General features: G+C 60.6%; 61 protein-coding genes. 57 read left to right on the top strand and 4 right to left on the bottom strand.

The window, feature by feature from the left end; translation table 11 throughout:
• From ACFC1I_RS20930 to ACFC1I_RS20740, 39 genes are all read left to right on the top strand, one after another.
• Positions 1-579 (top strand): DNA cytosine methyltransferase (locus ACFC1I_RS20930; RefSeq protein ID WP_376014053.1); only part of this gene is annotated, 579 nt, incomplete at its 5' end.
• Entirely contained in the window at positions 576-986 is a 411-nt protein-coding gene (locus ACFC1I_RS20925; RefSeq protein WP_376014050.1) for a hypothetical protein, read from the top strand. The genes ACFC1I_RS20930 and ACFC1I_RS20925, both read left to right, overlap by 4 nt.
• Before the next feature lie 180 nt (positions 987-1166).
• Positions 1167-1520, top strand: a complete 354-nt coding sequence (locus ACFC1I_RS20920) for a hypothetical protein (RefSeq protein WP_376014047.1) — start codon at positions 1167-1169, stop codon at positions 1518-1520.
• A gap of 359 nt (positions 1521-1879) precedes the next feature.
• The gene (locus ACFC1I_RS20915) at positions 1880-2200 is read left to right on the top strand and encodes a hypothetical protein (protein WP_376014045.1); all 321 of its coding nucleotides are present in this window, start codon (positions 1880-1882) and stop codon (positions 2198-2200) included.
• A complete protein-coding gene (locus ACFC1I_RS20910; protein ID WP_376014042.1) occupies positions 2197-2727 on the top strand; it encodes an HNH endonuclease signature motif containing protein in 531 nt (176 codons plus the stop codon). Before ACFC1I_RS20915 ends, ACFC1I_RS20910 begins: the two co-directional genes overlap by 4 nt.
• The gene (locus tag ACFC1I_RS20905; RefSeq protein WP_376014039.1) at positions 2724-2957 is read left to right on the top strand and encodes a hypothetical protein; all 234 of its coding nucleotides are present in this window, start codon (positions 2724-2726) and stop codon (positions 2955-2957) included. The genes ACFC1I_RS20910 and ACFC1I_RS20905 overlap by 4 nt, the downstream gene beginning before the upstream one ends.
• On the top strand, positions 2954-3175 hold the full coding sequence (locus ACFC1I_RS20900) for a hypothetical protein (protein WP_376014036.1): 222 nt from the start codon (positions 2954-2956) through the stop codon (positions 3173-3175). Before ACFC1I_RS20905 ends, ACFC1I_RS20900 begins: the two co-directional genes overlap by 4 nt.
• Positions 3172-3624: a single-stranded DNA-binding protein gene (locus tag ACFC1I_RS20895; RefSeq protein WP_376014033.1), complete on the top strand. Its 453-nt coding sequence runs from the start codon at positions 3172-3174 to the stop codon at positions 3622-3624. The genes ACFC1I_RS20900 and ACFC1I_RS20895 overlap by 4 nt, the downstream gene beginning before the upstream one ends.
• A 4-nt stretch (positions 3625-3628) precedes the next feature.
• Complete coding sequence (locus ACFC1I_RS20890; RefSeq protein ID WP_376014030.1) at positions 3629-3847, top strand: hypothetical protein; 219 nt, start codon at positions 3629-3631, stop codon at positions 3845-3847.
• The gene (locus ACFC1I_RS20885) at positions 3847-4503 is read left to right on the top strand and encodes a hypothetical protein (RefSeq protein WP_376014028.1); all 657 of its coding nucleotides are present in this window, start codon (positions 3847-3849) and stop codon (positions 4501-4503) included. The genes ACFC1I_RS20890 and ACFC1I_RS20885 overlap by 1 nt, the downstream gene beginning before the upstream one ends.
• Positions 4500-4736, top strand: a complete 237-nt coding sequence (locus ACFC1I_RS20880; RefSeq protein ID WP_376014026.1) for a CopG family transcriptional regulator — start codon at positions 4500-4502, stop codon at positions 4734-4736. The genes ACFC1I_RS20885 and ACFC1I_RS20880 overlap by 4 nt, the downstream gene beginning before the upstream one ends.
• A 584-nt stretch (positions 4737-5320) precedes the next feature.
• The gene (locus tag ACFC1I_RS20875; RefSeq protein ID WP_376014024.1) at positions 5321-5827 is read left to right on the top strand and encodes a hypothetical protein; all 507 of its coding nucleotides are present in this window, start codon (positions 5321-5323) and stop codon (positions 5825-5827) included.
• A complete protein-coding gene (locus ACFC1I_RS20870; protein ID WP_376014021.1) occupies positions 5824-7095 on the top strand; it encodes a PBSX family phage terminase large subunit in 1272 nt (423 codons plus the stop codon). The genes ACFC1I_RS20875 and ACFC1I_RS20870 overlap by 4 nt, the downstream gene beginning before the upstream one ends.
• The gene (locus tag ACFC1I_RS20865) at positions 7092-8612 is read left to right on the top strand and encodes a phage portal protein (RefSeq protein ID WP_376014018.1); all 1521 of its coding nucleotides are present in this window, start codon (positions 7092-7094) and stop codon (positions 8610-8612) included. The genes ACFC1I_RS20870 and ACFC1I_RS20865 overlap by 4 nt, the downstream gene beginning before the upstream one ends.
• A 12-nt stretch (positions 8613-8624) precedes the next feature.
• On the top strand, positions 8625-9728 hold the full coding sequence (locus ACFC1I_RS20860) for a phage minor capsid protein (protein WP_376014015.1): 1104 nt from the start codon (positions 8625-8627) through the stop codon (positions 9726-9728).
• A gap of 22 nt (positions 9729-9750) precedes the next feature.
• The gene (locus ACFC1I_RS20855; protein WP_376014012.1) at positions 9751-10047 is read left to right on the top strand and encodes a hypothetical protein; all 297 of its coding nucleotides are present in this window, start codon (positions 9751-9753) and stop codon (positions 10045-10047) included.
• A gap of 97 nt (positions 10048-10144) precedes the next feature.
• On the top strand, positions 10145-10777 hold the full coding sequence (locus ACFC1I_RS20850; protein ID WP_376014009.1) for a hypothetical protein: 633 nt from the start codon (positions 10145-10147) through the stop codon (positions 10775-10777).
• A 15-nt stretch (positions 10778-10792) separates the two neighbouring features.
• Complete coding sequence (locus tag ACFC1I_RS20845) at positions 10793-11974, top strand: P22 phage major capsid protein family protein (protein WP_065352276.1); 1182 nt, start codon at positions 10793-10795, stop codon at positions 11972-11974.
• A 201-nt stretch (positions 11975-12175) separates the two neighbouring features.
• Entirely contained in the window at positions 12176-12598 is a 423-nt protein-coding gene (locus ACFC1I_RS20840; RefSeq protein ID WP_209908250.1) for a hypothetical protein, read from the top strand.
• Positions 12599-12749: 151 nt separating this feature from the next.
• Positions 12750-13088: a hypothetical protein gene (locus ACFC1I_RS20835; RefSeq protein ID WP_376014006.1), complete on the top strand. Its 339-nt coding sequence runs from the start codon at positions 12750-12752 to the stop codon at positions 13086-13088.
• A gap of 61 nt (positions 13089-13149) precedes the next feature.
• Complete coding sequence (locus ACFC1I_RS20830; RefSeq protein ID WP_376014003.1) at positions 13150-13494, top strand: hypothetical protein; 345 nt, start codon at positions 13150-13152, stop codon at positions 13492-13494.
• A gap of 157 nt (positions 13495-13651) precedes the next feature.
• The gene (locus ACFC1I_RS20825) at positions 13652-14113 is read left to right on the top strand and encodes a minor capsid protein (protein ID WP_376014000.1); all 462 of its coding nucleotides are present in this window, start codon (positions 13652-13654) and stop codon (positions 14111-14113) included.
• The gene (locus ACFC1I_RS20820) at positions 14110-14853 is read left to right on the top strand and encodes a phage tail tube protein (protein WP_376013998.1); all 744 of its coding nucleotides are present in this window, start codon (positions 14110-14112) and stop codon (positions 14851-14853) included. Before ACFC1I_RS20825 ends, ACFC1I_RS20820 begins: the two co-directional genes overlap by 4 nt.
• 30 nt (positions 14854-14883) lie before the next feature.
• The gene (locus ACFC1I_RS20815; RefSeq protein ID WP_376013995.1) at positions 14884-15315 is read left to right on the top strand and encodes a hypothetical protein; all 432 of its coding nucleotides are present in this window, start codon (positions 14884-14886) and stop codon (positions 15313-15315) included.
• A gap of 247 nt (positions 15316-15562) precedes the next feature.
• Positions 15563-15967: a hypothetical protein gene (locus tag ACFC1I_RS20810; RefSeq protein ID WP_376013992.1), complete on the top strand. Its 405-nt coding sequence runs from the start codon at positions 15563-15565 to the stop codon at positions 15965-15967.
• Positions 15968-15986: 19 nt separating this feature from the next.
• Positions 15987-20450, top strand: a complete 4464-nt coding sequence (locus ACFC1I_RS20805; RefSeq protein ID WP_376013989.1) for a phage tail tape measure protein — start codon at positions 15987-15989, stop codon at positions 20448-20450.
• Entirely contained in the window at positions 20447-21256 is an 810-nt protein-coding gene (locus ACFC1I_RS20800) for a hypothetical protein (protein WP_376013986.1), read from the top strand. Before ACFC1I_RS20805 ends, ACFC1I_RS20800 begins: the two co-directional genes overlap by 4 nt.
• Complete coding sequence (locus ACFC1I_RS20795; RefSeq protein ID WP_376013983.1) at positions 21257-22837, top strand: hypothetical protein; 1581 nt, start codon at positions 21257-21259, stop codon at positions 22835-22837.
• A 9-nt stretch (positions 22838-22846) separates the two neighbouring features.
• Positions 22847-23623: an N-acetylmuramoyl-L-alanine amidase gene (locus tag ACFC1I_RS20790; protein ID WP_376013981.1), complete on the top strand. Its 777-nt coding sequence runs from the start codon at positions 22847-22849 to the stop codon at positions 23621-23623.
• On the top strand, positions 23620-23904 hold the full coding sequence (locus tag ACFC1I_RS20785) for a hypothetical protein (RefSeq protein ID WP_376013979.1): 285 nt from the start codon (positions 23620-23622) through the stop codon (positions 23902-23904). The genes ACFC1I_RS20790 and ACFC1I_RS20785 overlap by 4 nt, the downstream gene beginning before the upstream one ends.
• The gene (locus ACFC1I_RS20780; protein WP_269609802.1) at positions 23904-24215 is read left to right on the top strand and encodes a hypothetical protein; all 312 of its coding nucleotides are present in this window, start codon (positions 23904-23906) and stop codon (positions 24213-24215) included. Before ACFC1I_RS20785 ends, ACFC1I_RS20780 begins: the two co-directional genes overlap by 1 nt.
• Positions 24212-24418 (top strand): hypothetical protein, encoded by a 207-nt coding sequence (locus ACFC1I_RS20775; RefSeq protein WP_376013977.1) that lies wholly within the window; start codon positions 24212-24214, stop codon positions 24416-24418. The genes ACFC1I_RS20780 and ACFC1I_RS20775 overlap by 4 nt, the downstream gene beginning before the upstream one ends.
• The gene (locus tag ACFC1I_RS20770; RefSeq protein WP_376013975.1) at positions 24415-24759 is read left to right on the top strand and encodes a hypothetical protein; all 345 of its coding nucleotides are present in this window, start codon (positions 24415-24417) and stop codon (positions 24757-24759) included. Before ACFC1I_RS20775 ends, ACFC1I_RS20770 begins: the two co-directional genes overlap by 4 nt.
• Positions 24737-25765, top strand: coding sequence for a hypothetical protein (locus tag ACFC1I_RS20765; protein WP_376013972.1), 1029 nt, complete (start codon positions 24737-24739; stop codon positions 25763-25765). Before ACFC1I_RS20770 ends, ACFC1I_RS20765 begins: the two co-directional genes overlap by 23 nt.
• Entirely contained in the window at positions 25762-26427 is a 666-nt protein-coding gene (locus ACFC1I_RS20760; RefSeq protein ID WP_376013969.1) for a hypothetical protein, read from the top strand. Before ACFC1I_RS20765 ends, ACFC1I_RS20760 begins: the two co-directional genes overlap by 4 nt.
• 3 nt (positions 26428-26430) lie before the next feature.
• Positions 26431-26754 carry a hypothetical protein gene (locus ACFC1I_RS20755; RefSeq protein ID WP_376013967.1) on the top strand — a complete coding sequence of 108 codons (324 nt, stop codon included), beginning with the start codon at positions 26431-26433 and terminating at the stop codon, positions 26752-26754.
• Positions 26754-27083: a hypothetical protein gene (locus ACFC1I_RS20750; protein WP_376013965.1), complete on the top strand. Its 330-nt coding sequence runs from the start codon at positions 26754-26756 to the stop codon at positions 27081-27083. The genes ACFC1I_RS20755 and ACFC1I_RS20750 overlap by 1 nt, the downstream gene beginning before the upstream one ends.
• A gap of 1 nt (position 27084) precedes the next feature.
• Complete coding sequence (locus ACFC1I_RS20745) at positions 27085-27435, top strand: hypothetical protein (protein WP_376013962.1); 351 nt, start codon at positions 27085-27087, stop codon at positions 27433-27435.
• An 83-nt stretch (positions 27436-27518) separates the two neighbouring features.
• Positions 27519-28433, top strand: coding sequence for a hypothetical protein (locus tag ACFC1I_RS20740; RefSeq protein ID WP_376013959.1), 915 nt, complete (start codon positions 27519-27521; stop codon positions 28431-28433).
• A 675-nt stretch (positions 28434-29108) separates the two neighbouring features.
• Here the strand turns inward: ACFC1I_RS20740 and xerC are convergent.
• Genes xerC through ACFC1I_RS20720 form a run of 4 tightly spaced genes read right to left on the bottom strand, consistent with a single transcriptional unit; the run spans position 29109 to position 32045 of the window.
• Entirely contained in the window at positions 29109-30347 is a 1239-nt protein-coding gene (gene xerC / locus ACFC1I_RS20735) for a tyrosine recombinase XerC (protein WP_376013956.1), read from the bottom strand.
• Positions 30347-31090 (bottom strand): DUF2510 domain-containing protein, encoded by a 744-nt coding sequence (locus ACFC1I_RS20730; protein ID WP_376013954.1) that lies wholly within the window; start codon positions 31088-31090, stop codon positions 30347-30349. Before ACFC1I_RS20730 ends, xerC begins: the two co-directional genes overlap by 1 nt.
• A gap of 13 nt (positions 31091-31103) precedes the next feature.
• Entirely contained in the window at positions 31104-31532 is a 429-nt protein-coding gene (locus ACFC1I_RS20725) for a hypothetical protein (RefSeq protein WP_376013952.1), read from the bottom strand.
• Positions 31533-31571: 39 nt separating this feature from the next.
• Positions 31572-32045 carry a helix-turn-helix domain-containing protein gene (locus tag ACFC1I_RS20720; RefSeq protein ID WP_376013949.1) on the bottom strand — a complete coding sequence of 158 codons (474 nt, stop codon included), beginning with the start codon at positions 32043-32045 and terminating at the stop codon, positions 31572-31574.
• 235 nt (positions 32046-32280) lie between these two features.
• Between ACFC1I_RS20720 and ACFC1I_RS20715 the strand changes: the two genes are divergently transcribed.
• The 18 genes from ACFC1I_RS20715 to ACFC1I_RS20630 all read left to right on the top strand — a co-directional run.
• Positions 32281-32529, top strand: coding sequence for a hypothetical protein (locus tag ACFC1I_RS20715; RefSeq protein ID WP_296554270.1), 249 nt, complete (start codon positions 32281-32283; stop codon positions 32527-32529).
• Positions 32526-32789 carry a hypothetical protein gene (locus tag ACFC1I_RS20710; RefSeq protein WP_376013946.1) on the top strand — a complete coding sequence of 88 codons (264 nt, stop codon included), beginning with the start codon at positions 32526-32528 and terminating at the stop codon, positions 32787-32789. Before ACFC1I_RS20715 ends, ACFC1I_RS20710 begins: the two co-directional genes overlap by 4 nt.
• On the top strand, positions 32786-32983 hold the full coding sequence (locus ACFC1I_RS20705; RefSeq protein ID WP_376013943.1) for a helix-turn-helix domain-containing protein: 198 nt from the start codon (positions 32786-32788) through the stop codon (positions 32981-32983). Before ACFC1I_RS20710 ends, ACFC1I_RS20705 begins: the two co-directional genes overlap by 4 nt.
• Positions 32980-33918, top strand: a complete 939-nt coding sequence (locus ACFC1I_RS20700; protein ID WP_376013941.1) for a YqaJ viral recombinase family protein — start codon at positions 32980-32982, stop codon at positions 33916-33918. Before ACFC1I_RS20705 ends, ACFC1I_RS20700 begins: the two co-directional genes overlap by 4 nt.
• Positions 33915-34787 (top strand): recombinase RecT, encoded by an 873-nt coding sequence (locus ACFC1I_RS20695; protein ID WP_376013938.1) that lies wholly within the window; start codon positions 33915-33917, stop codon positions 34785-34787. The genes ACFC1I_RS20700 and ACFC1I_RS20695 overlap by 4 nt, the downstream gene beginning before the upstream one ends.
• 392 nt (positions 34788-35179) lie before the next feature.
• Complete coding sequence (locus ACFC1I_RS20690) at positions 35180-35500, top strand: hypothetical protein (RefSeq protein WP_376013935.1); 321 nt, start codon at positions 35180-35182, stop codon at positions 35498-35500.
• Positions 35497-35727: a hypothetical protein gene (locus ACFC1I_RS20685; protein ID WP_376013933.1), complete on the top strand. Its 231-nt coding sequence runs from the start codon at positions 35497-35499 to the stop codon at positions 35725-35727. Before ACFC1I_RS20690 ends, ACFC1I_RS20685 begins: the two co-directional genes overlap by 4 nt.
• A gap of 206 nt (positions 35728-35933) precedes the next feature.
• Entirely contained in the window at positions 35934-36974 is a 1041-nt protein-coding gene (locus ACFC1I_RS20680; RefSeq protein ID WP_376013931.1) for a hypothetical protein, read from the top strand.
• The gene (locus ACFC1I_RS20675) at positions 36971-37513 is read left to right on the top strand and encodes a hypothetical protein (RefSeq protein ID WP_376013929.1); all 543 of its coding nucleotides are present in this window, start codon (positions 36971-36973) and stop codon (positions 37511-37513) included. Before ACFC1I_RS20680 ends, ACFC1I_RS20675 begins: the two co-directional genes overlap by 4 nt.
• Positions 37510-37968: a hypothetical protein gene (locus ACFC1I_RS20670; protein WP_376013926.1), complete on the top strand. Its 459-nt coding sequence runs from the start codon at positions 37510-37512 to the stop codon at positions 37966-37968. Before ACFC1I_RS20675 ends, ACFC1I_RS20670 begins: the two co-directional genes overlap by 4 nt.
• A 44-nt stretch (positions 37969-38012) precedes the next feature.
• A complete protein-coding gene (locus tag ACFC1I_RS20665) occupies positions 38013-38156 on the top strand; it encodes a hypothetical protein (protein ID WP_376013923.1) in 144 nt (47 codons plus the stop codon).
• Entirely contained in the window at positions 38153-38527 is a 375-nt protein-coding gene (locus ACFC1I_RS20660) for a hypothetical protein (RefSeq protein ID WP_376013921.1), read from the top strand. Before ACFC1I_RS20665 ends, ACFC1I_RS20660 begins: the two co-directional genes overlap by 4 nt.
• Positions 38524-38772 (top strand): hypothetical protein, encoded by a 249-nt coding sequence (locus ACFC1I_RS20655; RefSeq protein WP_376013919.1) that lies wholly within the window; start codon positions 38524-38526, stop codon positions 38770-38772. Before ACFC1I_RS20660 ends, ACFC1I_RS20655 begins: the two co-directional genes overlap by 4 nt.
• A complete protein-coding gene (locus ACFC1I_RS20650) occupies positions 38769-39068 on the top strand; it encodes a hypothetical protein (RefSeq protein ID WP_376013916.1) in 300 nt (99 codons plus the stop codon). Before ACFC1I_RS20655 ends, ACFC1I_RS20650 begins: the two co-directional genes overlap by 4 nt.
• On the top strand, positions 39065-39403 hold the full coding sequence (locus ACFC1I_RS20645) for a hypothetical protein (RefSeq protein ID WP_376013913.1): 339 nt from the start codon (positions 39065-39067) through the stop codon (positions 39401-39403). The genes ACFC1I_RS20650 and ACFC1I_RS20645 overlap by 4 nt, the downstream gene beginning before the upstream one ends.
• Before the next feature lie 681 nt (positions 39404-40084).
• Positions 40085-40459, top strand: coding sequence for a hypothetical protein (locus ACFC1I_RS20640; RefSeq protein ID WP_376013910.1), 375 nt, complete (start codon positions 40085-40087; stop codon positions 40457-40459).
• Complete coding sequence (locus ACFC1I_RS20635) at positions 40456-40995, top strand: hypothetical protein (RefSeq protein WP_376013907.1); 540 nt, start codon at positions 40456-40458, stop codon at positions 40993-40995. Before ACFC1I_RS20640 ends, ACFC1I_RS20635 begins: the two co-directional genes overlap by 4 nt.
• 14 nt (positions 40996-41009) lie before the next feature.
• Positions 41010-41464, top strand: a 455-nt coding sequence (locus ACFC1I_RS20630; RefSeq protein ID WP_376013905.1) for a DNA cytosine methyltransferase, incomplete at its 3' end; no start/stop codon positions are given.

The raw sequence follows: 41464 nt of genomic DNA, 5'->3' as shown, positions 1-41464 counted from the left end.
GTGCCCGAGTTCCAGGCATGGAGTCTCTACAACTGGTGGCTCGACGGGATGCGGGCACTCGGCTACCGGCAACAGGTGATCTTGCTCGACGCCGCGGAAGTCGGGGCAGCGCAACGCAGAGTCCGATACTTCGCCGTATTCACCCACGACGGCAACGTGGACCTGACCATCCGCGAACCGAAACGCACCCACGCGCTGAGCATCCTCGACCCGAACCCCGGCAAGCTCGTCACCCGCAAGCTGTACGTATCCGACCAGATCGAGCAGATCACCGTTCACGACGTGCCGCACCTGGTGACCTACCGGCGGAACGCGAAAGCCCGCCGAGCTGACGCGCACCCGCTCGCGACGATCACCGCCGGCGGCAACCACCACGGCATCGCCACACTCACCGAAGAAGGGCCAAGGTTCCGAATGCTCAACAATCGCGAATGCGCTCGCGGCCAGGGATTCCCGGATTCCTACGAGTTCGTGGGCAACGCGAAGGATGTGAAGAAGCAGATCGGCAACGCGGTATCCGTCGACGCCGCACGGTGGATCGGTGGACGCGTCACGGCTGCATTGGGGGTGGCGGCGTGACTGGGGTGGATGTTGAGCACACGAAAGCGCTGGAGGCAGCAGCAACACCAGGGCCGTGGGAGATCATCGGTGGCGGCGAGTTTCTTATGCCACTCGCAATCAGCGTAGGCGTTGGTTCGGCTGACGTTTCACTGCGCGATGCCGATGCGGAGTTCATTGCTCACGCCCGGACTGCGGTACCTGCCCTGGTTGCGGCTGTCGAGCGAGTCCAAGCATTGCACGAACCGCTGAAACTGTTCCTGCTCGACGACAACGGCTCTATTGACTACAGCAAGCCGTTCGACGCCCTCTGTCGTGGATGCACCGACCCCGACATCGTGAACGCCTGGGAATGCGACGACGGCGACCCCGGTGACGACTACGTCCAGCACCCCTGCCCGACCATCGAAGCATTGGAGACACCATGAGCACCGCTCGGCCATTGACCTCGCCGTCCGCAGCCACTGGCACATGCCGGTACTGCCGGAAGCCGATCGAGTTCTCACGTAACTCGTGGCGACACAACTACATCGGCTGGGTGGGACTACGAGCCTGCGATGAGCGGGTTACATGTCTCGGCGGATTGGAAGCAGCACCGAGGTGTCGTCGTGACCGCGCCTGATCCGGGGTTGACCGACCTCCTCGCAGCGCACAAGATCCAACTCTTTGGCGTCGACGGCCCGCACTATCAGGCAGAGACGGAGTACGACGGATGCCTGTGCGGATGGCAAGGGGCAGAAGAAGACCATCCCGCGCATGTGGCGTTGGTGGTGGAGCAGCACACCAACGGGCAGGCGGCGAAGTTGGCCGAAGCAGTGCAGGGCATGTGGCGGCTCATCCGCAAGCTCGACGAAACATCGGATGGGCTAGGCGACTGGCATGACGCAACCGAATGCATCGATTGGGCCCGCAAAGAAGTCCAGGAGATCTATGTCCGCGCAGCTTTGGAAGGGGAATCATGAAGCCGACTACCGAGGGTAGTGCGTTGTGCCGGATAGGACTCCACTCCTGGCCCAGGTACGTGTCCGCGTGGAGTCAGGCCCCGGCACCGATACGGTGCCACCGTTGCGGGAGGCCCCGCCGTGGGTAGAGCGCAAGCCCAGCACCAACCACTCCCGACACCTCGCAGCTTTGGAAGAGGAACATCAATGAGCGAGACGTGGATAGCGCCGGATGCGACATGCGTTCACTGTGACCAGCCAATCTGGCTCGCAGACAACGGCGATTGGAAACACAACGAACGCGGGGCCTGGCTGAACAGGTGCCAACGCGTCGCCAACTACGGAACCGATGCCACACCCAAGCCTTCTGAGGAGTCGTTGTGAGTGAGATCCGATCACAGGCCACACCCGCGACGGACGAACTGGTGCACATATTGGCCGGCGCAGTTCTCGACAACCCCGGTGGCATTGGGACGCTGCCACAGCACGCCGCCGACCGACTCCTCGCCGCTGGTTGGTCGAAGCCTCGCACGGTGAACAGCGCAGCCGAACTTGACGCGCTGCCGATTGGGTCGGTACTGGCACGGAACCTCGACGACCCCGACGGCATAGACGTCTATGTGAAGCGCAGTGACCTGGCTGGACACCGCTACCTACCAACACCTCTCGTCGTCCTCTTCACTCCGGGGGATGCAGGATGACGCAGCAGACGATCGACCTGGCCGCAGTCCAGAAGCTCCGAAACAACTCAATCAGAGACGGGGACTGCATTATCTGGACAGGATGTCTAAACCAGACAGGCTACGGAACAACCAAAGTTAACGGAAAGACCCAGCGCGTTCACCGAGTCGCATATGAGCTAGCCAAAGGAGCAATCCCAGCAGGGATGGAACTTGATCACTTGTGCTCAGTTCGAAACTGCATCAACCCGGAACACCTCGAACCGGTTTCACATACAGAGAATCTGCGTCGGAGTTTTGAGCGCGGAATCTCTGACGGGAAGTTCGCTGGCATATCTCCAACTCACTGCCCACGCGGGCACGAGTATTCGTCAGAGAACACCTACATATCTCCAGCTAAACAGAAATTCCAGTGGAGGGACTGCTCGAAATGCAGGTCCCGCCGAATCAACTGTGACGTTTGTGGGCTCTTGATGCGGGCGTCAAGCCTGTTGCGGCACAAGCGGAATATGCACGGAATCGACACAACTGGAATGAGTACCAGATGAGCGACCTTGAAACCCAACTCCGCGACGCACTACAAACCGCGGCCCGCAACGAAATCCTCCGCAACCCATCCAGCGCAGCACAATTCGCCACCCAAACCAAAACCAACCAAGACGCCGTGATCACCGCCTACAGCGCATGGGTCCTACCCACCATCCTCCCCATCATCGCCGATCACCTCGAAGAACACGCCCAAGATGCGATCGACGAATGGCGGTCAGACCAACGATGAAACTCGAAGAAGCATCACGCGTCCTCGAACGCCGCCGCAACTACCTACGCGCTGAGATCGCAGTCGAAGGCGACCAAGCATCCACCTACGACCGAGCCGAATGCGCAGCGCTCGACGAAGTTCTTTCCGCGCTCTATGACATCGAAGCCGCACCCCGCAAATACGGCATGAACCCACACCCACGCGAATACCGCTACCAACGAAAGGCCACAACATGAGCGGCGACACCACCATCACCGTCATCGGCAACCTCACCGCCGACCCCGAACTTCGTTTCACACCCGCCGGCGCCGCAGTCGCAAACTTCACCGTCGCCAGCACCCCGCGCACATTCGACCGCAACAAGAACGAGTGGGTAGATGGTGACGCCCTGTTCATGCGCTGCAACGTTTGGCGTGAGGCAGCGGAGAACGTTGCCGAGAGCTTGACGCGTGGCTCTCGGGTCATCGTGTCCGGACGACTCAAGCAGCGTTCATACGAGACTCGCGAAGGGGAGAAGCGCACCGTCGTGGAGCTGGAAGTCGATGAAATCGGGCCCTCACTCAAGTACGCCACCGCCAAAGTCAACAAAGCCGACCGCAAAAGCGGGGGAATGAAGCATAAGACTGAGCGCGCCGAGGACCCCTGGGGTAGCCCACCCGCCACCACCGACGAAGCACCATTCTGATCTGATGGGCGACCTAGCGATCACCTCAAACCCTGAAATCCGCGAAGTCAACGGCGAGGTCGATGAGTTCCTCGCCAACGGCGCCAACGTCCACCTCGAAGCAATGTCAGACAACTGCTGGTGGATCGGTGTCGAAGTACCAGGTGTCGGCACATGGCACATCAACCTCGAAGCCGTGAACCCGAAAGCCAAGGCCTACATCAGCGTTGAACGGAGCGAATAGTGACTGAGCACTGGTTCATCCCACGCCACCAGCAGCAGGAGCTCACCGACGCCCTAGCCGAGGTCCGGGACATCCTCGACGACCTACGCGAAGCCCAAAAACCCCGCATCGCCACCGCAACCTGGAACCCCAAAGTCACCACAGGAGACCGGCCCCAACCCTTGCCGTTCAACGTCGCAGCCGTCGACGCCGCCGACAGACTCCTCATCGAACTCGAACGATGGGCGTACTGGCTCGCCGACGCACGACAGATCGCAGCACCCAACACCGACTGCAAAGGCTACGCAAACTGGCTCACCCGCAACATCCTGCTCCTAGCCGCCACCGAAGGCAGCGAAAGCGCACACCACGACATCACCGCAGAAATCCGGCACGCACGCAACGCATCCGGACGCGGACACCTCCAACCCATCCCCAAACCCAACCCCCAACGCCTCGCCCAAGCACACGCCGAACAACTCAACGCCCGAGGCATCGCCACCCTCGCCAAACACATCGGCGCCCAAGGCCTCACCATCCGACGCATCAAACACCTACGCGAAACCGGAAAAATCGTGCCGGTCCGCTACGCGGACAAACGAACCCCCATCTACCACCTCGGCGACGTACTCAACGCCCACTACGCCACACCCGAACGAAACAGGATCGCAGTATGACCAACATCCCTGCCATCGACCAGACCAAGCCAATACGGCTCAGCGTCAACATGAATAACGAGACTGCTGATGCACTGCGAGAAATTGCAGAACACTACGGCGTCTCAGTCACTGAAGCGGTCCGTCGCGCCGTATCAGTTGCATATTTCGTTGAACAGGAGACTTGGGAGGGAAACACCGTTCGGATCGAGGATCCGAAGACAGGCAAGGTTCGCGAACTCATGATGATGTAGCCCGCCGCCTAAATTGCTTGCATGTCTGCAACCTTTGCGGCGATGCAAGTGATACGCTATGCGCGTACGCGACACCTGACAATCACAACTCGGGTGTCGCGTTTCGTGTACTTGCTGCACACCGCGCCGGACCGTGAGACGACGGCGCTCCCTTTTGAGGAACGTGCAGCAACCCCCGGACCGATCTGGCTGACAGCGCATGGAGCTAGTCGGCGGTCCGTCCGGGGATCAAACTTCAGGAGGCCCGATGCAAACAATCCTCAACCTCATCGAAGCCATCCGAATCACAATCGCCCTCATCAACTTCTGGGTCATCTAATGCCCAGCCGCGACCTACTCATCTGGGCAATCACCGGAATCTGGCGCATGTGGAGGTGGCGATAATGCCAAGTCTCGAAGACCAACTCGACCAAAACGAATGGGACCTCGAACAAGCACGACGCGCAGGCAACCCAAACGCCATCGACACACTCCTCGACCAGCGCAACAACATCCTCAAAACCATCCACAACACACGCACAACGAGGTGAACCAATGCAGCGAATCACACGTTTGATTGGTTCGCCGCGCACGCGAGGGAAGTAGTGGCGGCGGGCTGGTCCGATGAAGACAGCCGGCGGCTAACCGAGCTTCACGCTGAGGGCAAGTCCCTGCACTTCATCGCAGGAGAGATTGGTCGTTCGAAGCAGACGGTTTCGAGGTACGCGAAGTCACTCGGATTGGAATGGGATCGGGCGACGACTGCGAAGGCTGCTGAGGCTGTGCACGTCGACAACAAGGCGCGTCGAGTTGCGTTGGAGGAACGGCTCCTCGTCGAAGCGCAGAAGATCATGGACCAATTGTGGGAACCGACTGTCGTATTCGCGTTCGGCGGCAAGGACAACACCTACGAGGAACACACCCTCACTCAGCCCACATTCGGCGATCAGAAAGCGATCGTGCAGACCGCGACAACCGCTATCCGTGAATCGACACGCCTGCACGAGATGAACGCCGGCCAACAAGCCGAAAAGGCTGTATCCGCCCTCGTCCAGATGCAAGGCGCCCTCGAACAATTCGCTGCACAGTACGAGGCCGAACAAGGGGAGTGACCGGGTTGCTGCCTTCGAAGCTCGGCACACTATCCCCGAAGCAAGCCCACAGCATCGGTGCAGCATCAGCTGAAGTGGTCATCTGGCACGGCGCAGTCAGCTCAGGGAAGACCATCGGCTCCCTGTTCAAGCTGCTGATGAAGATCGCTACCGCCCCAACATCGGGTGAGATCGTCATCATCGGCCGCACCAGGGACACTGTGTACCGCAACATCATGCAAGCGCTACTCGACCCAGCATTGTTCGGCGATCTGGTTGACCACATCAGCTACAACCGCGGCGCACCAACCGCAACCATCTTCGGCCGCACAGTCCACATCCTCGGATCCTCTGACGTTCGCGCTGAATCCACCATCCGAGGCATGACCATCTGCATCGCCTACCTCGACGAAGCAACACTGGTCAGCAAAGAGTTCTTCTCCATGCTCCACAGCCGCCTACGCGTCAAAGGGTATGCGTGCCAACTGTTCGTCACCACCAACCCCGACGCACCCCGGCACTGGCTCAAAACTGACTGGATCGACCGCGAACACGACCCGAAACTCAACATCCGCTGCTTCCACTTCGAAATCGAAGACAACCGCGACAACCTCCCAGACGGATACATCGAAACCCGCCAAGCCCAATACTCCGGACTCTGGTACGACCGATTCATCCTCGGCAAATGGACCATGGCCGACGGCGTCATCTACGACTGCTTCGACCCCGCACGCCACGTCGTCGACCAAATACCCGAAATCCAACGCATCATCGCGATGGGCATCGACGACGGCGTCAACCACCCAGCCGCCGGCCTCCTCATCGGACTAGGTGTCGACAACAAGCTGTACGCAATGGCCGAATGGGCGCCACCATCAGGCACCCCAGCCGACCGAACCAAATCGTTACGCCGATTCATCAACGAACACGGCAAACCAGAACGCTTCTTCGTAGACCCATCAGCAGCCGCACTCAAGATGCAGATGCAACGCGAAGGGTTCGGCATCATCATGAACGCCCACAACTCCCACAAATCGGGAATCGGCGTCGTCTCAGCCCTACTGTCCACCGACCAACTACTCATCAACGGGCCGTTATGCACCAACCTGCTCGGAGAGATCGGTGGATATGTGTGGGACCGCAAAGCCGCTGAACGAGGCGAAGACGCCCCAGTCAAAGAAGACGACGACTTCTGCGACGCGTGGCGTTATGGCGTGTTCTCGTCGTTCACGTTCTGGCGCAACCACATACCCATCGAAATCACTATCGCCGAGGAGGTAGCCGCATGATCAAAGCTGGCATGGCGTGGCCACCAACCGAACTCGGCAAAGTCGTGGAACGCACCCGCGAGTCTCAGGTGTGGTGGGAAGGTGATCCCGCGAAGCTCGACGACTACTACCAAGCAGGGAACCGCACATCCCCGTCTGGGGTGAAGGATCGACTGTCTGCGGCGTACAACGCGTTCTGGGGGCGTCCGGTCAGTCAGACGACGACGCCGATCAAGCGGTTGCATGCGCCGATCGCGGGTGATATCCCGAAGCTGTCAGCGTCATGCTTGTTCTCGGAGACGCTCACAGTCGTCGACCCCACAGGTGCCACGCAGGAACGCGCTGACCTGATCTTCAACACCCCCACCTTCCACGGTGACCTGTTCACTGCCGGCGAGTCCTGCTCGGCGTTGGGTGGCTCGTATCAGCGTGTGGTCTGGGACGAGGAAGTCGCCGACAACGCGTGGATCGACTTCGTGGACGCTGACAAGGCGATCCCCGAATACAAGTGGGGCCGGCTTATCGCGGTCACGTTCTGGTCTGAGCTTGCGAGTTCAGATGAGCGGGATGTGTGGCGGCACCTCGAACGGTACGAGAAGGGCCGCATCGTCCACTCCCTCTACAAGGGGACACCGACGAACCTCGGTACCGCGATGGCCCTGGACGCCCACGAGGACACCGCAGGCATCACCCTCAACGGGTTCGACGACGAGACAGGCGGATACGTCGACCTCGAAGTCGACGAGCTGGCCGCCCGCTATGTCCCCAACGTCCTCCCCAATCCCGAATGGCGGAACCACAACACACTCCGCTACCTCGGACGCGCAGACATCTCCACCGACACAATCCCACTGCTCCACGAACTCGACCGCATCTACTCCTCACTCGTCCGAGACTTCCGCATCGGCCAAGCCCGCATGTTCGCCTCGGACGACCTTCTCGAAAACCTCGGCGCCGGCAAAGGCATGGCCTTGTCGGAGGATCGGGAAGTGTTTCAGGCAGTCGGTACTGGTGTCGGCTCGACAGGTACCTCGATGTCGATGCTCCAGTTCCATCAGCCCGAGATCCGTGTCCTTCAGCATGATCAGGGCGCGGAGATGCTGATCCGTGAAGTGCTCCGCAAGACCGGCTATTCGCCTGTGTCGTTTGGTATGTCGGATGAGGTTGCTCAGACGGCTACTGAGGCGCAGGGGAAGAAGGAGTGGACGGTCATCACGACCAACGGTAAGGCCCGCTATTGGGGTGCTGCGTTGGCTCCGTTGGCGACGATCTGCCTCCGCATCGACGCCGCCAAGTTCAAAGGCGTTGCCCCGTCTGAGGAGTTGGAGATCGAGTGGCCTGAGTTCGCTCGTGAATCTGATGAGGCGAAGTCGCGGACTGTCTTGAATTGGTCTACGTCGAATGCTGCGTCCACGAGGACGAAGGTCGCGTACCTGAATCAGGACAAGGACGAGAAGTGGATCGATGAGGAAGCCGCGGCGATCGATAAGGCTGGCGCGGTTCCTGATCCATCCGGCGGCTTCGGAGGCGGATTCTAGAGGGGGTAGGCGATGGCGCTCGACCCGTCCGAAGCAGCAGGCCTCCCCGACGAACTCATCAACCTCTACACCGAAGCCGAACTCGCTCTGATGTCGATGCTCGCCGAAGCAATAGTGGCGGGCATCGACACACCAGAGTGGGAAGCGCGGCAGCCGGCGGAGATGTTGCGGTTCAAGCGGCAGGCGCAGTTGTTGGCGTTGCAGCTACAGGCGCAGATGCCGGCGTTGGTTGAGGGTGCGGTTGCTGGTGCTGCGGAGCGGGGTCGTGAGGCTGCGGACGAGGATTTGAAGGGGTTGCCGAAGGTGCCTCCGGTTCCGCCTGTGACGCCTGCTCGGGATCGGAAGACTCGGGCCGCGATCTACGCAGGGCAGCAGGTTCTTTCGACTGTGACTGCTCGGATTCCGGGTGCTGCGGGGGAGTTGCATTCGCAGGTGACAACGCAGATCATCGCGAGGTCATCGGGTGTCCGATCGGGGACACGCCTGGATGCAGCGCAACAAGCCCTCGACATCCTCACGAAGCGTGGTGTCACGGGGTTCCGTGATGCTGCCGGCCGCAACTGGTCCCTCGCCAGCTATATCGAGATGAAGTCGCGGACCATCGTCAACCAAGAGTTGATCGATGGGCATACGGATCGGATGTTGGAGCGCGGCCAAAACCTGATCGTCGTATCCAGCCACTCGAACCCGGCACCGCAATGCCAACCCTACGAGGGACAAGTCCTCTCGTTGGATGGCGAGACAGGGACAGTGATTCGCCCCAACGCGACCGGCGGCCGTGCGGTGAAGGTGAAGATCAAAGCCACACTGCGGGAAGCCCGCTCGAAAGGCTTCCAACACCCCAACTGCGGCCACGCTGTATCAGCGTTCATTCCTGGCGGGTCGAGGACGTTCGAAACCAGGCCAGATCCGGAAGGGTACGCGGCGACACAGAAGCAGCGCGATATGGAACGCGCTGTGCGGGACACGAAACGGCAGCAGTCTGTCGCCGTCACCCCGCAACGCAAACGCGAGTTGGCCGCCCGCCTGAAGCAGCAGCAAGCCGCGATCGCCGCTCACACCGCGCAACACGACCTGAAACGCCGACCCAACCGCGAACGCCTCGGCGCACGCTAACCAACCAACGAGAGGTTCTGTCATGCCGAAGTTCCGGAAGAAGCCCGTCGAGATCGAAGCATTGCAGTGGGACGGCACCGCAGCCGGGGCGACACCGATCATCGACTGGATCCTGTCGAACGGTGGATCCGCGACATACGAGTGCTCGAATCCAGACCGATGCGTCCAGTTCGACGGCGACAACCCGCATTTCATTGCGATCCTCACCCTCGAAGGAACGATGCGCGCCACACTGTCCGACTGGATCATCCGTGGCGTTCAGGGTGAGTTCTACCCCTGCAAGTCCGAGATCTTCGCAGCTACCTACGACGCCGTCTAACCCCTAAGTTTCCCGCCGCATGGCGGAATCGCAGTAACCCAATAGTCCCCAGCCGCACGGCATCCGGGGCCAATGCCGCATGGCACAAGGAGAACAAATGCGCGTCCAACGATCCGTCATCGCACCCGAACCGTTCGACATGTTCGCCCGAGGAGCCCGTTGGCCATCCCGCCAGCACCCTCGACGCGACGACGAAGGCCACGCTGGTGGGGGAGAAGGCGGTACCAACGCCAACGACGATGCCGGCGCAAACAACGACGTAGGCACTAGCGGCGCCGAAGGCGAAGCTGGCAAGGACGGCGCAGGCGAGAACAAGGACATCGACTGGAAAGCGATGTCCCGCAAGCACGAAGCGGAAGCGAAGAAAAACCGCGCTGCCGCCGCCGAGTTGGAGAAGATCAAGGCCAAGAACCGGACCGCCGAGGAGAAGGCAGCGAAGGAAGCAGCCGACGCGAAAGCCGAAGCCGAAGCAGCACGCGCCGAAGCAGCCCGCGAACGCGCAGCCCGCAAATACGGACTGTCCGACGAAGACCTCGACTTCCTCGAAGGCACACCAGCCGACAAGTTCGACGCCAAAGCGAAAGCACTCTCCGAACGAATCAAAACCGCCGCACCCGCTGGCCGATCAGGTCGGCCCGCATCAGGCGGAACCACCAAAACCGACGAGATGGACCCGAAGAAACTCGCCGAACGCGCCGCGAGCCGCAAACCGGGCATCCGAATCTACTAACCAGGAGCACACCTCATGGCAAACACCATCCTCAAGGCCGAGCAGATCCTCTCCGCTGGCCTCGGCGTCCTCGAACGCGACGTAGTTCTTCCGAGCATCGTCGCCTCCGATGCGTCACAGCACTTCTCCAGCCGGTCCCCGAAGAACGACACCGTCAGCATCCGTGTCGCCGGCCGCACGGTCGCAAAGGACAAGCCGTGGCGAGACAAGACCGCCGCGATCGAGATCTCCGACCTGAACGAATTCAAGGTCGACGTGAAGCTCGATCAGCACCCGTACAACGCGATCGAACTGACCGACGAAGAGCTGACCCTCGACATCGACCAGTTCACCGAGCAGGTTGTCCTGCCGCAGACCCGTTCTGTCGCAGAGCGACTTGAAGACAAGATCGCATCGAAGATCACGTCGGCGTCGTACCCGCTGAATTCGCTGATCGCCATCGGTAGCGACTTCTACGCCGCCGCAGTCAAGGCACGCAAGGAACTGAACGACTACCACGTTCCTCAGACTGATCGAGTGTTCCTCGTCGGTACGGCTGTGGAAGCGTCGATCCTGCTGTCGGATCAGTTCCGCAAGGCAGATCAGGCTGGCGATGCGAACGCGCTCCGTAATGCAACCATCGGTTCTGTCGCGGGGTTCCAGATCGTCGTGTCGAACAGCATCCACCCGCAGGAGGCGTTCGCGTTCCACCGCAGCGCCTTCCAGGCCGTGTACCGCGTTCCCGCTTCGCCGCTGGGTGGCGTCGACACGGCATCCGGTTCGTACGCCGGCATCGCGTTGCGTTGGGTTCGTGACTACGACTCCACGCACATGGTGAACCGCAGCGTGTTCGACACGTTCTTCGGCATCAATGTGGTCACTGACCCCGACGACTACGCGGACCCGAACTCCACGTTCAGCCTGAAGCGTGCAGTGAAGCTCACCCTCGGTGACATCAGCTACACCGTCACCCTCGGTGCTGCTACCGCCGGCACGTTCACCCTGACTGTCGGTGGACGCACGACCGCCGGAATCGCGTACAACGCGACCGCGGCGGCTGTGAAGACCGCGATCGTCGCTCTCGATGACGGGATCGCTGCTGCTGATGTCACGGTCACCGGCTCTGCTGGTGGCCCGTACACGGTGACGGTTCCCGGTTCGCTGACTGGCTCGGGTTCGGGCCTCACTGGCGGATCGTTCGCGGTCACTCAGGCGTAACACCTGATGCCCACCCCCCGAGTCGCCTCACTGTGCGGCTCGGGGCTGGTGGGACCAACGCTTGGTGGTTGGTGCGTCAACACACATCCCGGCACAGGCTCATTGACATGTGTGAAGGACGGCTGGGGTTTCATGCCGGGTTCCTTTCGGCCCTGTAACGGCGTACCTGCGCACCAACCATCAACACCCCGAGGAGAATCCGTGCTCGTCTATGCCACCGCCGATCAGCTGGAAACCTGGATGGGGGAAACCCCTGAACCTGCCCCCGCGAAGCTGACTGCAATGCTGCGGGAAGCATCCGGCCTCGTCGGCACTGCATGCCAGTGCGACATCTACGACACCCTCCCAAACGGGAAACCCTCAGACGATGATCTGTCTGAGGCGATGCAGGAAGCGACGTGCGCGCAAGTGCATGCGTGGTTGGCGTCGGGTGATGATCCGATCAAGGGCGCCGGCGGTCAGGAGCCGCGGTTGACGACGACCGCGATTGATGGTGCGTCGTTGTCGTATGACACGTATTTGACGGCTCCGGATCGGATGAATGCGCTCAAGTTTTTGGCGCCTGGTGCGTTGCGGATTTTGCGGTTGGCGGGGTTGGCGTCGTCGGCGGTGCAATCGTCATGAGCGCGATGGATGTTGCGTTGGCTGCTATCGACGCTGAGATCGCGGCGTCTCGTGGTGATCGGGTTGAGCTGGATCATGATTCGACTGAGTCTCGCGGGTATCGGCGTGGTCTTGCGTATGCGCATTTCCTGATTCGTGAGGCGGTGGGGTCGTGAGCGTCGCCGATCAGATCGCGAAGGTGTGGTTTGTGTGGCCGGTTTCGGTGCAGCGGCATGCGGGCGAAGGCCCGTACGAGCCGGCGTTCGATCCGGCGGTGACTGTGCTCGGGAAGATCACCACCAAACGCAAGTTGGTGAAGGCTGCTGATGGTTCCGAGGTCATCTCCGAGGCCCGCGTGAGCGTGCATGTCAACACTGCACTGATTCCTGTCGGCTCGCTGGTGACTTTTCCGCCCGAGTTTGGTGGACGCACGGCTGTGGTGTTGGCGGAGCAACACCATGACGACGGCAACGGTTTGACCCCCAACTTCTACAGCATCGACCTCACATGATCGCCGTCAACGGCGACGAGGCGTTGCGGGCAATCCTTCTGGTTGGCATCTACTACTGGGCGTGGGCCTGTTGGAGGTGGAGATGAGTACTGCTCTGAACTTTCCGATCGAGCCAGTCCGCTCCGCCATCACCGACGGATTGCACGCTGCCGCTGAAGTCATCAAGCAGGAAGCGATCGAACGGGCACCGAAAGAGACTGGCTATCTGCGGAACACTGCGGCGACTGCGGCTGAGGGGTTGGAAGCTGCTGTCGGCTTCGACGGACCGTATGCCGTAAAGCAGCACGAGGAGCTCGGTTACCACCATCAGGATGGTGAGGCGAAGTACCTCGAAAACGCTGTCATCGCAACGAGGGAAGTTGTCGGGCAGATCCTCGCGGAATCGATACGGAGGCAACTCGGATGACCGACTGTCGGCACACCGAGCAGACATGCACAGCCGTCGACGGAGATGGCGATTACTTCCACTCCACCTGGACGTGCGACGCGTGCGGGCATGCGATGGTGACGACCCTCCCGAAGTCCATTCAATGGGTTGCGTCTCGTAGGTGCGGGGGTGCTTTATGACTCTCGTTCGGGCTCCGGACACCGTTGAACTACTCGAAGCCCTCGCCCAACACCTCACGGATCTCGGGCTCGCACGCTGGGATCCGAACCTCACCAACTACCCAGCCGGCGCATTGCCGGTGGTGTTCTTCGGGCAACTCCGAGACAAACCCGACAACGCGATCTTCATCAACGTCTACAACGACGATCGATCGAAGGACGAGGCAACCCCCGACTATTACGTCCAAATACGTTTCCGGGCTGCTGGCCTCGACGTGAGGGCAGTCGAACGCATGGCAGACACAGTGTTCCGCGCCATCGACGACACCCTCCACGAACGCAGCAACACCGTGTGGGCGGGCGTCAACATTTTGTCCTGCCGCCGCCACATCCGCGGGCCCGCCGCATTGGAAGCCAGCAACCGCTACACCCGCCCCGATTCGTACACCATCACCACAAACCCAGGAGCAACACCATGACCGCACCCACACAGTCACTTTCATCCACACTCGCACGCGACTGGATCCTCGAAGTCCTCATCGGCTCCGACTGGACCCGAGTCCGCGGCCTCACCTCCGTCAGCCCCATCTTCGAAGGCGCCCTACAGGACGATTCCGACATCGACTCCGAGGGCTATGCATCGGAGATCGCGACCGGCCTGTCGTACCGCATCGAGGGCGGCGGCAAGCGCAAGGGCGAGAACACTGCCGGCTTCGTTGATGATCCGGGGCAGAACTACCTGCGTCAGCTCGGCCGCAAGACCGGACTCGCGAATAAGGTGAAGGCCCGCATTTACCGTCGCGATGATCTGCCTGACGCGTACCAGGGCACGCACCCGGTGAAGTGGACTGACTCGCCGGCATCGGATCCGAACGCGTTGCAGGAGTTCAGTTTCACGCTTGGTTTCGGTGGGAAGCCGGAAGAGATCACGAAGCCGCTGGTGCCTTCGGGCGCGCAGGTGTTCTCGGTCGGCGTTGGCGCTGCCACCGCAGGCACGTTCACCCTGACGTGGAACGGCAAGACCACGTCGGCTCTCGCCTACAACGCGACTGCCGCTGCGATCAAGACTGCTCTCGTCGCCCTCGACGATGGCTACGTGGCAGCGGACTTCACAACCTCCGGCACTGCACCTACCTGGTCGGTCACTGTCCCCGGCGGCACTGTGACAGGCGACGGAACCGGCCTCACCGGCGGCACCCTCACCATCACCGCTGCCTAACCAGCACCCCCTCTGAAAGGTTGCACTTGTATGCGTGACCTCGCAGAACTCATGGACCCGGAACTCGTCCTGCCTATCGGTGGGCGCGAGTTCCGGGTCTCATGCAGTGCCCGACAAGGGCTACACCTCGTTCAACTGTTGAACGAGAAACCGCGCCTGTCGGATGAGCAGGAACGCGAAGAGATCGTGTTCGCTCTCGGCGACACCTACCAGCAGATGACTGACGCTGGTGTGTCGTGGCCGAAGATCGCCGTCTGTGGCCGCGTAGTCATGGCGCACTACGGCTTGGGTCCTGAAGCTGGCCGCATGGTGTGGGAGTCGGCGGGTGGCGTGCTGGCGGGAAATCCCCTGCCCCCACCCCCGAACCAATCGAGAGTGGGGGCGACCCTAGCCCGCAAGATCTTTCAGCCCCGGGAACCTATGGACCGGATGATCCTGGCGGCGGCCCGTACGACGAAGTAACCGGCGTCCGCGACTGGTACAACCCGACACCCGGCACAACCCCGGTCGACGAGACAGTTGATCGGCCGTGGACTGATGTCCTCAACCACTGGCACGCAATCGAACTCGACTTGGATGCGAACGGTCACGACATCGAATCCGGCCTCCTCAACAGCCGTACTTGGCGGTGGCTGAAACTGCGCATCGACCACTACGCATCCACCCCCGGTACCAACCTCTGGGACGCCCTACACCCGAAAGCAGTCTGATGGCCTACAAGGATTTGGATACTTTCTTCGACCCGGATCTGAAGTTACCGATCCGCGGGAAGACGTACACCGTGCCCGCACCCGGTGCACCCGAGGCTGCACGCCTACGGAAGCAGGTCATCGCGGAAGGTGTACCGCCGGTTGAGCAGGTGTTCGAGGCACTGAAAATTCTCGGCGCCGAGATCGACCCGGAAACCGAAGTGTGGTCGGGCGGCGTCTACAACGAGATGGTCGCCGATGACCTGCCCTGGCCCATGATCTTCCACGCCGGCCGCACCGCCATCCTGCACTACGGCTTCTCCGCCGATATCGGCGAGGCCCATTGGGCGCTAGCGCAACTCGGCAAACTCGTCGACCTTGAACAGGCCACCGAGTTCCTCGCCACGATCAAACCGAAAACCTGAACCCTTGGAGGGCTGAGCGATGAGCTTGGACGTTGGTGAGCTCGTCGCCCGACTGACATTGGACGATTCCCGCTTCATCCAGGGAACCCAACGATCCGAGCAGCAGTCACGGCAATCCACACAACGGATCAGCAACGGCTTCCAGGACATCACCCGCGCAGCCGCCCGCGCAGGAGAAGCAGCACAAGCTGTAGAGATCAACCGGCAGTTGGACCGGCAGGCGCAGCAAGCCGCGCAGCGCATCCAAGAATTGGAACGCAACGCGCAACGCGCCGACCAGTCAGTCGACGACATCGTCATGAACGACCGCCTCCTCAACGAGGCCCGCGACGCCGCACGAGGTATCGACGAAATCCGTGCCGGCGCACGGCAAGCTGCTGGTGCGCTGAACGACATCGAACTAGGTAACCGCCTTCGGCAGGATTTGCAGGCCGCTCAGGGTGACCTGGATGACCTGTATCGGCAGGCTGGTGACGGCGGTGCAGGTGCTGGCGACCAGGCTGGCGGCAACTTCCTGTCCGGTTTCACCGACACCATCGGCAACCTCGCGTCATCGACAGGCCCTATCGCTGGTTCGCTGCTTGGTGTCGCTGTCATCGGGTTGACGGCTGGTGCTGCGCTCGCTGCCGCCATCCAAGAGGGTATGCAGCAGGAACAGAATCAAGACCTGTTCCAGGCGCAGACAGGTGTCACCGAGGCGCAGGCACGGAAGTTCGGGCTCGCAGCGGGTGAGTCCTACGCCGACGCGTTCGGTGAATCGATCGAGGGCAACCTTGCGACCGCGAAGGCCGCACTCGCGAACGGATTGCTGGACCCAGCCGCAACACAACGCGACGCCGAGAAGATCATCAACAGTCTCGACGGCGTCGCCACAATCATGGGCGAAGACATCCCGAACGTCGCCCGCGCCGCCGGCAACGCAGTGAAGTCCGGTTTCGCAGTCGACGTGCAGGACGCTTTCGACCTGCTCGTCAAAGGCTCACAGATGGGCTTGAACGCATCCGAGGATCTGGTTGACACGGTCACTGAGTACTCGGTGCAGTTCGCGAAGGTCGGCCTCTCTGGTGCTGAAGCATTCGGGCTGATGAACCAGGCTGTTCAGAACGGCGCCCGCGATACAGATACCGCAGCTGATGCGATCAAGGAGTTCGCCATCCGGTCGATCGATGGGTCGAAGGCCGCGGCAGAAGCGTATGAGGCTCTCGGCTTCAACGCGGAAGAAATGTCCGCGAAGATCGCGAAGGGCGGCGAAGAAGGCACTCAGGGTATGACGGACCTTCTCACCGAGATCCGCAAAATAGAAGACCCGATAGTGAAGAACGCTGTCGCGGTCGGCCTGTTCGGAACGAAAGCCGAAGACCTCGGCAACGCAATGTACAAACTCGACCTCACCACCGCTGTTCAGTCGATGAACGATTATGAGGGTGCGGCGTGGCGTGCGATCAACGTGATGGGCGACAACGCCGGCACATCAGTGCAGGGCGCAATGAACTCCATCAGCGTGGCGTCGGATGGGATGAAAGCTGCTCTCGCGCAGGCATTCGGCCCGTACATCAAGGACTTCGCCGACAACATCTCAAACAACCGCGCTGGCGTGATCCAGTTCTTCATCGATGTCGGTAATGGTGCGTTCGAGGGCGCGAAGGCTGTGCTCGGGTTCGTCGCTGACGGTATGCGTGGGCTCGCTGAGTTCGCGGGTGCCGGCGCGGATATGTCGGTCAGTATCTTGCGATCGCTCGCTGACATGGTCGGCGGCCTCGACACCTTGTCGTCGGTGATCAGCCTGGTCATTCCTGGTTTCGATGCGGGTGTTGGTGGACTGTCGGACAAGTTGAATGGGATGGCTGACGCTGCCGAGAAGACTGGTGAGGGCATCAAGAATGGCCTGAATCAGGGCGCGGATTTTGTGGATAACACGTTGGTGCCTGCTGTCGATGCTGCTCAGAACCGTTTCAACGAATTCGCCGGGGACATGAAGTTGTCGGCGGCGTTCAACGATGAGTCGGCGAAGGTGAACAAGGCGATCGCTGAGATCGGTGTTGGCGCTGATGGTGCTGCGATCAAGATTGAGAACTGGACTGGTTCGATCGATCGCAACAACGAGGCCCAGGTCCAGATGGAAAACGGGCTGAAGGGCATGGCTGAGAAGCTTCAAACCCAGATCAAGACGGGTATGGAAGCGGGTAACACTGTCGAGGCTTTGACCGGGCAGTACAACGAAAACTATGACGCCCTTCTCGGGCAGGTCATGGCGACGGGCATGTCCAATGAGGCTGCGGTTGCGTACCTTGCGACGCTTGGGTTGACGCCCGAGTTTGTGGACACCACGATCCGTCAGCCTGGGATGCCAGAAGCCAAGTACGAGTTGGACGTGTTGAAGGACAAAGTCATCGGTGTTCCGGATTCGAAGACGGTCCACACGGAAGCGTTGACGAAAGAGGCCGAGGACAACCTCACCCATCTGGGGTTCACAGTCGAGCATCTGCCTGATGGGACTGTGAAGGTAACCGCCCCGACTGACGAGACGGAGGCCGCGCTTCGTGCGTGGATCAATCAGCCTCGCAACCTTGTGGTGTTGGTTGATACGCAGCGCACGGCGCAGGCTCAGCGCGATTTCAATGCGTCGGGCCAACAGGGGCCGGTTGCTCCTGTGCTTCGGCAGGCTGACGGCAGTGTGCGTACGCGTGCGGACGGGATGATCGATACCGCGCACATCCAGCAAGGGTCGGGGCAGGGTATCTATACGCGGTCGCCGCTTGGTCCGGTGCAGTATGCCGAAGGTGAAACGCAGTGGGAGGCCTATATCCCGGGGGCGCCGTCGAAGCGGAAACGCTCGGAGGCGATCTTGCAGGACGTGGCTCGCCGCTTCGGATTCGGACTCATCAAGCCTGAAACCATTCGCATGGCTGATGGTGGTGTCGTCGACAAGGCCGGGTTGGATGCGTCGATGTCGTGGGCGCGGAGTGTCGACCCTGCGACGTATCAGATGGGTGGGTTCTCATCGAAGGCGTTGGACTGCTCGGGCGCGGTGTCCGGGGCGGTCAACACTGCACTCGGGTTGGGGGCGTACGACTCTCGGATGTCGACGGTCACGGCGGCGGAGTGGTTGCAGGCGAAGGGCGCAACACTCGGCCGAGGCGGTCCGGGAACGATGCGCGTCGGTTGGTGGGACAAGGGCGGTGGAGCGAACGGTCACATGGCTATGACCTACCCGGATGGCACGAACTTCGAGTCGAACGGCTCGGAGGGCGTTGTCATCGGCGGCAAAACCGGCGCCGACGACCCGAGTTTCACCGATCACGCTTACTTCCCGACGATCGGTGACCTCGGACAAAACTACGGTTTGCCTCCAGACACCCGCACCGAGAAAGAGAAGATCGCTGACACGATCATCTCCGAAGGTAAGAAGCGGGGGATGTCGGACAAGCAGATCAAGGCTGCGGTCATGGCGTCGCTCGAAGAGACGAGGTTGCAGAACCTCGACTACGGGATGGACGGCGACAACAAGGGCATTTTGCAGCAGCGTGATTCGTGGGGAACCGCGGAAGAGCGTATGGATCCGTCCAAGGCTGCGGGCATGTTCTACGACGAGTTGGCGAAGTTGGATTCGGCGAACATGACTGAGGCTCAGATGGCTCAGGCTGTGCAGCGTTCGGGTACTGCTGACGGTTCGAACTATGCCGACGAGGCTGCTGAGGCGGAGCAGATTATTGCTGCGTCGAATGCTCGTGGAAACGGTCAGATGGCTGTGGCTACGACGGATTCGGGTGCTGCGTTGGCGACGGATGGGCAGCGGGTGTTTGTCACCAACTGGCCCGGTACATCGTCGTCGTATTCGGCGCCCGAGTCGGCTCCGTCGACAGCTCCGGCTGGTGGTACGTCGGATGCTGCCGGGAAGGATCCGAACCTGATCTGGTCTGGCGGGTTCAAGGTGTTCGAGAACGGTGGCATGAACCTCCCCGACCAAGCCGGCCTCTACAGCGATGGTGCGGATTTGATTCGGTTCGCGGAGAAGGGAACAGGCGGAGAGTCCTACATTCCGCACGCCCCCTCGAAGCGGAACCGTTCCGTCGCCATCACCCGTGAGACTGCACGCAGGTTCGGGTACGAGTTGGTGCCGATGGCTGACGGTGGACTCACAGGCTTCGGTGGCTATGTGGGGGAGAAGCCGGGGTTGAAGGTGCCGACGACGGCGAATGGTCGTCGTGCTGCTGCGTATAACGCTGCGGCGTTCGGTGTTGGTGCGGCGTTCGCGCTCGCCAGTGGCTTCGATGCGGACGGGAAGTTCACCGGCCAATTCGACACTGGCGCGAACTCTTCTTCCCAGTTGGAGAAGGGGTTCGGGCAGTTCACGGATGAGATCGCTCCTCTGCTCGAAGGCATCTTGGAAGCCGTCAAGAACAAGGAACCCATCAACGTCAAGGTTGATGTCAATCCCGAAACCGGCATGGCGGACATCGCAATCATGAAGGGCAGGCTATGAGCCGACGCTATGTCTTCGAATGCTGGGACGGGACAGTCTGGGACTTCAATGACCCGGCCTGTCCCGTCTCACTTCGGACCGACCCGACAGGAATTGAAGGCGCGGAGTTCACGCACGACGATCAACAGAACGTCGGGCAGGCAGGCGTGCATTGGGTCGCCCGAAACGATCAACCAAACCTCATCGGACTCGTCGCGAAGATCGGGCCCGTACCGAAAGCAGATGGAGTGGCGCTGGCGAAACTGTGGCGCCACTCCCTCGGCCGAGGCAAGGAAATCGGAACCTTCCACTGCATCACCGACGCAGGCAGAGACAAGTTCCAAGCTGTCCGGTTGGCAAGCAAACTCGGCCCGCTGAATCTGACGATGCTCAAGGACATCGGGTTAATGCTCGAAGACCCGGTCTCCCTAAGGTCGGACGAAACATGGTGGCGGAGAGACCCGGTCGTGAAGAAATTCACGCCCGCACAATTCTCCACCGCGGCAATCGACACCGAGTCGGATGAGGCAGTGTGGCCGCACATTGTCATCACCGGCCCCATCACGCTGCCAAAGATCGGCTGGCAAGGCGAACTCGTCCCGCTACCGACCATCGCAGCCGGCGACAAATGGACGATCGAAACCGATCCGGACTGGTTCGAGATAACCGACATCAACGGCAACGACAAATCGTTCATCAACCGCCGTTGGTACAAGAAAATCCCGGCCGGAATCCGAACCGTGCCCATCACCATCCAAGGCACTGGCACTACCGCGGCGACATCCGTGGAGGTGACAGTGCCGCAACTATTCTGGGAGGGCATCTAAATGTCGGTGTTCATGCCCGGATATGCACGACCCAACACGACAGACGAGCTGGGATTCGACATCGAATTCGGATCGCCGGATGCACTGCAATGGCGGCCACTCGGCTCGTACATGCCAGGCACCACATTCGAGTACGACTGGAATATCCCGACGTTCGCGACGATCAACATCATGTCGGACCACCCGGCGGCCGCATATCTGTCGCATCCTCGTCGCAAGGTCATCCACGTTCGGACCTCCGTGAACGGTCTCCCATGGGATGGCAGGGTGTTGACGGCGGCGGTCGCAGGGCCACCCGGCCGCTACACCATCCAACTGACATGCGTGTCCAATCTGTTTTGGCTCGTGTGCGCGTTGGCGTGGGTGAACAACACTCTGCCGCCTGAGATCCAGATCAACCTGACAGGTAAGCAGGACATCGACTGGGGTCCGCCCGATCAGGTGTTCAAGAAGTTTGTCGCGAAGGTATTCACGCGGCTGCGTCGCCCGGTGTACGGGGCACTCCCGATCCGTAAGACCTCGCCTGAACTGCCGGACCTCGACGACATCGACACGTTGGATGACCTCCTCGATATTGCTCGCGAGGTTCCTGACGAGATGTGTGTGCTCGCTGCACGAGCGACGCAGTTGGATGAGCTCATTCAGCAGACCGTTGAGACGTACGAGATGGGTCTGTCGATTCACTTGTGGTCGCCGTCAGACGGCACACCTTCACCGCATGTGTTCAACACGCACACGCTCTCGATGCTGCAATCGGTATTCGACTACACCTCGGATAACTTCCTGAACTTCACCAATCCTGGCAACATCCTCGGCCTCACTAATCCCTCCGAGTGGGGGAAGATGACCCGCGCCGGCTACGTGTTCAACACGCACGCCAAACGCGATCGCCGGTACATGCAGTGGCGTACGGACGGTAACCAGATCACGTGGATTGAGCGAAACGAAAAGCACGTCACCGCCACCCGCGTTCTCATCGGCGGCAAGGCACCCGAGATCCTGAATCAGGTCATCGAGTGGGGCGCTAACTTCGCGTTGCAGTTGATCTTGAACGCGATCCTCCCAGGTCTCGGTTTGGGCAACATCATCGGCGACCTGTTCGACAACGTGTTCTTCGCGTTCCAACAGTTCTGGGATCCCGAACTCGAAGCCGAGATGGGGGAGCACGCGTTCGCGGAAGCGTTCGGTGATAACACCGCCGCCTATTCGCTTGATGGTTGGGCGAACGGGCTCGCTGCACTGAAGAAAAATTCGGGGTCGGAGTCCATCAAGATCAAGGTCATCCCCGGCGGCGCGGACGGACGCGGTCTCACGTTCGGTGCAGACACCGAAATCATTGACGGCGTCGAGGTTTCGTTCCCTCGCCGTTTCCAGGTGGGCGATGTAATGACGCTGTGGGACAACGGTGTCGTGATCGAGAAGCACGTGTCGAACGTGAAGATCGTCGACAACCGTGATGGGCACATGGTGCATGAGGTCACTTTGGGTGATCCGTTGCCGGTGAAGGACGCGTGGGAAAAGGTGTACGCCCGCATCCAAAAGTACGCGGGCATTTTCCGCGCTGTCGCCAACTCAACCTAGGAGAAACACATGTCTTGGACAGGAGATCCCGTCTGGCTCGCAGATGTCTTGCGCGCCGAGGGAATCAAAGTCGTCGAATACCCCGGCTGGAAAGACCGCGGCCACGGCGACATGGGCACGATCTGGGGTGTCGTCGCACACCACACCGGCAACAACCCACCCGGCAACAACCCCGGCTACATCGCGAACCATCCGAGCCTGGGCTTGTGCTCGCAGATCCACCTGTCCCGAGATGGTGTCGCCACCGTCGTCGGTGTGGGTGTCGCCTGGCATGCCGGCAGCGGATCGTACCCAGGGCTGCCGACCAACGGCGCGAACGAACGCACCATCGGCATCGAGGCAGAGAACAACGGTACCGAGGGCTGGTCGCCCGCGCAGTACGACGCGTATGTGCGGTGCTGCGCCGCGATCCTCCGCAAGATCGGTCAACCTTCCTCGCACGTGATCGGCCACAAGGAGTGGGCTGGTGCGGCGCAAGGCAAGTGGGATCCCGGCGGAATGGACATGAACAAGTTCCGTGCAGACATTCAGGCTCGACTCGACAACAATAAGGAGGCTCCCATGGGTAGCTCGGAAGTGAAGCAGGTACAAGACTTTGTCGCTGGGTTTTGTGGACCGATTGGTTCGGATGTTAAGGACGTTCGGCAGCAGCTGACTGGTGGTCGTGACGCGGGCGAGTACCCCGGCTGGGACCAGTTGGGGGACCGCACCCTTGTCGATGCGTTGGCTGCGATTGGCGCGAAGCTCGGTATCGATGGTTTCAAGGACCCGAAGGCAGGTAAGTGATGACTGCTGATTCTGGTTTGGATGGTTTCGCGAAGTCGTATGTGCAGAACATTCCGTTCGTGAAGCAGAACCGCAAGACGATCGCGAATGTTGTTGGTTTGCTGGCGAATGTGTTGGTGCTGTTGGTCGGGTTGCCGATCTCGGGTACTGCGCAGGTTGTGTTGGCGATCAGTATTCAGGGTGTGTTTGCGGTGTCGGCGTGGTTGGTGCCGAATGCGATCACGCCGCAGCAGGCTTCGGAACTCGACGAGTACGTCGGCCGGCATCGCGCCGAAGGGTAATGACAATCCTGACGCCCTCCGCGTGGGAGGGAATCAGCACAGTCACCGTCGTGATCCTTGCTGCCCTGATTATCGGTATCGCTCTGGCCCGCGGTTGGCTGGTGCTTGGTACAGCGCACAAAGAGTTGATGCGTCTCAAAGATGACGTGATCTCGGATGTGCGCGGCACTCGGGCTGAGGACCGGAAGATCATTCAGACGTTGTCGGACACGGTTCACGCTCAGCGTGTGAATGGTGATTGGGCGGTTCACCTTTTGGAGTCGGTGCAGGCGAATGCTGCTGCTTCTACTTCGGATCGGGGGCAGTCATGAGGTGGCCGTGGTCGAAGGCGCTTGATGCTGCGCGCAATGAGGTGAAGGAAGCTGCCGAGTTGCATGCGTATTCGACGCAGGAGCGCATGAATACGGAGATTGTGGCGGCTGAGGCGATGGCTTCTGCTGAGCGGCAACAAGAAGAGTTCGAGACGAATGGCTGGACACGGCTACTTCAGGAATCAATGGGAGGTAGTCGATGACGCTGGCAGCCAATGTCGCCTTGCTGGCGCTTGCAGTGTTGGTCAACGTGTTCACTCTGATTTATCTTGTCCGGTCGCTGTGGTGGAGGAACCATGTTGGCCGCATCTACGCGGTGAAGTCGGTTGTTCTGTCGGCGGTGCTGAATCAGATTGTGTTGTCGATCTGGTGGGACACGGATTATCCAGGTAGGCAGGCGATCCGGTTGACGATCTATGCGCTTGGTGCGTTGGTGTATGTGCCGATGATTTGGTCGTTGGTGCTTGAGCAGCAGCGGGATCGCCGGAAGCTGGATGAGAAGAAAGTGGGGGTGATTGCTGATGGAGAAGTTGCCTCCCGGTAAGCCTCGGGATCAAGACATTTGGGGGACGTTCAAAAACAACTGGTTCAATCAGTTCCTCGGCGGCTTCGGTAGCCTGTTTGGTGCGATCACCGGCACGGTGAACAACGACTACATTGCGCAGATTCCAATTATCGGCAACCATGAAGCCCGATTGTCTGCAACGGAAGAAGCTGTGCGTCAGTCGATCTTGCAGGGTGAAGCGGTTGCATTCGAGTCGTCTGGCTGGTGGAAGCCGCCACGAAATCTGGTCTACGCCGAACTGATCGGCGTTGCTGCTGGCGCTGGCGGCGCTGGCGGGAAATGGAATGTCGCACCAACTGGACAGCGCGGAGGTTCGGGTGGTGGCGGTGGCGGCGAGAAACATCTCGACGGCATCACGCGACTGTACGCCGAGTTCCTGCCGAAGACCGGAGACGACTACGACTGGATTCGCGTCGACATATACCTCGCCGGACCCGGCGGCGGGAACGACAGCCCGGGGTCCGCTGGCGGAAACATCGTCTTCGGCTCCAACCTCCCACAGCCGCTAGTCGTGTTCGAGGGCGGTTTCGGTGCCGCGGTAGGTGACAGCATTCCTGCGGTCAGCGGCAACGGCGGCAGCGGCATGATCCCTGGTGGCCGTGGCGGTTACGGAGCGCAGACGCCACAGTCCGGGGCTGGCGGAACGAATGGATCGGGTTCCATTTCTCCATACAGTTTCGCTGGTGGTGGCGGCGGTGGCGGCGGCGGAGCGTGCAGCAACTTCAATTCAGCCGGCACTGGCGGTGGCGGCGTTGCGACCACTGGCGGCGCTCCTGGGCAGTCGGGTGTTGCGCCGAACCGAATCATCGCGGCCGGCGGCTCAGGTGGTGGTGGCGCACAAAATGCCAGTGAGCCTGGCGGTGCTGGCGGTTTCCCTGGAGGTGGGGGTGGCGGCGGCTTCGGCGGTGCCACCAGTTCAAGCAATGGCGGTAAGGGCGGCGAAGCGAAGCTGTGGGTCATTGAAACCAAGAATGAGTCCGCATGATCACGCGGGTGCATGTTCTCACTAATTCCGGCGTGTGGGTGAAGCATCCGCGATTGTTCGCGATCCACAGGATCGTCGCTCGCGGCGCGGGCGGCGGCGGAAGTTGGCCCGCAGGAAGCGGCAATGGACACGGCGGTGGCGGCGGGGCCGCGTCGTATACGAAACGTGCCATCGGAGAGTGGGAACTACCCGACTCGGTGGACTACGAAGTTGGCGTCGCCGGATCTGGCGGAAACGAGTCGAAGAGATCAGGCGGCAACGGTGGCGACACCTGGTTCGGTGATTTCATTCGAGCCGGCGGCGGCCAAGGAGCTAGCACCACTACCCGAGGACTCGGCGGGTTCGGCATGTACCGCGGCGGGAACGGCGGGCAATCTGGGCAGCCGGGTGAGTCCGCGTCTTCCGGCCCTGTCGATTTCTCTGCCGGCGGTGGCGGCGGGGCGGGTGCTGGCGGCTTCCTCGGCGGCGCCTCGGGCTACGTGCCGGGAGGCGCTTCGTATCCGGCTCTGTGGCAAACATCCCAGTCGGGCGGCGGTGGGTCCACTGGCAATGCCGGCGGCTTCCCTGCCGGTGGTGGCGGCGGCGGCAAGGACCCGAACTTCGCTGGCGGCAGGGGAGCTGACGGCCTGTTGACCATCATCGAATACATCTTGGAGGAATGAGCTATGTCGACAGCAACTCTCATCGCCCGCGACAACATCACTTACGCGGGACCAGCGAATCACTATCAGCTCGATCCGCCACTCCGTGGCTTCGAGCACGTGATGGTTTACATGGAGCCGGCTTATGGCGGGGCGAGTCCTCGTGTGGTGATTTCACCGAAGCGGATGGATAGCGAACCGATGCTGAACGTGCCGCTGCCTGGATCGGTGTCACTGCATCACGACGCGACGATCGATGAGGCTGCCTGGTTCGCGCTGCTTGCCGCGGGCGGCTACGACATCGTAATACCGCCGGATCCGGAACCTGTTGACAGTGAGGGGGAGTGATGGCTGGTCTCGGCTGGACCCCGTACTACGAGGACATCAATCTTCGGACTGGATACGACTGGATCCCGGACCCGATCCAGAGTGATCGGATGATCTCACCCAGCACTGTCGCGGAAGTGAAGTGGGCGAACGGCACCACCTGGGCCGGCGCGATTGACGGAGACACCCTCACATTCCGCGTCGAAGCTGAACAGGCGGACCTGATTCCGAATGGCACCAAGTACGAGATGCGGATCTCGTATCCGAACAGTGCCACTTCAACGACTGACGACTACCCGTTCTTTGTCGGTAAGGCCCGACGCGACAACATCACAGTGAGGACTAACTGACATGGCAATCACCTGCCCCGTAGCCACAGCGAACAAGGCGGCGACCGATTTCGCTGCACAAGGATCTACCTTCTCCCTCCACACCGCCAATCCGGGTGCGGCTGGTACTGCGAATGAGGCGACTGGCGGTTCGTATGCCCGCCAGACTGCTACCCCTGGCACGGCAGCGTTGGGTGTCGTGCAGTGGTCGCAGATGACGTTCCCGGTCCCGGCTGGCACGTTCACGCACATGTGCCGTTGGAGCGGATCAACTTTGATCGAGGTCATCGACAATCCGGATATCACGATTAGTCCGGCCGGTGAGTCGAAGGTGACTCACAAGGTGACCGTGCCGTACACCCTTCCGGCGTAACCGTGAGGTTCCCGGCCCCGGATGTCGGGGTAGCCCGGTTTCCAGGTCCGGATAGTCGTACGGTTCGGTTTCCTGGGCAGGGTGTGGGTTCGGTCGTGTTTCCGCCGTCGCCGCCGCCGACTGTGTTCATTGGTTCGGAGTCGGTGTTGGAGTTTGTGGCATCTACGACTGCGGTCAATTCGCCGTTCTATGTGGCGGAGTCGGTGCTGGATCTCGTCTCGGCGCCTTCGGTTTCGGCTTCTGTTGCGGTGTTGACTGCATCGGTTCTCGATATCACGTCTGCGGCGCAACCGATTTTCGATGTTGTCACGTCGGAGTCGGTGCTTGATTTCGTGTCGTCGGTGCAGCAGTCGGCGGTCGCGGTGATCGTCTCAGGGTCTGTTCTCGATTTCGTTCCGACATCGACACAGTCTCCGGTGGGTGCCGTTTCGAGTACGTCGACTCTTGATCTTCTGTCCGAGGTCACGGTGTTCCCGGGCGTTCCTGCTGTTGGTGCGTCGGTTCTCGACTACAACCCTTCGGCAATCCAGACACCGGTTGCGGCGGTCACGTCACAGTCGGTCTTGGACATAACCTCTCAGGGAACCATCACTTCGTTCCAGCCGTCGGGTATGACGAAGAATGCGTCGGCGCAGAACTGGTCGGGGTCGTCGACATTCCAGGTGACTGGCATGGTGGCCGAGTCTGGATCGACGCTGTCGGGTAGTGCGCTACTGCCGAATGGCGCGAAGACTGGCGCGACGGTCACAGCGCAAGTCTCCATCTCTGCGACGAACTTCATGGCGTCGATCACCGCTGAGCTCCGCAAGAACGGCACACTTGTGCCCGGTGGCTCGGTCACGGTATCGACATCTTCGACATCGACGGCAACGCTGACCATCCCCACAAGGACAGTCGATGTTGTCGGGACCGATCAGTTCACGATCTGGGTTACTCCGGGCGGCGCCTCCGGTGGCACGGTCGCGGCTGGTGTGAACACCTACGTCCGCATCACCTGACCGGGCTGAGACAATCAGGGTATGGCTTTCGAACCTGACCCCGACACCGGCCAACCCGGCACCGTGAAACTCGCTGACGGACGCTGGGCGTACCGATGGAAAGATGCACCGGACGCAGAGTTGATCATCATGAAGCAACCGGAAACACCCGCGGGATCTGCGGAGTAGCAAACGACTGACGCCCCATCCTCATTGCGAGGGTGGGGCGTCTTTTGTCGTTTCAGGCGGATAGTTCGATGCCCACCTGTGCTGCCGAATGAGTCAGGTGGGCATCGAACTATTCAGTTGTGGTGCGGCGATCTTTGACGGCTTCCCTTCCGTCTCCTGCCAACAGTGCCGACGCTACCAGGTATCGAACAGATGTGCGAGGGAAAGTGTTGGGTAAGAATCGCGATTAACTCCACACATTGGATTCTTAAACTGTTAAGCGCACGGTATTCCAACGTAGCGGTAGGGTGAAACCAGTAGTCCGACTGTCGGTTTCGCGCAGGCCAGACCACGAAAACAGTAGCAATCGAACGCATATTCGATCACAGAATAGAGAAGCCCTAGCGATTCAACGTAGGACCCGGGTTCAATTCCCGGCAGCTCCACAAGGCCAGGTCAGGCAGTGTTTCGACACTCTCGGACCTGGCCTTCTTTTTGTCGGTCCACCGTTACTCCACACTTTGGATTTCACGACTTCCGGGAGATCGCGCCGTCGAGTGCCTCCGCCGCGGCAGTGTGCACCCGGCCTCGACCGTAGTAGACATCCTGCGTCATCGACACCTGCGCGTGCCCGAGTTGGTCCGCTGCCTGCCTCGCGGACAGTCCCTCGTCGTCGAGGATCGTCGCCACCGACTTCCGGAAAGTGTGAGTGGTCACCCACTCCAAACCGAGCGCTGTGCGGATCTGACGCCACCGCCGCTGCACCGTCTCCGGGTCCAGGATCGTGCCGGCCCGCGACTCGAATACATAGGTCGAGTCTTGCCGTCGCCGTTTGAGCATGTCGACGGCGAATTGCGGGAGCGGCAGCACACGTCCGTCACCGGCCTCGGACTTGGTGAGATCCTGCCGCACCAAACCCTGGCCACGGATGCGGACAATCTGCCCGGTCACCGATGCGGTCTTGGCGGTGAGGTCGATGTCCTCGTTGGTACGGATTGCGAGGAGCTCGCTGATGCGGCAGCCGGTGGCCGCGAACAGGGTGATGATGTCTGCCATGTCGTTGGATGCGCAGAATTCGGCGACGGTCGGGATATGAGTGTCCGTGGTCTTCTGCCCGCGGTCGATCTGGTATTGCGACAGCACGACGGGGCATGGCACCTTCGAGGTCCGGAGATCTCGCAGGAGCTGTGCCAACGATTCCGCGTCGAGGGACTGTGCTTGTTTCTTCCGTTTCCCTTCGATCGAGGACAGTTCTCGGATCGGGTTGATGTCGATGGCTTTGAAACGGACCGCGATCTTGAACATGCCGAGCAGGATGGTGCGGTTTTTCCGTGCTGTGGGGACGCCTCGTTGGTTGGCTACGTCTTGGATGAAGGTGTCGAGGGCTTGGGTGGTGACTTCGCGGATGTGGAGGTCACCGAATCGGGTGAGGATCGCTTTGGATTGGCGGTCGTAGTCGCGGAGGGTGTTGTGGGATCGGCCTTGGGTGAGGAGTTGTTTCCAGAATTCGGTCCAGAGTTGGTGGATGGTGCTGGTGGAGTTGAGTCGGCTGTTGTGGTCGATGTGTCGGTTTTTGAGGCTGTCGGTGAGGGTGCGTTCGGCGACGGCGCCGGTTCGGTCTCGGGTGTTGGGTGGGGTGGTTTTGGTGACGTGGCGGCGTTTGCCGTCTTCATCGCGTACCCAGCAGGATGCGACCCAGCGTCCGTCGTCGAGTTGCCGGCGGCTGATCTTTCCGTGTTCACCGACAGGTAGTCGGGGCCGAGGCATCAGTTTCCGCCAGTGACGTTTCGGTTGATGACGCTGACCATGATGCAGTCGGATACAGCAGATCCGAACTCGTCGCCTGCGCTGATGTCGAGCAGTTTTCGTCCGTCAGGTAGAGCCGTGCGCCTGCGTGCGTCACTCGATAGCGAGAAGAGCATTCCATCGCTTTGCGCCCATATGTCAGCGCTCGACACTCGGGTGCCTGCCGAGTCCATGATGTTCGCGCCGATGTAGGCGACATCTTTGCGGCCGTAGACCATGAACACATCTTCAAGGTGCCTGTCAGCTTCGATGAAGGACGCATCGATCTGGTCAATTACCGACTGCGCCGGCGTCTTGCATGCGGCTGGCAGCGGCTTCGAGGTTTGCGCAGCGACAGGCAGAGTGGTCGAAGTTGGCACTGCGGATGTCGTTAGCGGGGTCGTCGCAGCACCAGCGGTTGTCGTTCGGGCCGTTGTGGTTGTGCGAGCTGCCTGCGTCGTGGTTGTTTCGGCTGCTGCGGTTTCAGTGTCGTCGCTGCTGAAGTCGATGCTCTTGAAGATGGCGATGCTTGCGACGGCTGCGACGATGATGCCAATGGCGATGAGCTGACGCTTTCGATCCTTCTTCTGCTCGGGCGTTTCCGGCGTCGGGGTCTGCGCGGCGGGCATGGGTTGTGTCGCGCTGGTCCATTGTTGACCGTCCCAGTAGCGGATCTGCTTATTGTCTTCGGGGTCGGGATGCCAGCCAGCCGGGGGAGTGCTCATTGTGTGGTGCCTTTCAGTTGGTGGATGCGATGCGTTGTTGGATGTATGCGTGTTCTTCGGGCGTCAGGCGTTCGAGTCGTGTCTTCAATACGGGCAGGGTGACCCACAATGCTTCGGCGGTGTTGTCGTCGATGCGTTGGTCGTTCTCGATGAGTGCGGGTGCGAGTTGTTCAACGGTGATGAGGAGTTGGGCGGTTCGGAGTTCGATGGCGCGTTCTTCGAAGATGGCGGTTCGTGCGTCGAGTGGCATCGGGCCGGATTCGACGTGGCACAGCTCATGTGTGAGCCCTACGCGGCGTTCTCGTTGGTTGCAGGTGCGGTCGAGTTGGATTCCGTTGTGGGTCCATCGGCCGACGCATCCGATTCGTCCGAGGTCCACGAAGTCGACTTTGAGGTGTGGGTGGTGGGCTCTGAGGTAGTGCCACGGGTTGAAGCGCGTCATGGTTGTGGAGTGTGAGGTAAACCACCGACAAAGAGTGGACTATGCGCCGCCATCAGGTGCTTCGCCTTGGGATTCATCCTCGGGTTGGAGTTCGGTGCGGAGTCGGTAGTTGTGTTCGGTTTCGCCTTCCATGCGGGCGAGTTCGTATCGGTCTTGGGCATCGTCAACTTCTGTCGGTTGATTCTGGGGTGTCAATCCTGTGGGCCTGACTCCCATTCGTTTTTGGAGTTGGTCGAGGATTTGTTCGTCAGTGAGTAGGTCTGGGTCGGGTGCGAGTCGTTCAACATTGAGGTCTGATTCTGCGATGTATTCGGCGGCGATCAAGGCTTCGGCTATTGGCACTCCGAATGCGACAGCAGTCTTTTTGACTGTGTCGATACTTGGGCTGCCTGTCTTTCCGCTGAGCCATCCTGTGACATTGGATTTGTGATAGCCAGCTTCGTCTGCGAGCCGCGCTTGATCCCAGCCTTTTCGGTTGAGATTGCTACGAAGGAAGTCGCTCCATTTGGACATGTTCGCAGCGTAGATGGTGGTTGTTTCCAACGAAATCGGTTGCTTCAACGCAACCTGCCCCCTATACGAATTACTACCGTGTAATACCGCAGGTAGGGGCTGCTTTTACTGATCGCACCCAGCCTGTCAAAATTCGCAAAAGTTGCAGAGTGCCAACTGGTTGCGTCGAAGCAACCGTGGATGTATGGTGAGTGCATTCAACCAACGCGGTTGAAGCCATCCAATCGGAGACAAAATGACGCGAGGCTTTGCAATCAAAAAGGGCCGCTTCCAGCGCGAAATGAAGAAGCGGGGCATCCCAGATTCCGCCGCTCTTGCCCGTCAGATCGGCATGAACAAGACCACCGCGTGGCGTGTTCTGAACCAGGAAGCGAAAGCCGGACCCGACTTCGTAGACAACGTGCTCGAAGCGTGGGGAATGGAGTTCCACGACTTGTTTACGAGCGCGAAGCCGGTCAGCCGCAGGACCAAGGTGGCGGCATGAGCGCAGAAAAAAGCCGGCCCCGTTGCACCGGGACCGGCGAGGCATCCACCAATCGGAAGGAAAAGCGAATGCACCTAAAGGATATCACTCCGGAGTTGCAGGAAGCAGTGGACAGATTTGATGACGTGTTCGACTTCCATTACCCGCATCTGCGGGTGGAGGGGACTGTCGGCGTAGTGCACGAAGGCTGCACGGTTGAGGCGCTCGACGCTGCGACTGACTTGTTCATCGACTCACTGCCTGTGTCGGTGATCCTATGACCACGCCGAAGTTGCGCGCTTGGGAAACGAAGAAGGAAGCCGCGAAGCATGCTGGCGGCTACACCGAGAAGACCATCGAGCGCTGGATTCGCGATGGGAAACTGCCAGCATATCGAGTGGGTCGCAATATCCGAATTGATCTGTACGAACTCGATGAGTTGATCGTTGCGTCCGCAGTAGAGGTTGAATCATGACCACTCTGACTGGCTTCCAGCTTCCCGAACCTCTCGCGCCTGGCACGGCGGAGTGGTGGACGAAGTACTCGGCGTCGAAGGTCGCGGCGATCGTGGGTTTGTCGAAGTGGGACACCCCTCGCAGCATCTACGACGGCATCGCCGGGATCGTTCCGCCGCAGCCGCAAACCGATGTGCAGGGCCGCGGGCATGAGTTCGAACCGCTGATCCGCGGATGGTTTCAGGACATGCACCCGGATTGGTCAGTGGAGGAGACCTCGACGTGGCAGCACTCGATTCGGGATTGGCAGACAGCGGACCCTGACGGCATCGTCACGATCAGCACTGTTGTCGACGGCGTTGAGGTTGTCGAGATCGAGTTGTTGGAGATCAAGACTGCTGACGACATCCACCAGTGGGGTGATCAGGTCCCGATGCACTATCTGGTGCAGGCGATGTGGCAGATGGATGTGATCGGTGCTCGCCGAACGCATCTCGCGGCGTGCGGTCCGTTCGAACTGTTCCATCGCCGCCCGAAGGTGTTCGTCATCGACTACGACGCCCGCGATGCTGCGGTCTTGCGGGAACGTGTGTTGGCGTTCGATCAGCAGTTGCAGGCAGGTATCCAGCCGGCGGCGGATCATTCGCGTGATTGTGATCGGTTGTCGGTTCGGTATGCGAATACGTCGATTGATGATGATCCGGGTGTGGATGTTCCGGCGGAGATCGCGGTGCCGTATTTGGAGGCGTTTGCGGCGGAAGCTGCTGTGGCGCTGGAGAAGAAGCGGACCGGGTCGGTGTTGTTGGAGTTCCTGGGTTCGTCGAAGAAGGCGACGTTCAACGGTCACACGATCGCGTCGCGTGTGAATAGCAAGGGTGCGCCGTCTATTCGCGCCACGTCTGGCCTTGCGGAGAAGGCTCCCGAAATTTTGAATCCTCGAAAGGCAGTCGCATGACCGAGATCGCAGTACGCAACGAAAATACTCTCGCCGAGATGATGGAGTGGTCGAAGGCGATGTCGACGGGGGACATGCTTCCCCGCCAGTACCGCGGCAACCCTGCCAACTTGATGTTCGCGTGCGAATACGCAGATGCCTTGGGGATCCCGCGCATCAATGCTTTGACAAGCATTCACGTGATCGATGGCAAGCCCACTGCGTCAGCCGATTTGATCGCGTCGCTCGTCCGGAAGGCGGGTCACAAGCTGCGCGTCGAAGGTGACGACACCTACGCGGAGGCGACGATCATCCGCGCCGATGACCCGGACTATGTGCCGAAGCCTGTTCGCTGGGATGAGGCGAAGGCCCGGAAGGCCGGTAAGTGGGCGAGCAAGGGTCCGTGGACGAATTACCCGGCGGCGATGTTGCGGTCTCGGGCGATCACTGAGGCTGCACGGATGTGGGCTTCTGATGCCTTGTATGGCGTGATCTACACGGCTGAGGAGTTGGGCGGCACGATCGATGAGGATGGTGCGCCTGTTGCGGCGCGGCAGCAGCAGCGCCCGCAGGTTGTGTCGTCGCGGCCACGTTCGATCGCCGAGGCGTTGGGGGAGCCGGAAGACACCGAAGTCGTGTCGGTGGACGTTGATTCTTTGCTTGCTGCGATTGAGGCCGCTGAGTCGAAGGATGTGTTGCGGGAGCTGTGGAAGCAGACTGCGACGTTGCCAGCGCAGGAGAAGGACGACATTCAGGCGTTGATCATGGGGCGCATTCAGGGGATGTCGGAGCCTGAGTCGGATGGCGCCTCGCTGCCTGAGGCTGAGCAGTTGCCGTTGAATTCGGAGCCTGTGGACGCGGAGACCGTGGAAGAGCAGGCAGCGTCATGAGCCTCTACCACCAGGACACCTGCACCTGTTCCGGTCCGGTGCCGGGTTGGAATCAGCACGAAGCCTGGTGTGGGCAGCGTGAGGACCGTGGTGGCCCGTACAACCGTTGGTCGCATCCGGACGCGAACCTCCCCACCGAAACCCCCAAGGACGCAGCATGACAACTGGTGCGATCGAAATCGACTGCTGGTATGAGACTCGATGGCTGTGCCCAAAGTGTGGACGGTTCCTAGCGGAATCCTCTATTGGTGGCGAAGACGTGTACGACCCGATCAATTCGTATTACGGCTTCTACTCCCGGATTTGGGGCGACTGCAAAAAGTGCGGACGCGTGGATGAACCGAACTGTGTGCCAACGAAAGCCCACCCCATTGACCCGAAGGAGTACACGCATGACGACTGGTGAGCAGCTCAGGTTGGACGGGCAAGACGCAGCCCTCGCAGCCGCAACAGTCGGACACCACGACCACCCCAACCGCATCGAAACCGCACTCACAGAACTCATCCGATCCGGCCGTGAGTTCTCCGCCGACCACGTCCGCGACGCAGTCCCACCCGAAACCCGCGACTGGATGACAGACCACTACAACGTCCTCCCCGCACTCATCGGCCAACACGCCCGCCGAGGACACATCCACCACGTCGGCTGGTGCTCACCCACCCGCCAAACCCGCCACAACAACCCCAACCGCACATGGAAAGGCACGGCATGAGCACCACAACCATCGGAATCCACGAACTCTCTGCACTGATGGACTGCAGTCCGCAGACCATCCTCAACAACCGCAAAACTCATCGCCTGTATCGGAAGGGATTCAAAAACGGGTCAGGAAAGAGCAGCCCGCTTCGCTGGTTCCAAGACGACGTAGACGCCTACTTCGAGTCGATCCGTGAAGAGATCCGCAACAGCGAAGCAGCCCGCGAATCGGTGAATCAGTGAACCGGCCCGCCATGTTGCGGGCCACCATCTGCACGCCCTGGGGCTACTACGCCCCAGGGATGCAGGTCTCCGCAGTTGCCGTCAACGGCTCCACAGTAACCATCTGCCTCGACAACAATCACCACCCGGCCGGCGTCTGCCACTTCGTACGAGTGCCGCATTCGCAGGTCACCATCGCACACGACAGACAATCCCAGGCGGCATAAATGGCAGCGGATGGCGGGCGTCAATACGCCCAAATCTTGAAACGAATATGGGCTGACACGGACTGGAAATCTCTCACCCGAGACGCACAGTGGATGTATCAACTGTTGCTTTCGCAGCCGTCGATGAACTACGCGGGTGTGCTTCCGTTGACTTCTCGGAGGTGGGCGAAACTCGCATCCGACGCGACGATCGAGATCGTGGAAAAGGCGCTCGAATTTCTTCACGAACGCGGGTTTCTGGTCGTGGATTGGGACACCGAGGAGGTGCTGATTCGGTCGTTCATCCGTAACGACGGACTGTGGAAACAGCCGAACATGCTTACCACTGCCCTCCGACACGCGGATGATGTGTCGTCGGATCACATCAAATGGGCGCTTCATGACGAGCTTTTACGTATCCCGGAGCATGGCCGGCGGGGGACGCTCGAAAAGGAAGCATCGGCGCTGGTGGAGGGGGTTGGGGGAAGGGATGCGCTATCCCATAGCGGAAGGGATAGCTCTACCCCTAGCGAGGGGATACCCGCGACCGGAGGTGTAGGTGGTTACTTAAGTAGGGAACAGGAAGCACCTTTCACCGATCAACTTTCAACTTCACCTCGTCCCCAAGTTGATCTGTCAACCTCACTTGCGAATCGAACGCGAAAACGCGGGGGACGAGAAATCGCGGATCACCTCAACGGGACAGCGCACTCCGCGCAGGCGCACATCATCGCCAAGGCGTACTCCGATTCGTGCCCGTCGCCAGTCCCCGGCGATGTCGTTTCGAAGATCGCCCAAGCCGTCGACGGATGCCTCAAGTCCGGGGTGAGTCGGGAGCAGATCGAAACCGGGATCGCGGACTGGGCGGCATCACCGATGACAGCGCCGTCGATGATCCCCGGCTTCGTCCACAAAGCCGCCAACCGGCCGGCGTCACCATCTGACGGCGGAATCGGGAAAGCCACCAAGAAAGCGATGGGTTGGGCCGACATGGGCAACCAACTCGCGCAACGGCAAGCCGACGCACTCAACAACGCAACCCAGAAAGGGCTTACCGCATGACAATCGAAGCGACACCGCAACAGCTCTCCGACACCGGGCTGATCATCGGACGCGCCGCCCTGTTCGACAACAGGTTCAGCGAAGCCGACATCGGTCGAGGTGGGGCATGGGCGGAAGCGCTCGCGCCGTACAACCTCGACCTCCCGGACGCCCTCAACGCCGTGACCGTGCACTACCGCAACGAACCTTCACGGATGGTCATGCCGGCGGATGTGATTCGGATTGCCCGCGAGATTCGGATCGACCGTGCGCAGCGCGAGCCTGCTGCTGATCGTGAGTTGCGGCAGTTGCAGCACGACGTGAAGCACGGTTTGGTTCGGGGTGATGCGCAGTTGGGTGGTTTGCCGATCGGTGGGGCGGACGGGAAGCCTGTTCCTGGCGCGTATGCGGTGAACAACGCGATCGAGCATGTGTGCCCGTCGTGTGGGGCTGACGAGTACCAGGCGTGCACGAACAAGATTTCGGGGGTGGAGCGGAAGATGCCGTGCCTGCCGAGGTTGAAGATCGAAGCTGAACCGAACCTGAAGTACGCGAAATGAAAACCGGCCCTGAAATCGTTTCTGAGCGATTTGGTATCGCGGTTGGTGTGGATGTGCCGGGTGAGGCCCGTTCGCCCACTGGCGTCGCATTCAGCCGTCGGGAAAATGCATCACTATCGAATGGTTGGAATCAATCAACCGCAAGGAATGAAATCATCCAACACGGTTGCGTGAAACCAACCAACGCGATAGGTTCAAACCACCTCGTTGCACCGAGGTCAAAAATCGGAAGGAATGTCATGACTGTTCTTGCTTTTCGTTCGCGTGGCCGGCACCGCACAGGTGTTCCCGCGCTTGAACTCATCGCTTCACGTAAGCCCGCCACTGTGAATGCTCCGGTGTGCGGCAACTGCACTTCCATCAACCTCAGCGCTCACACGGATCCCGGGTTTGGGGATTACTTCGTGTGTGAGGACTGCATGACGCAGCTCGACACCAATGGGGGCCGACTGTGAAAACTCTTGCGCAGCATTGCGACACGCTCGAATCCCTCGGCCTCATGGACGACTACACCGGCAGAGCCGAGAAGCTCGCCAGGCGCCGCGACTTCTACATCAACCTGAAAGCGCACATCGCGCTCGCCGCATTCGGAGCAACCGGCGGCGGAATCATCTACCTCTGGGCGATCGGATACACAGCATGAGCACACGAGAAGAATTGGCCGATACCATCGCCGTCGCCCTGCGTGGCGAAGACCAGTTCGGCTACACCGACATCAGCGACTTGAGCGACGCCGTCCTCGACGGCCGTTACGACCTCCTTGCCGTCGCCGACGCGGTCCTCGCCGACTACCAGCACAAGCCTCGCACAGTGGACAGCGCGGCCGAACTCACAGCCGAATCTGACGGCACGATACTGCGGGACGAACACGGCATGGTCGGCGTCATCGCATCCGCCCGTGACGGTTCCGGGTTCCGTTATGTGCTGATGGTGGGCGATCCTCGTCCGTACACCTTCGCATCGTGGGCAGTATCGCCAAGCATCGTCCTGTTCACTCCGGAGGTAAAAGCATGAGCACCCCACACGATCGCCTCGTCGACATCATCGAGAAGCGTCTGCCCACCAACATCTTTGAGTCTCTCGGTGACGACTGGGCGTCAGACCTTGCAACCGAAATCATCAACACGTGGCAGGCGAAAGAAGTTGAAGCCCTCGTCGACGCAGCACAGCAGGCGCGGAAGCAGTTGGCTAAGGCCCGCGCTGACCTCGAGCAGCACCTGATGACCGCGAACATGCCCAACGTTGGCGGTGCAATGTGAGCACCGACAACTTCGTCCCAGACGGACTCGTCCACGTCGGATGGTTCTGCCACCACGAACCCTCGACCTACAACTCCGCGACCCGCAAATACGAACGGGAAGTGCCGCACCGCGAATGGAAATGGAAGAACGAGGAGTGGAAGGCCAAGAAGGCGCCGAACACCATCTCCTCCGTCGAAGCTAAGTCCAAGTACCACGACCGAGGGCCGGCCTGCCCACTCGCGCAGCCGATGTTCGTCGGCGAAACATCAGAGGCCGCTCTCAATTTCCTTGCAGACATGGGCGGTGCAATGTGAGCGAAAACCGCATCGAAGCCCTCGCAAAAGCACTGTACGAGAACGGAAACCCCCAGCACACCGCAGAGGATCGCGCAATGCTCGGCCCGTTCGAAGAGTTGGATGTGTTGCAGCAGACGATCTGGATCGACCTCGCCAACGCCGCCCACAACCACCTGAGCGGGCGGATAGCACCAGTCCTCAAAGACTTCGACTGGCACATCCAGAACGCCTCGAACGGTGCGGTCTTCGCGGCAGAGGCCGACGACGGACAGAGCCTCATCTCATGGCAAAACGAGATGGGCATCTACCAGCGCGCAGCCAGGTTGCTCCGCACGGCAGTCGAGGGGGAGTGATGGCGCACTTCGACAACGACGACGGACTAGACGACCCCGTCACCCTCGACCGCTGGGAAGACAACGACGCATGGGACCGAGCCTACGAGGAAGCCACAGGGAAATGATCGCAACCAGCCTCTCCACCCAATCCTGCCCCACAGGCCTATGCGGACAATGCGGGCCCTGCCGACGCGAAATGCGCGAAGCCGACCGGTTGATGATCCCGAAAGTTCAAGCACCAATCGAACTCTCACCCACCGTCCAACAACTCCTAGCCGAAGACCGCAAACGCGAACGCCGCACCCGACGCCCCATCGCAAAAGTACAAAACCGGCGCAAACCAACCACCCCACCAAAACCCACCACCACAAACTGCGCCAACTGCGGCCAACACCGCGCCCTCCACAACCGAGGCATGGGCAAAGTCCTCGACGGACACGGCAACCTCTGCGCCGTCTGCCACGACACACCCCAATACCAAGCCCGACTCAAACAACTCCAAACACAACCACTCAACGCAGCCAACTCCCGCCTCGCCGGACGCCTCCAACGCCGCCTCGAACGCACCACCCGCAACGGACGCCCCTACCACCCCAACGCACCACACGGCACACCCACCGGATACACCAGCTACGGATGCCGCTGCCACCCATGCGCCACATGGCGAATCAACGACGACCGCACCCGCCGAGGCCTCACATGACCCACACCCTCACCATCATCGACACTCACCACCCCGGCCGACCGCCCCTCACCATGAACGAATGGCGCAACGCCCACTGGACAAAAAAGTCCAAGGCCCGCACCCGCATCCACTGGCAGATCCGACAAGCACTACAAACCAACCCGATCCCAATGTGCGAACAAGTAACCATCAGCATCACCCAATACGCACCCGACGCCCGCATCCGAGACGCAGACGGCCTCAGCGCATTCCGCAAAGACGCCATCGACGCCCTCCGCCAACACGTCATCCCCGACGACGCCCAAAAACATGTGATCGACGGCGGAAACACCATCGACCTCGACCGCGAAAACCCTCGCATCGAAATCCGAATCGAGCCCACACCATGACCGACAAAGACCTCGGTACTGCCGCTGGCGACATCTTCGCAAAAGCCTTCACCCTCGGCTACGAAACCGGCCGTCTCATCCCTGCTGGCGGTATGGCACTCACCGCCGAACAGGTGGAAGACGTGCGGAAGTTGTCGCAGATGGACCCGTGGTGGTCCGCCGAGCATGTCGAGGAAGTGCAGGCCCGTGTCCGCGCCCTGTTCCCGGCAACCGAACCCGCCGAGGAGGAGACGAAAGCGGAACTGTGCGCGGTGCGTCTGTGCGTACTCCCCGCTAGACATTCCGGCGTCCACGCCGACCGCGAAGGTCTCAGGTGGAACAACCCCACCTCCTCGCCGGTTGTCCCTGCACCCACCGAAACAGAGTGGCAGACATGGCAGGAAGTGCCCGAAGGCGTTTGGTTCCTCACCAACCAGAACATCGGGTGCTGGATGCGACGTGACGGCGACAAGGTCACGACGGTTACCGGCGGCTGGCCGGTGTGCACGGATTCACTTGTCGCGCAGGCCCCGTTCGTTGCGGCCGAGGAGGGGTGAGCATGACACTCACAATGACCGACCTGTTCTCTGGTGGTGGGGGCAGCTCGGAAGGCATGACACAGGCCGGCATTCACGTGCAGGTCGCCGCGAACCACTGGGATACAGCGATCGCCACACACCAGAAGAACCATCCGGACACCGAGCACATCACCGCGAACCTGTCCGAAGTCGACTGGCGCACCTTCCCGACGTCGAACATCCTGTGGGCGTCACCATCCTGCGTGTGGCACGCACGATCAGGCGGACGGAAGCAGCCGCCTGCCGAGAAAGAGATGCGGCGCGCTGACGCCGGATCCGTCGATCGGGCAACAGCGTTCGCAGTGATCGCGGCATCCGAGGTTCACCAGTACAACGCGGTGATCGTGGAGAACGTGCCCGAGTTCCAGGCATGGAGTCTCTACAACTGGTGGCTCGACGGGATGCGGGCACTCGGCTACCGGCAACAGGTGATCTTGCTCGACGCCGC

The sequence above is a fragment of the Microbacterium sp. NPDC056044 genome (assembly GCF_042267145.1).
Lineage (GTDB): Bacteria > Actinomycetota > Actinomycetes > Actinomycetales > Microbacteriaceae > Microbacterium.
Note: the sequence above shows the minus strand (reverse complement) of the source record. Positions and strands in the feature narration are given on the sequence as shown.

Coding starts and splice junctions, on each gene's coding strand:
- ACFC1I_RS20820 (WP_376013998.1), top strand. CDS start 14,110: ATGACCGCACCCACACAGTCACTTTCATCCACACTCGCACGCGACTGG.
- ACFC1I_RS20805 (WP_376013989.1), top strand. CDS start 15,987: ATGAGCTTGGACGTTGGTGAGCTCGTCGCCCGACTGACATTGGACGAT.
- ACFC1I_RS20850 (WP_376014009.1), top strand. CDS start 10,145: ATGCGCGTCCAACGATCCGTCATCGCACCCGAACCGTTCGACATGTTC.
- ACFC1I_RS20655 (WP_376013919.1), top strand. CDS start 38,524: ATGAGCACCCCACACGATCGCCTCGTCGACATCATCGAGAAGCGTCTG.
- ACFC1I_RS20750 (WP_376013965.1), top strand. CDS start 26,754: ATGGCTGGTCTCGGCTGGACCCCGTACTACGAGGACATCAATCTTCGG.
- ACFC1I_RS20635 (WP_376013907.1), top strand. CDS start 40,456: ATGACCGACAAAGACCTCGGTACTGCCGCTGGCGACATCTTCGCAAAA.
- ACFC1I_RS20685 (WP_376013933.1), top strand. CDS start 35,497: ATGAGCACCACAACCATCGGAATCCACGAACTCTCTGCACTGATGGAC.
- ACFC1I_RS20815 (WP_376013995.1), top strand. CDS start 14,884: ATGCGTGACCTCGCAGAACTCATGGACCCGGAACTCGTCCTGCCTATC.
- ACFC1I_RS20665 (WP_376013923.1), top strand. CDS start 38,013: ATGGACGACTACACCGGCAGAGCCGAGAAGCTCGCCAGGCGCCGCGAC.
- ACFC1I_RS20825 (WP_376014000.1), top strand. CDS start 13,652: ATGACTCTCGTTCGGGCTCCGGACACCGTTGAACTACTCGAAGCCCTC.
- ACFC1I_RS20670 (WP_376013926.1), top strand. CDS start 37,510: ATGAAAACCGGCCCTGAAATCGTTTCTGAGCGATTTGGTATCGCGGTT.
- ACFC1I_RS20800 (WP_376013986.1), top strand. CDS start 20,447: ATGAGCCGACGCTATGTCTTCGAATGCTGGGACGGGACAGTCTGGGAC.
- ACFC1I_RS20720 (WP_376013949.1), bottom strand. CDS start 32,045: ATGTCCAAATGGAGCGACTTCCTTCGTAGCAATCTCAACCGAAAAGGC.
- ACFC1I_RS20780 (WP_269609802.1), top strand. CDS start 23,904: ATGACAATCCTGACGCCCTCCGCGTGGGAGGGAATCAGCACAGTCACC.
- ACFC1I_RS20905 (WP_376014039.1), top strand. CDS start 2,724: ATGAGCGACCTTGAAACCCAACTCCGCGACGCACTACAAACCGCGGCC.
- ACFC1I_RS20790 (WP_376013981.1), top strand. CDS start 22,847: ATGTCTTGGACAGGAGATCCCGTCTGGCTCGCAGATGTCTTGCGCGCC.
- ACFC1I_RS20700 (WP_376013941.1), top strand. CDS start 32,980: ATGACCACTCTGACTGGCTTCCAGCTTCCCGAACCTCTCGCGCCTGGC.
- ACFC1I_RS20855 (WP_376014012.1), top strand. CDS start 9,751: ATGCCGAAGTTCCGGAAGAAGCCCGTCGAGATCGAAGCATTGCAGTGG.
- ACFC1I_RS20860 (WP_376014015.1), top strand. CDS start 8,625: ATGGCGCTCGACCCGTCCGAAGCAGCAGGCCTCCCCGACGAACTCATC.
- ACFC1I_RS20845 (WP_065352276.1), top strand. CDS start 10,793: ATGGCAAACACCATCCTCAAGGCCGAGCAGATCCTCTCCGCTGGCCTC.
- ACFC1I_RS20770 (WP_376013975.1), top strand. CDS start 24,415: ATGACGCTGGCAGCCAATGTCGCCTTGCTGGCGCTTGCAGTGTTGGTC.
- ACFC1I_RS20705 (WP_376013943.1), top strand. CDS start 32,786: ATGACCACGCCGAAGTTGCGCGCTTGGGAAACGAAGAAGGAAGCCGCG.
- ACFC1I_RS20695 (WP_376013938.1), top strand. CDS start 33,915: ATGACCGAGATCGCAGTACGCAACGAAAATACTCTCGCCGAGATGATG.
- ACFC1I_RS20865 (WP_376014018.1), top strand. CDS start 7,092: ATGATCAAAGCTGGCATGGCGTGGCCACCAACCGAACTCGGCAAAGTC.
- ACFC1I_RS20900 (WP_376014036.1), top strand. CDS start 2,954: ATGAAACTCGAAGAAGCATCACGCGTCCTCGAACGCCGCCGCAACTAC.
- ACFC1I_RS20755 (WP_376013967.1), top strand. CDS start 26,431: ATGTCGACAGCAACTCTCATCGCCCGCGACAACATCACTTACGCGGGA.
- ACFC1I_RS20910 (WP_376014042.1), top strand. CDS start 2,197: ATGACGCAGCAGACGATCGACCTGGCCGCAGTCCAGAAGCTCCGAAAC.
- ACFC1I_RS20725 (WP_376013952.1), bottom strand. CDS start 31,532: ATGACGCGCTTCAACCCGTGGCACTACCTCAGAGCCCACCACCCACAC.
- ACFC1I_RS20765 (WP_376013972.1), top strand. CDS start 24,737: ATGGAGAAGTTGCCTCCCGGTAAGCCTCGGGATCAAGACATTTGGGGG.
- ACFC1I_RS20775 (WP_376013977.1), top strand. CDS start 24,212: ATGAGGTGGCCGTGGTCGAAGGCGCTTGATGCTGCGCGCAATGAGGTG.
- ACFC1I_RS20745 (WP_376013962.1), top strand. CDS start 27,085: ATGGCAATCACCTGCCCCGTAGCCACAGCGAACAAGGCGGCGACCGAT.
- ACFC1I_RS20680 (WP_376013931.1), top strand. CDS start 35,934: ATGGCAGCGGATGGCGGGCGTCAATACGCCCAAATCTTGAAACGAATA.
- ACFC1I_RS20690 (WP_376013935.1), top strand. CDS start 35,180: ATGACGACTGGTGAGCAGCTCAGGTTGGACGGGCAAGACGCAGCCCTC.
- ACFC1I_RS20890 (WP_376014030.1), top strand. CDS start 3,629: ATGGGCGACCTAGCGATCACCTCAAACCCTGAAATCCGCGAAGTCAAC.
- ACFC1I_RS20895 (WP_376014033.1), top strand. CDS start 3,172: ATGAGCGGCGACACCACCATCACCGTCATCGGCAACCTCACCGCCGAC.
- ACFC1I_RS20810 (WP_376013992.1), top strand. CDS start 15,563: ATGGCCTACAAGGATTTGGATACTTTCTTCGACCCGGATCTGAAGTTA.
- ACFC1I_RS20715 (WP_296554270.1), top strand. CDS start 32,281: ATGACGCGAGGCTTTGCAATCAAAAAGGGCCGCTTCCAGCGCGAAATG.
- ACFC1I_RS20880 (WP_376014026.1), top strand. CDS start 4,500: ATGACCAACATCCCTGCCATCGACCAGACCAAGCCAATACGGCTCAGC.
- ACFC1I_RS20640 (WP_376013910.1), top strand. CDS start 40,085: ATGACCCACACCCTCACCATCATCGACACTCACCACCCCGGCCGACCG.
- ACFC1I_RS20760 (WP_376013969.1), top strand. CDS start 25,762: ATGATCACGCGGGTGCATGTTCTCACTAATTCCGGCGTGTGGGTGAAG.
- ACFC1I_RS20675 (WP_376013929.1), top strand. CDS start 36,971: ATGACAATCGAAGCGACACCGCAACAGCTCTCCGACACCGGGCTGATC.
- ACFC1I_RS20710 (WP_376013946.1), top strand. CDS start 32,526: ATGAGCGCAGAAAAAAGCCGGCCCCGTTGCACCGGGACCGGCGAGGCA.
- ACFC1I_RS20795 (WP_376013983.1), top strand. CDS start 21,257: ATGTCGGTGTTCATGCCCGGATATGCACGACCCAACACGACAGACGAG.
- xerC (WP_376013956.1), bottom strand. CDS start 30,347: ATGCCTCGGCCCCGACTACCTGTCGGTGAACACGGAAAGATCAGCCGC.
- ACFC1I_RS20660 (WP_376013921.1), top strand. CDS start 38,153: ATGAGCACACGAGAAGAATTGGCCGATACCATCGCCGTCGCCCTGCGT.
- ACFC1I_RS20730 (WP_376013954.1), bottom strand. CDS start 31,090: ATGAGCACTCCCCCGGCTGGCTGGCATCCCGACCCCGAAGACAATAAG.